Raw genomic sequence first — 57,121 nt, forward strand, 5'->3', positions numbered from 1 at the left:
AATCCGATGCAGGCGAACATGTGTCAGCGAAAGCAAGCGAACAACGATATGTGAAAATGGAGGAAGTCAGACTCGTACACGCCCGGACCTTCTAATCGACTTACTGTGCTAAATTGTTACTTAGCAGGCACGATTTCAATCCAGTAGCCATCTGGATCGGAGATGAAGTAAATGCCCATTCCCTCGTTTTCGTAGCAGATTACGTTCTGTTGCTTGTGCTGCTCATGGAGCTTTTCGTACTCGTCCGTTACAAAGGCCAGATGAAATTCGCATTCGCCAAGGTTGTATGGCTCAGTGCGGTCGCGGAGCCAGGTGAGCTCTAAGGTGAAGTTGCTGGTGCCATCGCCCAGATAAACAAGCTTGAAGGAACCATCGGATGCTTCTTTCTCGCGAACAGGTTCCAGATTTAAAGTGTCTTTGTAGAATTTTAAACTCTTGTCTAAATCCAATACGTTAAAATTGAAGTGATTAAATTGAACCATAATACAAATCTCCTTTTTATTTAATTTCATGTTTCACGTGAAACATGAGTAATAACAAAAGTGATACTGAAAAAGTTTTCTGAAATGATATTTGGTTTGAAAAATGTTTCACGTGAAACATAAGTAAATAACAAAGGTAATGTTAAAAGAGTCCTCAAAAATGATATTTGGATTGAAAAAATGTTTCACGTGAAACACATAAATATGATTGTCGTAAAAGCGGTCGGGCAATAAAATCTAATTTGGAAATTATTGTCCGTAAAATTCACCACGATAATTCTCACTGGCAAAAATATGTTTTAACGAGTTCTGCAATTTTGTCTGGTTGCTCTAAGTGTGGCAGTCCTTTTGCCTTTGGTACAAGCGCAGTTTCAATGGAAGAATTATAGCCTTTATATTCATCCAGACGGTCTTTCATGTTTTCTATAGAAGCACCGCCAACCAGATAAATACTGTTGTCGATTTTCTTTAGAGCATTCACCAGATTGCATTTTGTATAGTTACAGCGAATGCTTGCGAATGTAGATTTTGGTGATGTGCCAAGGTGAGCTGCTTCATAGCAGGAATCTACATAGCTGGATTTTACAGAGTAGGGATTGAAAAATCCTTTTGTCACAAGTTCTTCCGTAATCATTTTTTTACTGCTTGCAATATGGTATAACAGAGTGCCTATGATGGGTAACTCTACGATGCATTTATACATTTTGGCAGTTTTCCCTGGAATTGTGCTGAAATCCAGAAGACTGAGTGGATTGATAGCCATAATCTGATCGAATAGGTCTGGATTATTAGCACATGCCATAAGCGGAATAGAAGCTGATTCACCGGACGTAATTACATTGGTCCGGTGTCCAATTTCTGATTTAATAAAATCAGAAATCAGTTGAACATATAAAAAATTTGTGTATGTCATATTTGCTTTTTCGGAACGGCCGAATCCTAAAAGATCAATTGTGTAAATGGTGTATTCATCACGCAACAATGGAATCAGTTGTTTCCACTCGTGACCGGAAGCCATTGGATTCAAATCATGGATGAGCAGAAGTGGTTTGCCGCTTCCTTCTTTGGTGTAGTGAATATTGCCAAGGCGCCATTTAAAACAGAGAGATTCTGGCTCAGCAAGCAGATTTTTAGAAACAGCTGAAACCTGAATGGCTTTGTTGATTGCTGCAGTAGTGGCAGCGGCACTGGCAGAAAGTATAAGGAGTGTGAGTAATTTATTTTTTGCTTTCATAAAATCTCCTTTTAATTATGAAAAGATGGGTTGCTATTTGCGCAATGCGTAAACAGTAACAAAGTGCTGAAACAATTAGGAATTCATGTTATAAGTATAGTATTTTTTTATGAAAGATGCAACCGCTTCCAGTAGAATGATTTCATCCTGTGATTCTGCGAGAAAAGTGACGGTAGCAACACTAAATTCAACAGATGCAACAGTAATTCCAATCCACGCTTCCGCGAGGAAGCGGCGGTTGATAATTGCAAGGATGATGCGCTGCGTCTGATTTCAATCCACGCTTCCGCGAAGGAAGCGACTGGCGCAGCAGTTTCAGAGTATGCTGCGCGGAATAATTCCAATCCACGCTTCCGCGAGGAAAAACGACGCAGACGGAGAATGGCAGAACGAACAGAATGTATATTTCAATCCACGCCCGCCTAAATTGAAATATATTTGTATCGTTCTCATTTCCATTCACAGATGAAGAAGAAATGTTTCACGTGAAACATTTGTATATGTTAATATGCGTCTGTAAATAGGAATATTTTGTATTTTCAAGCTGATTTTATTACAAAGAATAGGAAAAGTGAAAAAAGTGTGCTATACTAACGTTATTGTTTTAAATAAGCCGGATATGCTTACGTGAACGGCAACAAGAAATCTGCTTTTTGGCGAGAAATATAAGGATGGTTATATGGGAAGAATAATAGCAATTGCAAATCAGAAGGGCGGCGTAGGAAAAACTACGACTGCTATTAATTTATCTGCATGTCTGGCAGAAGCAGGTCAGAAGGTTCTTGCGGTGGATTTTGATCCGCAGGGAAACGCGACCAGTGGACTTGGATTTGAAAAGGGGTACATGGACAAGACCGTATATGAATTGCTGGTCGGCGAGTGTACTCTGGAAGAATGCATCATTAAAGAGGTGCAGGAGAATCTGGATGTTCTTCCGTCAGATGTGAATCTGGCGGGCGCAGAGATTGAATTATTGGATGTTCCGAACAAAGAGTCGCTGTTGAAGCTGGAACTGGAAAAGGTAGAAAAGAATTACGATTATATCATTATTGACTGTCCGCCGTCGTTAAGTCTGTTGACGATCAATGCATTGACTGCAGCGGATACGGTGTTGGTACCGATCCAGTGTGAATACTATGCACTGGAGGGATTGAGCCAGATTCTTCAGACGGTTGATTTGGTAAAGAAAAAGCTGAATCCGAAGCTGGAGCTGGAAGGTGTCGTATTTACCATGTATGATGCAAGAACAAATCTTTCACTTCAGGTAGTTGAGAATGTAAAAGCACATTTAAATAAGAGCATTTACAAAACGATCATTCCGAGAAATGTCAGATTGGCAGAGGCACCGAGTCATGGAAAACCGATCAACATTTACGACACCAGGTCGACAGGTGCGGAGAGTTACCGGATGCTGGCAGCAGAAGTAATTAGCAGAGGGGAAGAATAAAAATGGCAGGAGCAAAAAGAGGATTAGGCAGAGGCCTTGGAGCGTTGTTTGGAGAGGATACGGTAGAGGAAGTTATTGCAGAGGAAAAGGCTGAGAAGGCTGCGATCGCGACGCAAAGAGCGAGAAAAAATACTCTGAATCATAAGCCAGAAAACGATGGAGCGAAAACCAGAAAAGCCGAAAAGACAGCGAAGACGGACGAGAAAAAATTACAGGAGGATGATCTGGACGGTCAGATGAGTCTCAACCTGGAAGATACAGCGAATGTTACATCGAATGCCCTGAAAGCAGAGGAGGAAGCCCAGACAGAGCTGGAGCTTCCGGTTTCTGAGATCGAGCCGAACCGTGATCAGCCAAGAAAAGCGTTCGATGAAGAACAGCTGGAGGAGCTGGCGGATTCTATCCGTAAATATGGTGTCTTGCAGCCGCTTCTGGTTCAGAAAAAGGGTGATAGCTACGAGATCATTGCCGGTGAACGCAGATGGAGAGCAGCAAAATTAGCAGGATTAAAGAAGGTTCCTGTGGTAATCCGGGAGTATAGTCCACAGCAGACTATGGAGATTGCATTGATTGAGAATGTGCAGAGAGCAGACTTAAATCCTATCGAGGAAGCGCTCGCATACCAGCGGCTGATGCAGGAGTTTTCTTTAAAGCAGGAAGAAATTGCAGAGCGTGTTTCTAAAAACCGTACAACGATCACGAATAGCATGCGTTTGCTGAATCTGGTTCCTGGAGTGCAGCAGATGCTTGCGGAAGGACGTATTACAAGTGGTCATGCACGTGCACTTCTTGGCGTGAGTGATCCGCAGCAGCAGCTGGCACTGGCTCAGAAGGTTGAGCAGGAGAAATTAAGTGTCCGGGAAAGCGAAAAAGCAGTAAAACTGTTGGGACGGGAGAAGAAGGAAAAGAAAAAGTCCCAGGTAGATGAAGCGGTGGAACTGGTATTCCAGGATATGGAGAACCGGATGAAGACGGTGATGGGAACTAAGGTTAACATCAGCCGTAAGGATAAAACAAAAGGAAAAGTCGAAATCGAATATTATTCGGAGGCAGAATTGGAACGCATTGTTGAGCTGATTGAATCAATCCAGCCGATGTAGGTTGCATATGAACCGAACCACAAAACGGAAAGACGGGATTTATCTATGGAAGGAAGTATATTAAATAATCTTGGGTTTGACCCGGTGTATCTGCTGATCGCATCAGTGGTCCTGACCCTGATTTTGCTTGTTGTGACAGTTATGTGCCTGATCAACATGCGGAAGCTTTACCGCAGATATGATATTTTTATGCGCGGAAAAGATGCAGAGACGATGGAGAACCTAATCGTTGAGCAGATGAACGATATCATTGATCTGAAAGCACAGGATCGTTATAATAAGGATTCAATCCGGACAGCTAATAAAAATAGCCGTGCAGCATTCCAGAAGATTGGTATTGTAAAGTACAATGCATTTAAAGGAATGGGTGGAAATCTAAGCTTTGCACTGGCACTTTTGGATTATACCAACACAGGATTTGTGTTGAATTCCGTTCATAGCCGGGAAGGCTGTTATCTTTATTTAAAGGATGTAGAACGGGGAGAGACGGAGGTTTTGCTTGGTGCAGAGGAACAGGAAGCACTGGAGCAGGCACTTGGATACCGGGAGCGGAAGCAGCCGCAGGAGTGATAATATAAGAGGTGGAAAAACAATCTGGGAGAATGTTTTTCCACCTCTTTTTATGTTGTACAGAAAAAAAGACAGAAAGAAAATAAAAAAATATATTGACAATTATTTAACGAGTGGTATAATACAAACAGAATTAATCGTCAAAAAAATATCAAAGAATGATTGATTTCAAACCACTGAGGCGCAACGGAATGTAGCGCCGGAAATGAATGAAAACAAAATCGAATCAGCAGTAAACAGAAAACAAAGCAAAAAGAACTGAACCTGGAAAGAACCAACGCAAATGAAACGGAATGGCGTTGGCTTTGATGGAAATGAATCGTTGGAGGATAAGAACATGGCGAAGAAAGAAACAACAGCAGTTCCGGCAATCATCGACAATGTAGAAGCACTGGAAAAGAAAATGGCCGCTATGCGTGAGGCACAGAAGGTATTTGCTACTTATACGCAGGAACAGGTTGATAAAATTTTCCATGCAGCAGCAATCGCAGCAAACCAGATGCGTATTCCATTAGCGAAGATGGCAGTAGAAGAAACTGGCATGGGCGTTGTAGAGGATAAAGTGATCAAGAACAACTACGCTGCAGAGCATATCCATAACGCATATAAAGATATGAAGACCTGTGGTGTGATCGAGGAAGATAAGGCGTATGGTATCAAGAAAATTGCAGAGCCGATCGGCCTGGTTGCAGCCGTAATCCCGACTACCAACCCGACCTCTACCGCAATCTTCAAAACCCTGATCTGCTTAAAGACCAGAAACGCCATCATCATTTCCCCACATCCGCGTGCAAAGGCCTGCACCATCGCAGCCGCTAAGGTTGTTCTGGATGCAGCAGTGAAAGCCGGCGCTCCGGAGGGCATCATCGGCTGGATCGATGTTCCGTCTCTGGAACTTACGAACACTGTTATGAAGGATGCAGACATCATCCTGGCAACCGGTGGCCCTGGCATGGTAAAGGCAGCATATTCTTCCGGCAAACCGGCACTTGGTGTAGGTGCTGGTAATACTCCGGCTATCATCGATGAAACTGCAGACATTAAGCTGGCTGTAAACTCCATTATCCATTCCAAGACCTTCGATAATGGTATGATCTGTGCATCCGAGCAGTCTGTAACAGTACTGGCTCCGGTTTATGAGGCAGTAAAGAAAGAGTTTAAATACCGCGGCTGTTATTTCTTAAAGCCGGATGAGATCGAGAAGGTAAGAAAGACCATCCTGATCAATGGTTCCCTGAACGCAAAGATTGTTGGCCAGAGCGCATTTAAGATCGCGCAGATGGCAGGTGTTGAGGTTCCGGAGGATACCAAGATCCTGATTGGTGAAGTAGAGTCCGTGGACATCAGCGAGGAGTTCGCACATGAGAAGCTGTCTCCGGTCCTTGCAATGTATAAGGCACAGACCTTTGATGAGGCAATCGCAAAGGCAGAGCGTCTGGTCGCAGATGGCGGTTATGGCCATACCTCTTCCCTCTATATTAATATCAATGAAAAAGAGAAGATGGCGAAGCATGCAGCGGCTATGAAGACCTGCCGTATCCTGATCAATACTCCGTCCTCTCAGGGTGGTATCGGTGACCTGTACAACTTCAAGCTGCTCCCGTCTCTGACACTGGGCTGCGGCTCCTGGGGTGGCAACTCGGTTTCTGAAAACGTAGGTGTAAAGCATTTGCTGAACATTAAGACTGTTGCTGAGAGGAGAGAGAACATGCTGTGGTTCCGTACACCGGAGAAGGTATATTTCAAGAAGGGTTCTATGCCGGTTGCTTTAAGTGAGCTGAAGGATGTTATGGGCAAGAAGAGAGCCTTCATCGTAACGGACTCCTTCCTGTATATGAACGGTTATACCAAACCGATCACCGATAAGCTGGATGAAATGGGTATTGTTTACCAGTGCTTCTCCAACGTACAGCCGGACCCGACCTTGGCAAATGCGATCGAGGGTGCAAAGGCTATGACCGCATTCCAGCCGGATGTCATCATCGCACTGGGCGGTGGTTCCGCAATGGATGCCGGTAAGATCATGTGGGTAATGTACGAGCATCCGGAAGTAGATTTCCAGGGCATGGCAATGCGCTTCATCGATATCCGGAAACGTGTTTACACCTTCCCGAAGATGGGCGAGAAGGCTTACTTCGTAGCAATTCCGACTTCTTCCGGTACTGGTTCCGAGGTAACTCCGTTCGCGGTTATTACTGATCAGGAAACCGGCGTGAAGTATCCGTTAGCAGACTATCAGCTGCTGCCGAATATGGCGATCGTAGATACCGATAACATGATGAGCCAGCCGAAGGGCTTAACCAGCGCATCTGGTGTGGATGTTCTGACCCATGCACTGGAGGCATACGCTTCTGTTATGGCAACCGATTACACCGATGGTCTGGCACTGAAGGCTATGAAGAATGTTTTTGAGTACCTGCCGGCTGCATACAACGATGGCAGCAATGTAGAGGCAAGAAGCAAGATGGCTGATGCTTCCTGCATGGCTGGTATGGCATTTGCAAACGCATTCTTAGGTGTCTGCCACTCCATGGCACATAAGCTTGGCGCATTCCATCATCTGCCGCATGGTATCGCAAACGCACTGCTTATTTCCCTGGTTGTAGAGTTCAACTCTGCTGAGTGCCCGAGAAAGATGGGAACCTTCTCCCAGTACCAGTATCCGCACACCATGGCCCGCTATGCAGAGTGCGCACGCTTCGTAGGAATTCAGGCGAAGACCGATGAAGAGGCAGTGAAGAAGCTCATCGAGAAGATTGAGGAACTGAAGGCTGCAGTTGGCGTGAAGAAGACCATCGCAGAGTATGGTGTTGACGAGAAGTACTTCTTAGATACCCTGGATGCTATGGTTGAGCAGGCATTCGATGACCAGTGCACCGGTGCAAACCCGAGATACCCGCTGATGAGCGAGATCAAGGAGATGTATTTAAGAGCTTACTACGGAAAATAAAAAGCATAAAGGATATAGATAATGAATAAAAGCAAGAGGTTCCGGACAAATGTCCGGGCCTCTTTTTTTAGCATTTTGGCGGTGTCCATTTTCCAATAGAATTGACAAAGCAGGGCGCACACGTTTATAATAAAACTAATGGCATTAGTTTTGCGCCGGGTTTTATCTATCATGATAACGATAGGACCTGATCCTATTACTGGAAAAGGAGGAAAAAAGAGTGGCACACAAAGGGCTGAGTCCGGAAACGGTGGTGAAGGCGGCAGCAGAGCTGATCGAGCAGCAGGGCAGGGAAACATTTTCCATGCGTGCCCTGGCGGATCATCTGGGAGTAAAAACAGCGTCGCTTTATAACCATGTGGATCATATGGAGGGGCTTTTGGCGGAGGTCTGCCGGTATGGGCTGTGCCTTCAGAAGGAAGCGGAGCTGCAGGGAATCGAGGGAAAGCACGGGGAAGAGGCCGTGCGCATTCTTGCAGATACTTACCGCAGCTTCGCAAAGCAGCACAAGGAACTTTACTGGCTGATCATGAACCGGTCGGCTAAGGATCCGCAGGTGCTGGATGACGCAGCGGTCCTGTTTACGGATCCGTTAAAGCAGATGCTGCAGGATTTTCATCTAAGGGAAGAAGAAAATATCCATTACCGCCGATTGTTCCGTGCGATCGTGCATGGATTTATCTCGCAGGAGGAGCAGGGCTTTTTTTCCCATTATCCGGTGGCGGTGGAAGAAAGCTTTCATTTTGCGATCCAATGTTTTATTGATAGTTTAAAGCAAGGGGAAGAGAGGTGCAGCACGGATGAAACCGGAAAATGAATACAATGAAAGACAGGAACAGCAGAAAACCCCGGAAACCCAGGAACGCATGAGCCTGAAAAATAAGAAAATAAAACACGGACATGCAGGGAATACAGGTGCGGAGAATAACGAATTGTTTGCCAGTATGCCGGTGGCACAGGCAATCCTGATGCTGGCGGTGCCGACGGTCGTAAGCCAGATCATTACGATCATTTATAACATGGCAGATACGTTTTTTATCGGTCAGCTGGGAGATCCGAAGCAGGTGGCCGCAGCTACGCTGGCAATGCCGCTGTTTATGTTTATGACGGCGCTTTCCAATCTGTTTGGAGTCGGCGGTGCCAGTCTGATCTCCCGTTTTCTGGGGGCAAAGGAGCGGGATCAGGCAAGGCGCTGCAGTGCTTTTTGTATCTGGTCGGCGGCAGCAGTGTCGTTTCTTTACGGAGTTCTTGTACTGGCTGGCAGACCGGTGCTGATGCCGCTTCTTGGGGCCAATGAGGAAACCTTTCAGATGGCCTCCTCCTATCTGTTCTGGACGATCGGGCTTGGCGCACTTCCGACCGTTTTGAACCCGGCGCTGGCCCATCTGATCCGGGCAGAGGGCTATTCCAGACAGGCAAGCTTTGGTGTTGCCTTTGGCGGGATTTTGAATATGGTTCTGGACCCGCTTTTTATCTACGGTTTTCATTTGCAGATCACCGGTGCGGCAATCGCTACCCTGATCTCGAATACAACTGCGCTTTTGTATTTTGTGGGATTTATCTGGAAGATCCGCAAAAACAGCGTGCTGACCTTATCACCAAGATACTATACGTTAGGAAACCATATTCCGGCAGAGGTAGTCAGCGTGGGTTTGCCAAGCTTTCTGATTTCAATGATGGGAACGGTTTCGAACATGGTCCTGAATCATATCATTGCCGGGTATTCCAATGTGGCAGTGGCAGGCATGGGGATTGCGAAAAAGGTGAATATGCTGGCCTTTGCGGTTGCACAGGGGATTACACAGGGAACCTTGCCACTTATCGGCTACAACTATAGCTCCGGGGACCGGAAACGTATGCTTGAGGCAATCCGGACCCTGTTTGTATTCAGCCTGGGCGTTGCCCTGTTCATTGCGGTCATGCTGTATCTGAATGCTCCAGCTGTGACCAGACTGTTTATTAATAATGAGGAAACGGTGTCATATGGATGCAGTTTTCTTCATATTATTTGTTCAGCAAGTCCGATGACGGCCATGACATTTTTTGCCCTGACTGTGTTTCAGGCCACGGGCAAAAAGAAACAGCCGATCATTTTATCCATGCTCAGAAAGGGAACAGTGGATGTACCATTTATGTTTCTGTTCAATGCTATGTTCGGAATCGGCGGTGTGGCATGGGCAACTCCGGTGGCGGAGGTGACATCGATGGTTGTCGCGGCAGTGATGGTAATTCCGTACATCAGGAAGCTGGGACGGTGATGCTTAGGAATAGGGATTTTCCGTTTAGAGAATGCCTGCCTGTAAACAGAAATTCCTATTACCTGTATGGATAGTAGGTTGATAGGCAAAACCTGCAAATTGGTAGGTAAATAGAGCGGTAAATAATTTGTTCTTCGAATTCTTGACAGAAAAAGAGAAATGATGTATAAAATATACAACGATGTGTTTGAATTTGTCAGACATAATTAAAAATCGCAACAAGGAGACAATGCCGTCATGTTTCTGGAAAAGGGAGCATGACGGTTTTTTCCTACATCGGAAAGGGAAAAGGAGGAGCCGTGATTGATGAGGAGGAGCCCGGATCTTAATGGACATGATCCACCATGTCTCAAAATGACACATACATCTGAAACTGCTTTGTGATAATGCTATAAATCATGCAAATAAAACAAATGAAAACAAGGCAGAAACCACGAAGCTGAACAGAATGCACAAATACAATTGACATTTTAATGATAAAATTGTAAAATTAAAACATCGAAAACGAAAATTTGGACAACGTGATCCATAAAATAAGGAGGAACAAAGTATGAAGAAAAGAAATCTTGCACTCTCACTGACACTCGCGGCAGCTATGGCGCTGACAACAGCCTGCTCCGGCGGTTCACAGAGCAGCAGCACCCCGGAAACCACTGCAGCACAGAAGGATGCAGCAGCCGATACTTCTGCAGCAGCAGAGGGCGGCAGCAGTGATCTGGATACTTCCAACCCGATCACCATTGCAGTCGCAGCACCGATGACTGGAGATAACTCTGAGTATGGTATCGGCTTCGCAAACGCAGCAAAGCTTATGGCCCAGAAGTGGAACGATAACGGCGGATGCTTGGCAGAGAGGTTCAGATCGTAGAGTACGACGATAAGAACACCTCAGAGGAAGCAACCACCATCGCACAGAAGATCGTATCTGACAAAGATAACATCGCAGGTGTGATCGGACATTTTGCTTCCGGCGTATGTATGACAGCAGCTCCGATCTATCAGGAGAACGGCGTGATCGAAATTTCCCCGTCCTCTTCCCATCCGGATTATTCCTCTATCGGTGATTATATTTTCAGAAACAACACCGTTATTTCTAAAGAGGGTGGTGCGAGTGTTGACATTGCAGTGAATGACCTTGGAAAGAAAAATATTGGTATCATTTCCATTATGACTGACTGGGGAACCAATACCTCCAAGATCATTAACGACATCATTGATGGTATGAGTGATAAGGGTGTTAAGGTTGTAGCTCACGAGGAAGTTATGGAGGGTTCTGATGACTACTCCGCAGCAATCGCAAAGCTGAACGAAGCTGGCGCAGAGGCAGTTATCTGCTGTGGTATGTACAACCTGGTAGCACCGGTTGCAAAGCAGTACAAGCAGGTTAACCCGGATGTTACTATCATTGCATTCTCCAACGCTTACAGCCAGCAGCTTCTTGAGCTGGGTGGAAGCGCAGTAAACGGCGTATGCTTCCCGGTTATCTTCTTCGCAGATTCCGATGATCCTGAGATCCAGGCATATGTAAAACAGTACACCGATGTTTACGGCAGCGCACCGTCTGCACTGACCTCTCAGGCATACGATTCCGTAGGTATGCTGCTTACCGCAATCGAGGATGCAGGAACTACTGAGTCTGCTAAAGTAAAAGACGCACTTTACAATGTTGATTATCCGGGCGTTACCGGTCAGACCAAGTTTGACTCCAACGGTGATGTAGATAAGGAATTCGTAAAAGTAACCATCGAAGATGGCAAATTCGTAAAAATGAAATAAACGAAAGCGACAATTCATGTAAGTACATCTAAGGGAGCCGGAAAGCGTGCTTTCCGGCTCCCGGTATCTTTGAAAGGAGCCACAATGCTTGCTCAACAGGTTTTTAATGGTTTAGCCCTGGGAATGGGATATGCGTTAATAGCAGTCGGCTATTCGCTCATATTCGGAATCCTTCGACTGGTCAATTTCTCACATGGTTCCATTTACGCGTTCGGCGCGGAAATTGCAATGGTATTCATTGTTAGCATGAAATTCGGCATTGTACCAGGGATTCTCTTAAGTATGTTAGTAACTGGTGTGTTGGGAATCATGATTGATAAGATCGCACTGGAACCTCTTCGTAAAAAAGGCTCACCGCCTATCGCATCTCTGATTACCACGATCGGTATTTCCAACATTATCACAAATCTCCTGATTGTTTTTATCGGTTCAGAAAAAAGAAACTTCCCGAACATTTTTGGTTACGGCATGATCAAGCTTGGCAAAGTTTCCATTACTCTGACCCAGGTTATGATGTGTGTGGTTTCTGTTGTTTTGATGCTGATTCTGGTATTTATCGTATTTAAAACCAAGATTGGTCTGGCTATGAGAGCCAGTCAGCAGAATGCAAAAGCAGCAAAGATGATGGGAATCGATGTAAACTTTGTTATCAGCTTTACATTCTTCCTCGCAGGTGTATCTGCAACTCTTGCAGGCGCTCTGGTTGGAGGTTATTATGAGATCGTTTACCCGAATATGGGATTTATGGCCGGCTTAAAGGCATTCGCGGCTGCAGTTCTTGGAGGTATCGGAAGCCTGCCGGGTGCAATCCTTGGCGGTCTGATCATCGGTGTTTCTGAGTGTATGGCAGTTACCTTCTTTGGTTCTACCTACCGCGACTCTGTAGCATTTATCATTTTGATCCTGGTGCTGATCATTCGTCCGAACGGTCTGTTCGGTAAGAAGGGTATCACTAAGGTATAAGACACAGTGACGAAACTTGGAGGATAGAGATGAAAAAAGATAATAAAACAATGCTTTCTTCGTTTGAACAGTTTACTTCGAAGAATGCAAAGATCCTTTGGGGAGTTCTGGCTGTCATTCTTATTGCGCTGCCGTTTGTGGTAAAGAACCAGTATTTTCTGACTGTTGTTGCGAAAATCGGATGCTATGCCATCCTGGGACTTGGATTGAATATCCTGACTGGATATACCGGCCTGGTTTCTCTGGGACATGCAGGCTTTGTTGCAATCGGTGCTTATACGGCCTCTCTTCTGGCTGTAACGTTGGGCTGGTCATTCTTCCCGGCTATGCTGGCAGGTATGCTGCTGGCCGCAGTGATCGGTGTATTAGTCGGACTGCCTACCTTACGTGTAACCGGAACGTACCTTTCTATTATCACCCTGGGATTTGGTGAGATCGTCAAGATGGTTCTGATGAACTGGCAGAGTGTAACGAATGGTACACTTGGTGTTAAAAATATCCCGAAGCCGCAGATTTTCGGTATTAAGCTTACGGTGGCAAACAATGGTATGTATTTCCTGATTCTGATCATGATCGTGCTGATCTCCCTGTTCTGTAAGGCACTGATCCAGTCTAAGACCGGAAGAGCGCTCAGAGCGATCAAGACAGATGAAATGGCCAGCACCATGATGGGAATCAATATCACAAAATACAAGATCCTGGCATTTGTTGTTTCTGCCATGATCTGTGCACTGGGCGGAGCATTGTATTCTTCCCTGATCGGTTACATCGATCCGAATACATTTAACTTTGATGTTTCACCCTGATTTTAAGTATCGTTATTTTAGGCGGCATGGGAACTCTCAGAGGCATGTACGTAGGAGCAATCGTTCTGGTTGCTTTCCCGGAGGTTTCCAGAAGCCTTATGAAATACCGCTTCGTTCTTTATGGTGTTATCTTAGTCCTGATGATGCGTTTCCGTCCGGAAGGATTGCTGGGCTGGAAATCTTCCTTACCTTATAAATTATCCAAAAAGGTTCAGGCGAAGATAAACGGAGAAGAGGCAAACGCGTAAAAGAACGAGTTGGTAACGGATGGAGGCACAATGGCTAGAGAAGATTTGTTATTAGAGGTCAATGGAATAACGAAACGATTCGGCGGCATTGTTGCGGTGGAAAATGTAAGCTTCAAGGTTCACGAGGGTGAAGTCATCAGTATTATCGGACCGAACGGAGCAGGAAAAACGACCGTATTCAACATGCTGACCGGAGTTTATAAAGTTGATGAGGGCACGATCAAATTCAAGGGTGAGGAAATCCAGAGCATTAACCCGAGAGATATTGTAAAAAAAGGTATTTCCAGAACATTCCAGAACATTCGCCTTTTCTCGGATATGAGAGTAATCGAAAATGTACTGGTAGGTGCACATATCAAAACAAAGTACGACCTGGCTTCTTCCATTTTCAGAACAAAGAAATTCAGAGAAGAGGAAGATGCAATTACCTATGATGCGCTGAAGGTTCTGAAGGAAGTAGGGCTTTACGACAGAAAAGATGATTATGCATCGAACCTGCCTTATGGTGATCAGAGAAAGCTGGAAATCGCCCGTGCGATCGCTACCGGCGCAAAGCTGATCTTGTTAGATGAGCCGGCAGCAGGCATGAACCCGCAGGAGTCCCACGAATTGATGGAATTCATTAGACTTTTGAAAAAGCAGGGTTACACTGTTCTTATGATCGAGCATGATATGAGTGTAGTTATGAATATTTCAGACCGTATTTATGTAATCGACCATGGAAAACCGATCGCGGAAGGACTTCCGGAAGAGATCGCAAAGAATCAGAAGGTTATCGACGTATATCTGGGAGGTTCGAATAATGCTGCTAAAAATTGAGGATCTGCACACCAACTACGGCGCGATCCACGCCTTAAAGGGAATCAGCCTGGAAGTAAATGAGGGAGAGATCGTCTGCCTGATCGGCAGTAACGGCGCCGGAAAAACAACGCTTGTAAATTCTATCGTTGGCATCGTAAAATCGAGCAGCGGTACGATTACATTTGATGGAAAAGATATTACGCATGTACCTGCACATGCAATGACAAAAGAAGGAATCGGTATTTCTCCAGAGGGACGTGAGGTGTTCCCAGAGCTTACCGTAGAAGAAAACCTGCGTATTGGTGCATTTGTTGTAAAAGACGAGAACAAGATTAAAGAATCCTACGAAAGGGTTTATGAATTATTCCCGCGTCTGAAAGAACGTATCACGCAGCAGGCCGGTACCTTATCTGGTGGTGAGCAGCAGATGCTGGCTGTAGGACGGGCGCTGATGTCAAACCCGAAGATGATCCTGCTTGACGAGCCGTCATTAGGACTTGCTCCGAACTTCGTAGAGATGATCTTCGGCATGATCGAAAAGATCAACAAACAGGGGGTTACGGTTCTTCTGATCGAACAGAACGCAAATATGGCGCTTCAGGTTTCGCAGAGAGCCTATGTATTGGAGAATGGTCTCGTAAGTATGTCTGGCAAAGCCAGTGACATTGCAAACAATCCGATGGTAAAGAAAGCTTATCTCGGTATGGCATAAAACTATGAAAGGATGTATGTTATGAAAAAGATTATCAACAATCCGACTGATGTAGTAAGTGAGGCACTGATGGGAATGCAGGCAGCTTATCCGGATAAGCTGGTTTACACTCCGAAGATGGAGGTCATCAGCAGAAAAGAGAAAAAGACGGATAAGGTGGCAGTGATCTCCGGTGGCGGAGCTGGTCATGAGCCGCTGCACGCAGGCTTTGTCGGAAAAGGTATGCTGGATGCAGCAATTTCCGGAAATGTATTCTCTTCTCCGAGCCCGGACCGTATCGGCAGTGCCATTGAGCAGGTTTCCTGCGGAAAAGGCGTACTGATGGTAATCAAAAACTACTCCGGTGATATTATGAACTTTGGCCTTTCTGCAGATCTTGCAGAGATGGACGATATTGAGGTTGCCCAGGTTATCGTAAAGGATGATGTTGCAGTTCCGGACAGAGAAGAGGGAACAGGCAGAAGAGGTATCGCAGGAACCGTCTTTGTACATAAGATCGCAGGTGCAAAGGCAGAGCAGGGGGCAAGCCTCGCAGAGGTAAAGGCAGCAGCAGAAAAGGCAGTCCGCAATATCCGTACCATGGGTGTTGCCATGACACCGTGCATTCTTCCGGCAGTTGGAAAGCCTGGTTTTCAGATCGCAGACGACGAGATCGAGATCGGCATGGGAATCCATGGTGAGCAGGGCGTTGAGACTACCAAGATCAAGAGCGCAAAGGAAATCGCAGAGATTCTGGTAGGACGCATTCTGGATGATTATGATTATTCCGGCAGCGAAGTTGCAGTTCTGGTAAATGGCCTTGGCGGTACCCCGTTAATGGAGCTTTACATCCTGAATCTGGAGGTACAGAAGATCCTGGAGGAAAAGGGCATTAAGGCATACCGCACTTTTGTAGGAAACTACTGCACTTCGATCGACATGACCGGTGCTTCTGTTACCCTGATGAAGCTGGATGATGAATTAAAAGAACTGCTGGATGCTCCGTGTGACACTCCGGCACTGAAAATCTGAAGGAGGGAATAAACGATGAGCTTTACTTTAACCGCAAAGGATTACGCAGAATATATCAAGCTGGCCTATGAGCTGATCCATTCCAAAGGTGACTATATCACAGAGCTGGACAGTGTGACCGGTGATGGTGATCACTGGACCAACATCAATATGGGCTTTGAGAATCTTGTAAAAAATGTTGATCGTCTGGAAACCATGGAGCTTTCTGATGAGTTCAAAGAGATCGGTAAGATTATGATGTCTGTAATCGGCGGATCTTCAGGCGTATTATACGGAAGTGCTTACATTGCTGCAGCAAAGGCGTTAAAGGGAATTGAGGTTCTTCATGATGCAGAGCTGTGCACTGTATTGAAGGCAATGCTGGATGCCATCGTAGCGAGAGGTCAGGCCAAGGAAGGCTACAAGACCATGATCGATTCCCTGGCACCTGCAGTTAAGAAGTATGAAGAGTGCCTGGCAAACGGAACCCCGTCTGCAGAGTTATGTGATCTGGTTAAGAAGGCTGCAGAGGACGGCGCAGAGAATACCAAGAACATGGAAGCAATCAGAGGACGTGCAAGCTATCAGGCAAACCGTGGCCTTGGACATCTGGATCCGGGTGCTGTTACCATGTCTTACCAGATCGCTACCCTGATGGATTACGCAGCAGGTAAAATTACCGAATAACTGTTATTGGGACAACTGTAAGAAGCCAGGCAGTTACATATTAAGTGATATGAAGGAGTCGCAACGAATATGAGTGAGAATAGAAGACAGCTTCTGAAGGATGCCATGGACAACAAAGAGACTTACCGGATCCCGATGGGATTCTGGCATCATTTCGTACTTGGAAAGGACCAGTTCCAGGGACTGGAGCATCCGGAGATTCTGGAAAAGATCGTAGAAGGACATAAACGTTATTTTGAGACCATTGATCCGGATATGATGAAGCTGATGAACGAGGGCTTCATGGGCTATCCGCCGATCATGAACAATAATCTGGAAACTGCAGAAGATCTTCTGGCGATCAAGAGCATCGGTCCGGATCATCCGTGGATCACGGAGCAGGTGAAGCATGTGCGCCGCCTGGTAGATCTGTTTGGCGATAAGGTGATGACCTTCTACAATGTGTTTGCTCCACTGCAGGTCATCCGGATCCGTCTGGACTTTTATGACCTGAAATACGACCAGTTCGTATATCTCGCAGAGCATTTCCCGGAGGAGCTTCACAAAGCGGGAATGGAGATCCAGAAGGATATCGATACACTGGTATCAAAGCTTCTGACGGAGACAAAGCTGGATGGCATTTATTACTGTGTCCAGAACATCCAGAGCAGCATGTATGACCGGGAAACCTATGACCGTCTGGTCCGCCCGACGGAGATCGGCGTACTTGAGACTGCAAATAAGCTGAGTGATTACAATATCCTTCATATCTGTGGATATGCACATCACAAAAACAACTTAAGCTGGTATCAGGATTACAAGGCAAAGGCTTACAACTGGGCAACCTTCACGGAGGGTGTGACCATTGAAGAAGGACGTAAGCTCTTCCCGGGCAAGTGTGTGCTGGGTGGTTTTGATAATAACCCGCAGTCCCTGATCGATAGCGGAAGCGAGGAAGAGGTTTGCAAGTTTGTAGACCAGCTGATCAAGGAAAATGGCCACCGCGGTTACATTATGGGTGCAGACTGTTCCATTCCGAATAATATCAACGATGGCAGAATTCACTGGATTTCCAGACAGGTGAAGGAAAAGGAGAATTGTATGAAAGACGATAGAAAAGCGGCAGTTGACGCATTTTTAAACAATGAGAACGAGGAGAGAGTACCGGTTGCCTTCTGGCATCATTTCGTATCCTTCCACAACCATTACAGCGGAGCAGATCCGGAGATCTACAACACCGTAGTGACCGAGCAGAAAAAATACATTGATGAGGTAAAGCCGGACTTCTTAAAGATCATGTCCGATGGCTTCTTCGGTCATCCGTCTGTTTGCCGCAAGACCATTACTTCTGTTGAGGATCTGGATAAGGTTGCTTCTGTAGGACCGGATCATCCGTGGATCACAAAGCAGGTTGAGTATGTAAAAGAGATCTGCGATTATGCTGGTAATGATACCTACAAATACTACAACATCTTCTCACCGCTCCAGTACATCAGACTTCGTTTCGAGGAGTACGATGAGGACTTCAAGAAATTCGTAAGACTGTTCCACGAAAGCCCGGAGGTTATGGAGAAGGCTGCACGCTGCATCGCAGAGGATACCAAGATCCTGGTAAAGAGACTGTTTGAGGAGACTTCCATTGACGGTATCTACTACAGCGTTCAGTGTGTGCAGGATAAGATGCTGACCCATGCAGGCCACAAAAAGCTGGTAGAGCCGCTCGATCTGGATGTGTTAAACTACATCAACGAGTTTAGCGACAATGTCATTCTTCATATCTGCGGATACGGCAAGTACACCAACAACTTAAGCTGGTATAAGGATTACCCGGTAAAGGCTTACAACTGGGCTGTTTATTCCGAGGGAATCACCCTGGGCGAAGGAAAGAAGATCCTGGGAGATAAGCCGGTCATCGGTGGCTTCGATAACGCTGCAGAGAGCATCCTTTACAAAGGAACCGAGGAGGAATTAAGAGCCGAGATCAAGAAGATCCTGGATGAGGCAGGAACCAAGGGCGTAGCGATCGGCGCTGACTGCACCATCTCTTCTGACATTTCTCCGGAGAGATTAGAGCTGATCCGTAAGATCGCAGCAGAATATACAAAATAAAAACGGGAAAAGCATTCAGGAAATGATCCGGTAACTGCTTACGGATAAAAAGTTTTCTGAACGCCAGATCCTGTATAGTTACGAGGGCCCGGGAAGAACCTGCACTGGTTTTTCCCGGGCCTGTTATATTGGGGTGTGTTATGAAATTTAAGGGTGAGTTAAAAACAGAATTTGATGATTTCGCACGGGCAATCTCGGATGTACTGGAAACCGATGTCATCATCACAGATGCGGACATGAATGTGATCGGCAGTGCGTTTCAGTATTTCTCCTTATATCAGGATATTAAGATCGGCTCCCTGATCGCGGAGGTCTTTTATGACAACCGGGATGTGCTGCTGGAGCACAAGCGGGAAAAGGAAAGCTGCAGGCAGTGTCCGGAATACCATAACTGTAAGATGGAGTCGTTCGTGGGTGTGCCGATCCGGCGGGATCTTAGAACCGTCGGGGTAATTGCCCTAATCTTGCCGAAGGACCGTGGTAAGGCCCTGTTTAAAAAAATCGGGTCCACAGTCACCTTTATGCACAGCATGGCAGAGCTGATCGCATCGAAGATCATGGACAGCCAGTACTCCAGGATCATAGAAGCCAAGAATGATGAGCTGAAGGGGATTCTGGATGCACATGATGCAGCACTGGCCTATACGGATTTTTATGGGAGTATTCTGTTTGTCAATGAGGCATTCCGGAAGCTGTTCCGTATTACAGAGCCGGTCCTTGGAACGCGGATCCAGGAGCTGTTTCCGTATAAAGCCTTTCAGGAGACCTTTCAGAAGGCAGACCGGAAGCCACGGATGGTGAAGGCAACCATGGAGCAGAGTCAGTTTTTCGGTATCATCAATATTAAACCGATCTACGAGCACCGGCATGGGACCTCGATGCTCTTTACATTCCGCAGATACAGTGAGATCCAGAAGGAATCCGTGCAGTTTACGAATGGCAGCTACATTACGTTTGATTTTCTGGGGGATATCTGTGATACGGAGCTCATTTACCGGGGGCGTGATTATGCCAGGGAAAATAAAAACATCATACTGGTCAATACGGATGACGGGGAGATCAACGAGCTGCTGGCCAAGGCAATCCATAACGAATCCAGCCGGAAGCTAAAAGATATCCTGATCATGCACAGCTCCAGCATTTACCGGGATTATCTGTGTGAGTACCTGTTTGGGGAGGATGGCCTGTTGAAGAATATCCATGACGGGACGATCATCATTCATTATCCGGAGCGCATGCAGATCTATTATCAGGAGCGTCTTGCAGAGGTGATCGAGGGCAGAAAAAAACAGCGGGAGTCAGAGCCGGTGCGGATCATTTTCTGCACGGACCAGAATCTGGAGGAGCGCTGCCAGGCCGGTTTGTTCAGCTGGGGACTGTATGATGCCATGAAGGACCAGACCTTGCGGACGGGGCGGACGATCCATACCGATTCCGCACTGTTTTGCCGCTATGCGGAAAACATGATCGATTATTACTGCCGTATTTACAAAAAAACGAAAATGGAACTGAATATCACTGCGGCAGATTATAAGCAGCTTATGAAGCTGGAGATCAACGAGCTGAACATTCAGCTGGAAATGGCCGTGCGGAATAACGGATATGTTGCTGCGAAAACGGAGCTGCAGGGAATGAGCTCGCGGGAATACGAGCTGAAAACCATACGGGAGCTTCTGGATGCAGGAAAGACCCAGCGGGAGATCTGCGCAAGGCTTTCCATTTCCCGCAGTACCTTAAACAGGCGGATCGCAGAGCTGAGAAAATAGTGGGGCTGTTTCGCGGTTGCCGGGTACGCATGTAAGAATAGGAATCTTGCGCATGCGTAAAGCGGAACGAAATTTGGCTTAATGATTGCCTTTTCAGTAACAGGATGGTATGATGGGGGCATATCGAATGAGGACAGCGGGTGCCGGAATCTGCATGAGAGCAGAGAATGGGTAAAAGGGAAGCAGGTGAAAAGCCTGCGCGATCTCGTCACTGTAAGTAAGGAGCATAAGATTGGTATTGTGCCACTGGTTTTTCTGGAAGACCGGGAAGGTGATCGTATGTGTGGAGATACAAGTCAGGAAACCTGCCGGCTGTTGGTACAGGAACAGATGTTGCAGGTGCAGTCTGTCTGGCACCTATATGCCGGACAGCAGCGCAGGAGGCAGCGGATTCCAGACCACGAGGGCTTGGTCGTGCCGTGTTTTTAGGTATTTTCTGCGTTTTGCGGGAATGAGAACGGTCAGGGCCATAGTCTGTGGCACAAGTTCCTGGTACTTCCAAGATCGGTAATGTCAGGAAATCAAGGAGGATACCAAAAATGAAAAAAAGAACACTGACAGCGTTATTTGCAGTTACTGCGCTTTCTGCTGCGATGATGGCAGGCTGTGCAGGAAAGGCAGAGAAGACCGAGGCAACCACAGCGGCAGAGGCTTCCAGCGAGGCTGAGACTGAGGCAGAGACTACAGCAGAGGAAACAACTGCAGAGGCTGAGGCAGAAGACGAAGAAAATTATGACACCGGAGATGCATCTATGGACAACACAAGAAATCAGGACGAGATCGGCGATAAGGAGCTGATGGTTGTCAGCTTTGGAACCAGCTTTAACGACAGCCGCCGTCTGACCATTGGCGCAATTGAGAACGCAATGGAGGAGGCATTCCCGGATTATTCCGTAAGAAGAGGCTTTACCAGCCAGATCATCATTGACCATGTAAAGTCTAGAGATAACGTAACGATCGATAACGTAGGCGAAGCACTCAAGCGTGCGGTTGACAATAACGTAAAGACCCTGGTTGTCCAGCCGACTCATCTGATGAATGGCCTGGAGTACAACGATCTGGTTGATGAGATCGCACAGAATTCTGACGCGTTTGAGCAGGTAGCAGTAGGCGAGCCGCTTCTGACCAGTGATGATGATTTTAAGGCAGTCATCAAGGCAATCACAGACGCAACCGCAGAGTACGATGACGGTGAGACCGCAATCTGCTTTATGGGCCACGGCACTGAGGCAGATTCCAATGGTGTTTACGCAAAGATGCAGCAGATGCTGGCAGATGAAGGCTTTGAGCATTACTATGTAGGTACCGTTGAGGCTGAGCCGAGTCTGGATGATGTCATCGCAAAGGTAAAAGAGGGCGAGTACAAGAAGGTTGTTCTTGAGCCGCTTATGATCGTAGCCGGTGACCATGCAAACAACGATATGGCAGGCGACGAGGATGGTTCCTGGAAGACCGAGTTTGAGAAAGAGGGTTATGAAGTAACCTGCATTCTGCGCGGTTTAGGCGAGTTAGAGCCGATCCAGAAGCTGTTTACCGAGCATGCACAGGCTGCAATCGATACCTTAAAATAAAATCGCTTTGCAGCAGTGTTTGGAAATCGCCAAAAAGCTGCAGGCAAGAGGCATTGAATGTAAAATTCGAGCAGAAGATAGAAAAAACGGGTGGCAGGATGGAGTTCCGGCCACCCGTTTTTGCTGCATTGCATAGCGGGAAGGCGCCAGCGGCGCCTCCGTTGATTGGTTTATAGAGAATAAGGAGCATTGTTATGAAGAAAAAAATCTATGGCGTTATGGCGGCTGTTTGCCTGAGTGGTATGCTGGCAGCAGGCTGCGGCGGAAAAAACCAGGCAGAGACATTGCCGGCACAGGGTGGAGCGCCGGTTGTTACAGGCGAGAGTGCGGATGGTGCACAGGAGAAAACTGTAGATCAGAAGGCAGACCGGAGCGAAGGTCAGGACGAATCGTCTGCGGACAGCGCAGTCGCAGCAGCGGAGGAGACGGTCGCGGAGAAACAGGTAGGGACAGAGGGCATGGTTCCGGTCCCGGCTTCGGAATTAAAGGATGGCGTGTATCCGGTAAATGTGGATTCCAGCTCTTCCATGTTTCAGATCGAGGAATGTGAACTTACCGTAAAGAATGGCGAGATGACAGCGGATATGAAGATGGGCGGCACCGGCTATTTAAAGCTTTATATGGGAACTGGCGCTGAGGCAGTCAATGCCTCTGAGGAGGACATGATCCCGTACGAAGAGGCGTCCGATGGAAGCCATCATTTTACGGTGCCGGTAGAGGCGCTGGATCAGGAAATCGACTGCAGTGCGTTCAGCAAAAAGAAAGAAAAATGGTATGACCGGGTGCTGGTATTCCGTGCCGATTCCCTTCCGGACGATGCCTATCTGGAAAGTAGGCAGGTGACTGCAGAGAGTCTGGGACTTGCAGACGGCAGTTACACCGTGGAGGTGTCCATGGAAGGCGGCTCCGGAAAGGTAACGGTGGAGTCTCCGGCAAAGCTGGAAATCAAGGATGGAGAGGCAGTTGCAACGGTACGTTGGAGCAGTCCGAACTATGATTACATGAAGATTGGGGAAGAAAAATTCCTGCCGGTAAACCAGGGCGGAAATTCTGCATTTGAAATTCCGGTTGAGGTGTTTGACCGGAAGATTGCTGTGGCAGCGGATACCACGGCGATGAGCACGCCGCATGAGATTGACTATACCTGTTGTTTGATTCGGCATCCATTACTGAGGCGAAATAAAGGGATGGTCGTAAGGCGTATGATGAAAAACAGGGAAAAATTAAAACGGATGCGGAAGCTTCTGGCGGTTGGAGTGCTGATGGTTTGTCTGGCAGGAATGTCGGGATGCGCCGGGGCAGCAGGCGGCGGTGTATCGGCATCAGGCTCTGAATCGGATTCTGCGTCAGGTGTTGTGACATCTGAGCCGGCGAGTGCAAGTGCGGAAGTTTCAGGCACAGAGTTTTCAGGATTGGAAAATAGTGGGGAGTCAGCGTCTGATGCAGCATCAAAAACGGCGGCACCGGTTTGGAGTGAAATGCAGCCGGAAGGCAGCATGGAGCTTTTGTATGCCACGCAGTTTACCGTGGATGTTTACGAGGGCGGTTATGAATTGATACAGATCCAGGATGATGGGAAGTATCTGGTCGTACCGGAAACCATGCCGGTGCCGGAAGGAGTACCGGATTCCATTACTGTTTTGCAGAAACCGTTAGACCATGTGTATCTGGCAGCAACTTCCGCGATGGATCTGATCGCGGCGATCGGACGCACGGACCGGATCACGTTGTCCGGCACCAAAGAATCCGGGTGGTATGTGGAAGCGGCAAAAGAGGCAATGAAAGCCGGAACCCTCACCTATGCAGGAAAATACAGTGCCCCGGATTACGAAAAGATTCTGGCAGATGGCTGCGACCTGGCGGTGGAATCGACCATGATCTACCATACGCCGGATGTGAAAGAACAGCTTTCGCAGTTGAAAATCCCGGTACTGGTAGAACGCTCCAGCTATGAGGAGCACCCACTTGGAAGAATGGAATGGATCCGGCTGTACGGTGTGCTGTTTGACGAGGAGGAAAAGGCAGAGCAGCTTTTCAAGAAAAACATGGAAGCCTTAGACGGTGTGCTGTCCGAACAGCCGGCCGGAAAGACTGCGGCATTTTTCTACATCACATCGAATGGTGCAGTGAATGTAAGAAAACCGGGAGATTATGTGGCAAAGATGATCGGGCTTGCGGGCGGAAGCTATGTGCCGCAGAGCGCATCGGAAGAGGAAAATGCACTTTCCACGATGAATATGCAGATGGAAACCTTTTATGCGGAAGCAAAGGATGCAGATATCCTGATCTACAACAGTACCATAGACGGGGAACTGGAAACGCTCGATCAGCTTCTGGCGAAGAGTCCGCTTCTGGCAGATTTTAAGGCCGTTAAAGAAGGCAATGTCTGGTGTACCGGAAAAAATATGTTCCAGGAGACGATGGGACTTGGCAATATGATCCTGGATCTGCACACCGTGTTTGCAGAGGAAGAGCCTGCGGATGGAGAACTGCATTATCTGCACCGGCTGCAGTAATGCAGATTTTGCAGTTTGGATAGAATGAGAGGAAAAACGTTATGAAGAATCGGATCATGCGCTGTCAACTTGGATTTTTGCTGCTTGGATTTTTGCTGGCGGTTCTTGCGGCGGCAAGCTTTCGTGTGGGAAGTGTTTCCCTGTCTCTCCAGGACATACAGGCAATTTTGTCCGGAACAGACCGGGAGAGTACAGCATACCATATCCTGTGGGACATCCGTTTGCCAAGACTTCTTGCGGCGGCATTGCTTGGCGGGGCACTTTCCGTGTCCGGTTTTCTGCTCCAGACGTTTTTCACAAATCCCATTGCCGGACCGTTTGTTCTTGGCATTTCTTCCGGGGCCAAGCTTGTGGTGGCGCTGGTCATGATCCTGTTTCTGGGAAAAGGACTTTTTATGGGCTCAGCAACCATGATCGTGGCGGCCTTTGCTGGTTCCATGCTTTCCATGGGCTTTGTGCTGGTAATCGCAAAACGGATCCGGCAGATGTCGGTGTTAGTGGTATGCGGTGTCATGATCAGCTATATCTGCTCGGCGGTTACGGACTTTGTGGTGACCTTTGCAGACGACGCGAATATCGTGAACCTGCATAACTGGTCTATGGGCAGCTTTTCCGGAATGACCTGGGATCAGGTGAGGGTCATCACGGTGGTGGTCCTTCCGGTGTTTGTGCTTGCTTTTTGTATGGCGAAGCCATCAGTGCCTATCAGCTCGGCGAAGAATATGCCAGAAGCCTTGGCGTAAATGTAAAGCGTTTCCGTGCGGAACTGATTTTATTATCCAGCGTGTTGTCCGCCTGCGTGACGGCCTTTGCCGGTCCGGTATCTTTTGTGGGAATCGCAGTGCCGCAGCTCGTGAAACGGCTGTTTGGGACGGCGAAGCCGATCGTTGTGATCCCCGGCTGCTTCCTGGGCGGTGCGGTGTTCTGCCTGTTCAGTGATCTGATCGCGCGGACGCTGTTTGCGCCGACGGAACTTTCCATCAGCTCGGTAACGGCAGTATTTGGGGCGCCGGTGGTGATCTGGATTATGATTCGCAGAAAGGGAGTGCAGAAGTGATGGAACAGGAAGAAGCATATCTGAGGACGGATGATCTTGCGGCGGGGTATGATGGAAAAGTCTGGATCCGCGAGATCAATATTCATGTCGCACGTGGGGAAATCGTGACGCTGATCGGTCCAAACGGTGCAGGAAAATCCACGATCTTAAAAAGTATCGCAGGGCAGCTAAAGCCGGTAGATGGTGCGGTTTTCCTGGAAAAGACAGCCATGAAAGACTGGTCGGAGCAGGAAATCGCAAAGCGGATGGCTGTCATGATGACAGAGCGGACGCGGCCAGAGCTTATGACCTGTTTTGATGTGGCGTCCATGGGGCGTTATCCGCATACGGGGCGTTTTGGAACGTTGTCAGATGAAGATAAACAGGTAGTATGGGAAGCGCTCGACATGGTACACGCAAAGGATCTTGCAGACCGGGATTTTTCCCGGATCAGCGATGGACAAAGGCAGCGAATCCTGCTGGCTCGCGCCATTTGCCAGCAGCCGCAGGTGATTCTTTTGGATGAACCCACTGCATTTTTGGATATCCGTCACAAGATGGAGCTGCTCACCATTTTAAAAACACTGGTGCGGGAGCGAAAGGTGGCAGTGCTGATGTCCATGCATGAGCTGGATCTGGCGCAGAAGGTATCGGACTATGTTGTCTGTGTCGGCGAAAACCAGATCTGGAAATGCGGAACGCCGGAAGAAATTTTTACAGAAACCTGCATGGAAAAATTGTTTGGGGTCCCGCAGGAAAGCTACTGCGCTGAGTATGGTTCGGTGGAGCTGCCTCCGGTGAAGGGCAAGCCGGAAGTATTTGTGATCGGTGGAAACGGGAGCGGGATTCCGGTCTACCGGAGGCTGCAAAGACAGGGGATTCCATTTGCAGCAGGAATTCTGCATGAAAATGACCTGGATTATCCGGTGGCGAAGGCTCTGGCGGTTCAGGTGATTTCGGAGCGGCCATACGAAGCAATTCAGCAGGAAACTTATGAGGCGGCGCTTGGGGTACTGAAGGACTGCAGGAGCGTGATCTGCTGTGCAAAGGCGTTCGGAACGATCAACCGGAAAAACGAAGAGTTGGCCCGGTTTGCGCAGGAGACGGGAAAAATGTAAGCCCGTTCAAAACGATTCGAAAAATTCCTGCCTTTGTGCAGCAACAGAGAATCTTCTTTTTGTGAAAAAAGGGTAGACAGAAACACTTTAGTATGCTACCATGATAACGTGTTCGCGGTACGTGTACAATATCCGCTTCGGAAAGTGGAGTGAACCGCAGCGGAAAATCCCTGTTACTGTCTGGCAGCAGGCAGCAGCAAAACCCGCAAAATGAGGAGGAAATATTATGAGAAAGAGAATGTTAAGCGCAGCAATGGCAGGTATGATGGCAGTATCCATGACCGCATGCGGAGGCAGCAAACCGGCAGAGACCACCGCAGCAGCAACTGAGGCAGCAACTTCCGCTGAGGAGACCAAGGCAGAAGAAACCACCGCAGAGGCAGCAGACGAGGCTGGTACAGAGGGCGGCACCTTTACCGTTGGCTTCGATCAGGATTTCCCGCCGATGGGTTTTGTAGGAGATGACGGCCAATATACTGGATTTGATCTGGAACTGGCACAGGAAGTGGCAGACAGACTGGGCCTTGAGTTTGTTCCGCAGCCGATCGCATGGGACGCAAAGGATATGGAGTTAAGCTCCGGCACCATCGACTGCATCTGGAACGGCTTCACCATGAATGGACGTGAAGATGATTACACCTGGAGTACCCCATATATGGACAATAGCCAGGTATTCGTTGTAGCAGCAGATTCCGGCATCAGCACTCTGGCTGATCTGGCAGGCAAGGTTGTTGAGGTTCAGACCGATTCTTCCGCTGAGGCTGCATTAAAGGACAACGCAGAGTTAAGTGCTACCTTTGGTACTCTTCAGACAACCCCGGATTACAACACTGCATTCATGGATCTGGAGATGGGCGCTGTTGATGCCATCGCTATGGACGTGATCGTAGCTGGTTACCAGATCGAGCAGAGAGGTGAGTCTGACAAGTACACCATCCTGGATGAGACCCTTTCTTCCGAGGAGTATGGCATTGGCTTTAAGAAGGGTAACGAAGAGTTAAGAGATAAAGTTCAGGGCGCACTGGACGAGATGGCAGCAGACGGCACCATGGCAGAGATTTCTGAGAAATGGTTTGGCCGTGACGTAACCACCATCGGAAAATAAAAAAGAAGGATATGTGACGGCAGAAGAACGAAGCCGTCCCGAATGAATCAGAAGACGAAGGAGTAGAAGTTATGCAGGTTAACACAATGGTATCACAGTTAGCAGGAGGAATGCTGGTCAGCACGGAAATTTTTGTCGTGACGCTGCTTTTTTCCCTGCCCCTTGGTCTTCTGATCGCATTCGGAAGAATGTCGAAGAATAAGATCCTTCAGGGAATCGTAAAGACCTACATCTCTATCATGCGCGGCACCCCGCTGATGCTGCAGCTGATGGTCGTTTATTTTGGACCTTATTATCTGTTCGGCATTAAGATCAAGAGTAACAATTACCGTTTAATTGCAGCGATGATCGGATTTGTCATCAACTATGCAGCATATTTCGCGGAGATCTACCGCAGCGGCATCCAGTCTATGCCGGCAGGCCAGTACGAGGCTGCAAAGCTTTTAGGCTACAGCCGCAGCCAGACTTTTTTCCGTATCATCCTGCCGCAGGTGATCAAACGGATCTTACCGTCCGTGACCAACGAGGTCATTACCTTGGTCAAGGATACATCTCTGGCATTTACCATCAGCGTTCTGGAGATGTTTGCTATTGCGAAAGCACTGGCATCTTCCCAGACCAGCATGATCCCGTTTGTGGCAGCCGGTGTATTCTATTATGTCTTTAACCTGATCGTGGCAGTAGCCATGGAATGGATTGAGAAGAAACTTTCCTACTATCAATAAATTCGGAGGATATCATGAACTTACTGGAAATGAATCATGTAAAAAAATCATTTGGAGACCTTGGGGTCATTCAGGATATTTCTCTGCATGTAGGAGAGGGCGAGATCGTATCCATCATCGGGCCGTCTGGTTCGGGTAAATCCACGCTGCTGCGCTGTGCGACCATGTTAGAGACCATGGACAGTGGTGAGCTGATCTACTTAGGTGAAAAGGCAGCCTGGAACGATGCAGCGGGAAATGCAGTTTATGCATCGAAACAGGAATTGAAGAAGATCCAGCAGAATTACGGACTGGTATTCCAGAATTTTAACCTGTTTCCGCATTATTCGGTACTCCGCAATGTGATGGATGCGCCAATAGCCGTTCAGAAGCGGGAGAAAGAAGAGGTACGCAAAGAAGCTATGGAGCTTCTGGAGAAAATGGGACTGGCCGACAAAGCAGACGCGTATCCCTGCCAGTTATCCGGCGGACAGTGCCAGCGTGTGGCGATTGCCCGTGCCCTGGCATTAAACCCGAAGATCCTGTTCTTCGACGAGCCGACCTCCGCACTGGATCCGGAGCTGACCGGAGAGGTGTTAAAGGTTATTAAGTCACTGGCAGACCTGCACATCGCCATGGTGATCGTAACCCACGAGATGGCCTTTGCGAGAGATATTTCTGACCGCGTGATCTTCGTGGCAGACGGAGTTATCGTCGAAGAGGGAACTCCGGCGCAGGTATTCGCATCCGAGAATGAGCGCACCAAGAACTTTTTGGGGCGCTATGGGGCGATGCTTAAGTAACAATATCGCACAGTAAATCCCTGCAGCCATTACTGAAATGGCAGATAGTTAGCCTATCTCTGCCATTTCAGTAGTGGTTGCAGGTTTTTCGTATGTAGCGGGGGCTTTCGGAGTTATTGATATTTACGGTGTGATGTTGGTATAATAATTAGTAGTGATAAAATTTGTCAGGAGATAATGAGTATGCTGTATACATATCCACATTACTATAAAAAGTTTCGATGCATCGCGTCGGCATGTGAGGATACCTGCTGTGCAGGCTGGGCGATTACGATCGATCCGAAATCGTTGAAGAAGTACCGTCAGGCTGAGGGTGAGATGAAGACACGCTTGCAGGAGTCGGTGGACTGGAAGCAGAAGTGCTTTAAGCAGCGGGATCACCGGTGTGCGTTCCTGAATGAGGAGAATCTTTGCGACCTTTATATGGGAATGGGACCGGACAGTTTGTGCTGGACCTGTAAGACTTATCCCCGTCATATCGAGGTGTTTGACGGTGTGCGAGAGGTGTCACTGTGCTTGTCGTGCATTGAGGCGGCGCGGATCATTCTGGGAACGAAGGAGCCGGTGCGCTTCCTTTCCAGCGAGAATGACAAAGAGGAAAGCTGCGAGGACGAGGACTTTGACTTTTTCCTGTATACCAAGCTTGGTGAAGTGCGTGATGTGATCTTTGAGATCCTGGAGAACCGGAATTTATCCAGTGAGCTGCGTATGGCAATGTGCCTGGCACTGGCTCATGATCTGCAGCGCAGAGTGCGGGATGAGAAGCTTTATGAGGTGGACGGACTGCTTGAGCGGTACCGTGTGGGAAGCATGTGCCGGGCAGTGCAGGCGGAAGAACATGCGCAGGAAGTGAAGAACACGGAGAAAGCTGGGAACGCTGAAAAAGATGCAGCAGACATTGACCAGACGGTACCAGGCAGTGCCGGAGGTGTTGTGGAGCGTTTCTGCCGCCGCCTGGCATCGGCCGGACTTGGGCAGTACAGCCGCTTTGAAACTGCAAGTGAACTTTTCGCGGTGTTTGAGAAGATGGAGCCGCTGGATGTTGCATGGCCAGCACGCAGAGATGGTATGGATGAGATCCTTTACGGAGTCGGACGGGAAACGTACGAGGCGAACCGTCGGGCGTTTCTGGATGCAAATGGTACACGCATGGAGCTTCTTAGGGAGCAGATCATGGTATACTTTGTGTTCGGCTACTTCTGCGGGGCAGTTTATAACGATAATCCATATGGAAAAATGAAACTGGCTGTGGCAGCAACGGTTCTGGTGGAGGAAATGCTCATGGCAGAGTGGCTGCAGGAGAAAACACAGGGAACGCTGCAGGGAGCCTCGGGGAGCCAGGAAGATGCTTTGGCAGCTGGAGATACTGAGAGAGATACTGTGGCAGTGGTTCAGAACAAAATCCGGGGCAAGGTGCCGGGGTATGCATTGCCGGAGACGCAGATCGTGGATTTGGTGCATTGCTTCTCGAGAGAGGTAGAGCATTCCGATGAAAACCGCGGGTTGCTGGAGGATGAGCTGGTGAAGCGGGAAGAGTTTTGTCTGCGGGCGTTGCTGGCGGCTTCTGTGGAGTGGAAATAGAGAAGCGGGATATCCTCAAAACACACCCTGGAACAGATGATTTTGTGGAAAAGCAGTTCCGCAGCTGGGAAAACCGCGGAAAAATGTTACTGTATACGGGTAGGAATTTTCTGAACTGAAAATTCCGTACAATACAGTTGCGGCAGCAGATTTTGCCGATTTGGAATGCGAAGCATCGGCAAAATTCCGTTGCTGGGCACGCATGCGTGAACAGTAATGGGAAAAACCTGAAAAATCCCGCAAAATCCAGTGAAATAGCGCTTGCAAAATACGGAAATTCCTGTAAAATAGAGATGATGCAAAAGACGAGGGACATGATTATGCCCCTCTTTTTTATGAAAGGTGTTAGAAAAGAATGATTAGTGCAAATGGTGTTACCCTGCGCGTGGGCAAGAAAGCATTATTTGAAGATGTAAATATCAAATTTACCGAAGGAAACTGCTACGGACTGATCGGTGCGAACGGTGCCGGAAAGTCTACCTTCTTAAAAATCTTATCCGGACAGTTAGAGCCGACCAATGGTGATGTTGTCATCACCCAGGGTCAGCGTCTTTCTTTCCTGCAGCAGGACCACTTTAAATACGACGAGTACACCGTACTGGATACCGTTATCATGGGAAACAAGCGCCTGTACGATGTTATGAAAGAGAAAGATGCCATCTACATGAAGCCGGATTTCTCCGATGAGGACGGAATCAAGGCAGCAGAGTTAGAGGGTGAGTTCGCAGAGATGAACGGCTGGGAGGCTGAGTCTGACGCAGCGAACCTGTTAAATGGTCTGGGCGTTGATACCGAGTATCATTACAGCCTGATGAAAGACTTAACCGGTGCATTAAAGGTCAAGGTCCTGCTGGCACAGGCACTGTTCGGAAACCCGGACATCCTGCTTCTCGACGAGCCGACCAACCATCTGGATCTGGATGCGATCGCATGGCTGGAGGAGTTCTTAATTAACTTCGAGAACACCGTCATTGTGGTATCCCATGACCGTTACTTCTTAAATAAGGTCTGCACCAACATCGCGGATATCGACTACGGTAAGATCCAGCTTTACGCTGGTAACTACGACTTCTGGTACGAGTCCAGCCAGTTGATGGTAAAACAGATGAAGGAAGCAAACCGTAAGAAAGAGGAGAAAATCAAAGAGCTGCAGGAGTTCATCCAGCGATTCTCCGCAAACGCTTCCAAGTCCAAGCAGGCAACTTCCAGAAAGCGTGCCTTAGAGAAGATCGAGTTAGACGACATCCGTCCGTCCAGCCGTAAATATCCGTACATTGACTTCCGCCCGTTCCGCGAGATCGGAAATGAGGTCCTGACTGTTGAGAACTTATCCAAGACCATCGACGGCGAGAAGATCTTAGATGGCATCAGCTTCACCCTGACCCGCGACAACAAGGTTGCACTGGTTGGACCGAATGAGCGTGCAAAGACCGTTCTGTTCCAGATCCTGGCAGGCGAGATGGAGCCGGACGAGGGTTCCTACAAGTGGGGGCTTACCACAACCCAGTCTTATTTCCCGAAGGACAATACTGCAGAGTTCGACAGCGACGATACTATCGTAGACTGGCTGACCCAGTACTCTCCGGAGAAGGATGTAACCTATGTACGTGGTTTCCTCGGCCGTATGCTGTTTGCCGGCGAGGATGGCGTGAAGAAGGTTCGCGTTTTATCCGGTGGTGAGAAAGTCCGCTGCATGCTTTCCAAGCTGATGATCTCTGGAGCAAACGTGCTGATGTTAGACGAGCCGACTGACCATCTGGATATGGAGTCCATCACTGCACTGAACAACGGACTGATCAAGTTCCCGGGCGTGCTGATCTTCTCCTCCCGTGACCACCAGATCGTGCAGACCACCGCAAACCGTATTATGGAGATCGTAAACGGTAAGCTGATCGATAAGATCACCACCTACGACGAGTATCTTGAGAGCGACGAGATGGCAAGAAAGCGTTTCGTATTTGCTGTGGATGAGAAGGAAGACGAGGATTAACTTCCTGGCAATTTGCCGCGGCTTTTTGCGTGAACGGCAAAGACAAACCTGAAAAACAAACCTGAAAATAGAGAGGGCAGTCCCATGACCGAACCCCGCGGGGATCGACGGGGCTGTCCTTTTTGCACATGTGGAGTGAATTATGAGCTTAATTACAATTGAACATTTGACAAAATCTTATACCGAGCGCCTGCTGTTTGATGATACTGCATTCAGCATCAACGAAGGCGAGAAGGTTGGCCTGATCGGCATCAACGGAACCGGAAAATCCACGCTGTTAAAGATCGTGGCAGGTCTGGAGGAGCCGGATGACGGCTCCGTGGTGCGCCGCCGCAACTTATATATCCGCTACCTTCCGCAGATCCCGGTCTTCACCGCAGGGGATACGGTTCTGGATGCAATCGTGCGGGACAATGCGTCAGAGCCACATTTTTCCTCCCGCGAGGAAATCGAGGCCAGCGCGAAGAATATTCTGACGCGGCTTGGCATCTATGACTTTGACGAGAAGGTGGAGCATTTGTCCGGTGGTCAGAGAAAGCGTGTGGCGCTGACCAGTGTGCTGCTCTCCACAGCCGATCTTCTGATCCTGGACGAGCCGACCAACCACTTAGACAGTGAGATGGCAGACTGGCTTGAGGACTACTTAAAGAAATTCCGCGGTGCGCTTCTTATGATCACGCATGACCGGTATTTTCTGGACAGCGTAACGAACCGGATCGTGGAGCTGGATAAAGGAAAGCTTTACAGCTATCAGACCAACTATGAGGGATTTGTAAAGCTGAAAGCAGAGCGCATCGACATTGCAGTGGCATCGGAGCGCAAGCGTCAGTCCATCTTAAAAACTGAGCTTGCCTGGATGCAGCGAGGTGCCCGTGCACGTTCCACCAAGCAGAAGGCCCACATCCAGCGCTATGAAGCCCTTCGTGACATGGATGCGCCGGAGTTTGACAAAGAGGTGGAGATGGAATCTATTTCCAGCCGTCTGGGACGTACAACGGTCGAGGTGAAGGATCTGTGCAAGTCTTACGGCAATAAGGTGCTGCTAAAAGATTTCACCTACATTTTCTTAAAGAATGACCGTGTGGGAATCATCGGACCGAACGGAAGCGGAAAGTCCACGCTCATGAAGATGATCGCCGGATGGGTGCAGCCGGATTCCGGAAGCATTGAGATCGGCCAGACCGTAAAGATCGGTTATTTTTCCCAGGAAAACGAGGCAATGGATGAAAGCTTAAAGGTCATCGATTACATCCGCAATGTGGCAGAGTACGTGCAGACGAAGGACGGAAGCATCAGCGCATCCCAGATGCTGGAGCGCTTTCTGTTTCCGGGAAGCGTGCAGTATACCACGATCAGCCGCCTTTCCGGCGGTGAAAAGCGCAGACTGTATCTCTTACGGATCCTGATGGATGCGCCAAATGTCCTGCTCCTGGATGAGCCGACCAACGACCTCGACATCCGCACGCTGACCATTCTGGAGGATTATCTGGACAGCTTCCAGGGCATCGTGATCACGGTATCGCATGACCGGTATTTCCTGGACCGTATGGTGCGCCGGATCTTCGCGTTTGAGGGAGACGGAAAGGTTGTGCAGTATGAGGGCGGCTTCACCGATTATCAGGCGGCATATCTGCTAAAACACCCGGATCTTCTGGGTGGAAGTGCTGGACGCGGGAAGAATGGTGCAGCAGGAGATAGTTATGGCCGTGGCGCTGCGGGAAGTGTTGGAGCAGCTGGTGGAAATGGAGCAGCAGGAAGTCTGGACCAGAATGCAGTGGATGCGGATGGCCTCAATGCAGCTGGTGCAGGCAAAAAATCCTCCCAGGATGGCCGTGCACACCAGAAAAAGCTGAAGTTCTCCTATAAAGAGCAGCGCGAGTGGGATACCATCGAAGATGAGATTGCCAGTCTGGAAGCAGAGATCGAGGCATTGGACGGCCAGATCGCGGAATCCGCGACTAATTATGGCAAGCTGAATCAGCTGATGGCTGAGAAGGCTGAAAAGGAAGCATTGCTGGAAGAGAAAATGGACCGCTGGATGTATTTACAGGAATTAGCGGAGAAGATTGCCGCGCAGTCATAACATTTCAGGATTTTTATGGTATTCATGCGTAAGCTTAATTTTTTCAAGCCCTGAAACATGCAGATTCAGGAGATTTTTGTTATGGCTTCTTTACGAAAATATAAATATAAGGCATATCAGCTATGATTTTTTGCAATGTAAGTTTCGAAATCAAAGGATTGACTTTAGCAAATTAACTTGCTATAATTTCTACGATACGTTGAGAGCAATGGGGCTCCGCCGATATTGGCGGTGCCTCATTGTCTTTTTTAAGAAAAAGATAATAGCTCAAGGAGGAGAATAGTTATGTCTTATGTAGATGAGGTCTATGAGAGAGTAGTAGCACAGAACCCGGGCGAGCCGGAGTTCCATCAGGCAGTCAAAGAGGTTCTGGATTCCTTAAAACTGGTGATTGACGCAAACGAGGAGAAATACCGCAAAGCAGGTATCCTGGAGCGTTTTGTAGAGCCGGAGAGAATCGTCTCCTTCAAGGTTCCGTGGGTAGATGATAAGGCAACGTACAGGTAAACAAGGGCTACCGCGTACAGTTCAACAGCGCGATCGGACCGTACAAGGGAGGTCTTCGTCTCCATCCGTCCGTAAACCAGAGCATCTTAAAATTCTTAGGTTTCGAGCAGACCCTGAAAAACTCCTTAACCGGACTGCCTATGGGTGGTGGTAAAGGTGGTTCCAACTTCGACCCGAAGGGCAAATCTGACCGTGAGGTTATGGCATTCTGCCAGAGCTTTATGACTGAGCTGTACCGTCATATCGGTAAAGATACCGACTGCCCGGCTGGCGATATCGGTGTAGGCGCAAGAGAGGTTGGTTTCCTGTTTGGTCAGTACAAGAGAATTACCGGTCTGTATGAGGGCGTCCTGACTGGTAAGGGTCTGACTTTCGGTGGTTCCCTGGCAAGAACCCAGGCAACCGGTTATGGTCTGGTCTATATCCTGGATGAGATGTTAAAGCACAATGGCAAAGAGCTGGCTGGCAAGACCGTTGTTGTTTCTGGTTCCGGAAACGTTGCAACCTACGCAGTAGAGAAAGCTCAGCAGATGGGTGCAAAGGTTGTTGCCATGAGCGATTCCAACGGCTATGTATATGATCCAGACGGCATCAAGCTGGATGTTGTAAAAGAGATCAAAGAAGGTCGCCGCGGCAGAATCAAAGAGTATGTTGAGGCTGTTCCGACTGCAAAATACACCGAGGGCAAGGGCATCTGGACCATTCCGTGTGACATCGCACTTCCGTGCGCAACCCAGAACGAGCTGAACTTAGACGATGCAAAGGCACTGATCGCAAACGGCTGCTTCGCAGTAGCTGAGGGTGCTAACATGCCGTCCACCAGAGAGGCTACCGACCTGTTCGTAGAGAAGAAGATCCTCTTCATGCCTGGTAAGGCTGCAAACGCAGGCGGTGTTGCTGTATCCGGTCTGGAGCAGAGCCAGAACAGCATGAGAATGTCCTGGACCTTCGAAGAGGTTGATGCAAAACTGCATGACATCATGGTTGGCATTTTCGCAAAAGCAAACGATGCTGCAAAACGTTACGGCGTAGAAGGCAACTATGTTGCAGGCGCAAACATTGCAGGATTTGAGAAAGTTGCAGAGGCTATGCTGGCACAGGGTATTGTATAAGACAAGTCTTGAGCTGAACATAAACAGATAACAAAAACTCCCACGGGACTGTGAAAATGGTTCCGGGGGAGTTTTTTATTGCCTTGTATATCAAGAAGGCGAGTGGTGCGGCTGCTGATTATAGTTTGATCTCATTTCCATTAGAAACAGCTAAAGCTTCCGCTGTTTTTGTGAGTTCCAGTGCAAATTCCAGAGAGCCAATATCTGGCTTCCGCTTTTCCAGAATACAGTTGCAAAATTCTATCATTTCCTGATACATGCCCTGGACAAATGCAGCCTGATTGTCGAGAGATGCTTTGCAGTTCTGGACTTTCCAGACAACTGCGCCACAGTCATCACCTGGTGCAGTGAAAGAAGTGGCGCGTTCGTAAACAAAAGGAATTCCTCTTTGCAGTGTGACTTTACTGCTGTCATCGATGTGCAGATGCCACTTCTGGGAATAAAAATGATATTCCTCAATTGGCTGGGGACCGGATGCAAGGTAAAATGTGCCGATTGCACCATTTTTAAATTTGATGATATTTGCGCCATGCCCAGTTTCATTTTGGACAGAAACAACGGACTGCACGGAACCTCCGGTTGCAAGCATGACAGAAAGAGGATGGCAGCCGTTGTTCAGCCAGTCTGTCCGGATACCCTTCTGAATCACTTCCGTCCAGTTTTGAGGCATTTTCATAGGGTATACGGCAAGCATGCTTTCCAGATTCCCGTATTTCTCGGACTGGATCACTTCGCGGGATTTGGTTACAGCGGGCATAAAGGCTTTTTTGTAGCCGACCAGGGCAACCTGGTCTTGTCTGGCTTCGATCATCTGCAAAATCTGTTCGCTATTCATGGCGGCAGGTTTTTCTACCCATACGTGTAAGCCGGTCTGAAGAGCCTGGATTACAAGAGATGGGTGTGCTTCCGGGGAGACACAGATAAATACACAGTCCAGATTTTCTTTTTCGTACATTTCTTCTGGTTTCTGATAACTTTTACAGCCATACTGGGCGGCAGTAAGCTGTGCAAGCTCGATGTTGCTGCGATTGCAGACAGCAACGAGCTGAACTGGGAGGAAATTCATAACCGGGAGAATGTTGCGGTATGCATGAGAACCGATTCCGACCAATCCGGCTCTCAGTCTGTGAGAAAATTCTCTTTGATAACTCATATGCTAGTGCCTCCTTATGCTTTTTTCAGAAAACGTCTGAGAGCCTCGACACATACTTCGTGGTCTTCTGCTGCGGAAAGACCCAGACACACCGATCATTCCGACCATACCGGTTCCAGGAATTACAATAGGAAAACCACCTCCGGCACATTGATACTCCTGCGGCGCATAATAATCATAAAACTGTCGTCCTTTTGTAATATATTTTTCACCGGCATACATAGAGCAATGTTCAAATTTTGTGACGGTATTTAATTTCCTCTGCGCAAAAAGGCGATTATCCCAGTTGGCACCATCCATACAGTGGGAAAAAACAATATTTTCACCGCGGCGGATTTCGATGTAAACGCCGCTTTTCTTTGCTTCATGGATATAAGCGACAGCCTGCAGGCCAATGGTTAATGCATCTTCGTTGGAAAATGAGGATAACACCAGTTCCTGCTCCAGGGCAAGAAGTTCCTGAGCTTTTTCCTGTGCGGTTTGCGTGGTTTGTGGATTCATATGGAAGGTCCTCCTTAATTAAGATTAAATTTGTTTGCATGATATTACTGTTATAACAGAATGTCAATATGATAAAAGCAGATTCGCTGGAAGAATATGAAATGTGCACAAAAGACAATGTTAATTTTTGAACAGAATGTAGAACTAGGGAATATGCACAAAATAGATATTGACAAAAACGTTATAACAGTAATATTATGATAGCGTAAAGAGAAGGAGAGAACATGCAGGAAGAAGTTTTTCAGACTGCGGCAGATGTCGCATATCGTATTATTTCACAAAAGATCCTGGATGGTGAATTTCCACCAGGAATGAAACTTTCCAGAAGAAAGATGGCAGAAGTGACCAGTGTCAGTGTCATACCAGTTATTGAAGCTTTAAAGAAACTGGAGGAAGATGGATTGGTTGAATCCAAACCGCAGTGGGGTTCCTTTGTTACCATTCCAAATAGAAAGAAAATCATGGAATGTTATCAACTCAGGGAAGCCATCGAATGTCAGGTGGCCCGGATTGTGAGTCAGAATCCTTCTCCGGAGCGCATGCAGGAGCTGATCTACATTGCAACAGAACTCGATACGGTTCCTTATGAAGAAAACAGTGCATTGGATTCCAGAAAAAATCATCTTCGGTTCCACCGTGGTCTTGCTGAACTTACAGACAATGAGATGCTGATCAAAACATTAAACCGCATCAATCTGTTCTGGGTATTGTGCAAAGCTTTGGGTGCACGCGCATCTAAAACGCAGTATCCAAGATACTGGCATAGAAAGCTTTTGGATGAAATCAACACAGGAGACCCGGAACGGGCGGAAAAAGCCATGCGGGAACATATTCTGGATTCACTTGGACCAATTCTTGCAACATTGCCGGAAAAAGAAGAGAAGGCATAAGCAGACCCAAATGAGAGAAAGTCAAAAAGCATTATTTTGCTTACTTTTTTATATGTTATAACAGTCATAACAATATGGCGTAAGGAGGGGAGTAGGAAGAGCTTTTATTTTTTACCCAAACTGTTATAACAGTGATATCTAAGCGATTAATATTAATTTTACAAGATAAAAGGAGAAGAACTATGAAGAAAAAAATCGCAGTGGTACTTGCAACAGCAATCGCAGCCAGCATGGTATTTACAGGATGCAGCAAAAAGGAGGATACTTACCCGAGTGACTCGATCCAGATCGTGGTACCGGTAAAGGCCGGAGGAGATACGGACGCAAATGCCCGTCTGCTGACAAAGTACATGGAAAAAGAATTGGGTGTGGCTATGCCGGTTGTAAACGTTTCAGGTTCTTCTGGAACGATTGGTATGGAGCAGGTTCGTTCCGCAGAGCCAGATGGTTACAATGCCCTGTTCTTCCACACAGAAGCTATGCTTCCGGAAATTGCGGAGTTGGTGGATTATCAGCTGGATGCGTTTAAAATGGCTGGTGTGTGCCTGCAGGCGAACACAACGCTTCTTGTAACTCATAAAGATTCTGGCTTTTCTACATTTCAGGAGTTTATTGACCAGGCAAAAGCAAATCCGGGCAAGCTTGAATTTGGTATGGCTGTAGGCGGTTATCCGCAGTTAGTTGGTCTTGCACTTGAAAAAGAGGCTGGTATTGATCTGAATCTTGTTGATATCGGTGGTAATGCAGATAAAGTAGCTGCTCTTGCTGGCCATAATACCGATATCATCAACGTAGAGTACGCAGTTGTAAAGGACTATCTGGAGACCGGAGAGTTCGTAGCACTGGCTGTTTTAAACGATGAAAGAAACCCGCTGTTCCCAGACATCCCAACTGCAAAAGAGCAGGGACTGGACAATATGGTATTTGGTAAATTCTTCTTTGTTGCATTCCCAAAAGAAACTCCGGATGATATTGTAAATACCTTTAGTGCAGCTATGAAGAAAGTTGTTGAGAATCCGGAATTTGTTAAGGCAGCAGAAGATTCCTACGCATTAACCCCGGTTTACATGGATCCGAAGGAAGCTACAGAGTATGCACAGCAGGTATACGATAAGCTGAATTCTTATAAGGATCTGTTCGTAGCACAGTAGTCTTAAAGCCAGATAGTATGACAGTGGACCAGGACAGTACGTCTGCTGGTCCACTTTTTATGCCAGGCTGACAGGAAGGAGACCCTAAATTATGAAAAAGTACAGCGATATGATCTGTGGAATGATCGGTATTGCGATAGCTGTTATTTTATTTATTCTCAGTTTTCAGATTAACAGGAAAGAAGGAGATCTGATCGGAGCCGGATTTCTGCCGATGATCGTTGCGGTTATTGTATTTTTCTTTTCACTGATATTGACCATGAGAGGATGGAAATCCAGTAAAACTTATGTGGAAAAGCCAGTTGAATACAAGAAAAATACCATAGGCGTGTGGAGCATGATTGTGGCATGTTTTCTGTATGCGGCTTTGTTAAAACCGGTTGGATTTATCATCGACAGTGTCTGGTTTCTGTATTTTACCTTGTGTATGATGACAAAAAAAGAAAACATCAAATGGGTAAGATTTGGAATTTTGGCAGTGGTGGCCGTTGTGATCATTTACCTGATCTTCACGGAAATTTTTGGAATACGTCTGCCGAAAGGAATTCTGTAAAGGGAGGAAAAAGAAAATGAGTGAAATCACAGCGGGCATTTTGTCTATTTGTAATTTGCCGATTATGGCCCTGATCCTTCTTGGAACATTTATGGGCATTATCGTAGGTGCCATTCCTGGATTAAGTGTAACAATGGGTGTTGCACTGTTCCTGCCGCTCACTTTTGGCATGGATCCAATTGCAGGTCTGTCTCTTCTCTGTGGATTGTATATCGGAGGAACCTCTGGTGGTCTGATCAGTGCGATCCTGTTAAAGATGCCAGGTACTGCTGCATCTGTCGCAACAACGTTTGATGGTCATCCTATGGCAGCAAGAGGAGAAGCGGGAAAAGCACTGGGAGTTGGTATTGTTGCTTCTTTCTTTGGCGGTCTGATCAGCTATATCATTCTGATGCTGCTGGCTCCATTTATTGCAAAATTTGCCCTGCAGTTTGGACCATATGAGTACTTTTCCATTGGACTGTTTTCTTTGACGATGATCGTAAGCCTTTCGTCGGGATCCCTGGTAAAAGGTGTTTTAAGTGGTATGATCGGTCTGATCCTGGCATTTGTGGGAATTGCCCCGATTACAAGTTTCACCCGGTTTACGTTTGGAATTTCGGAACTGAATGCCGGATTTAGTATGATTCCAATGCTGATCGGTCTGTTTGCAGTGGCAGAGGTACTGACTGCACTGGAAGATAAAAACAAGCCTGGAGAAGAACGTGCCCAGGATTGTAAGATTAAAGGATTTGGATTTACTTTGAATGATATCAAGGGACAGGGAAGCAATTTCCTGATTTCCACTATGATTGGTACTGCAATCGGTATCCTTCCAGGACTTGGAGCAAGTATCTGTAATATCCTTGCATACTCTGTGGCTAAGAACCGTTCGAAACATCCGGAGAAATTTGGAACTGGTATTGTAGATGGTCTGATTGCTTCGGAAAGTTCCAACAATGCATCTACCGGTGGTGCTTTAGTTCCGTTATTAACGCTGGGACTTCCTGGAGATAACACAACAGCGCTGATCCTGGCTGGCTTTATGATTCATGGTATTACCCCGGGACCACTGTTATTCCGTACAGAAGGTAAGCTTGTTTATGGTATTTTTGCAGCCCTGATCGTAGCAAATATCATGATGTTGATTGTAGAGTATCTGGGTATGCGGGTGTTTATCCGTATTCTGTCGGTACCGAAGAATCTGCTTCTTCCGATTGTTATGATTTTCTGCACTGTAGGTGCGTATGCAAATAACAACCGTGTATTTGATGTTGTAGTTATGATGTTATTTGGCCTGTTAGGATATGGCATGAAGAAAATGAAGCTGCCGCAGGCGCCGATCATTCTTGCTTTTATTCTTTGCCCGACAGTAGAAACAAACCTGCGCCGTGGACTCATGAAGAGCCAGGGAAGTTTTCTCCCATTCCTGACTTCTCCTATTTCCTGTATCTTCCTGCTCATTGCAGTAGGTACACTGATCTGGACAGTCAGAAAAGAATATCTGAACTCTAAGAAAGTAAGCTTAAAGGAGGCATAAGAGACATGAAAGTATATATTCCACAGGCTGTAGCAAAAGAGGGAACAGACTATCTTCTGGAGCATGGATATGAAATAAAAGAAGGAACCGGGTTTTCACCCGAGGAGATGGCCCGCGATATCGCTGATTGCGATGCAATGCTGATCCGTACTGCGCAGTGTCCGAAAGAAGTGGTTGATGCAGCAAAGCATGTAAAAATCATTGCGCGTCATGGTGTAGGATTCGATAATATTGATATCAAAGAGGCGGAAACATGTGGAATCTGGGTAACCAATACCCCACAGGCACTGTCAGATTCTGTTGCAGAGTATACCTTATCTGCTTTGCTGATGGCAGCAAAAAATATCCGGGACTGCAGCAATGCCATGTACCGTGGTGAGTATGCCTATAAAAATTCCCATAAGGGACTGGATGTAGGCGGCAAAAAACTTGGTGTTGTTGGTTTTGGACGAATTGGACGTGCGGTAGCAAAAAAAGCCTATTATGGTCTGGATATGGAAATTCTTGCGTATGATCCATTTGTAAAGCAGGAGCAGGCGCCTGAGTATGTGACGATGTGCAGCTGGGAAGCGTTATTTTCCGGAGCAGATTTTATCAGTCTCCATCTGCCGGGCGGAGAGGCAAACCGGAATGCAGTCGGGGCAAAAGAGTTTGAGATGATGAAAAATAGCGCAATCCTTCTAAATGTCGCAAGAGGTGAGGTTGTTGATGAAAATGCATTGGATGCGGCATTAAAAGCCGAAGAGCTTCGCTATGCAGTACTGGATGTACAGAGCCAGGAACCGCCGAAAGAGGATTATCCGTTATATAAGAATGAAAAAGTGATTTTGACACCGCATATGGCATCCAATACGGAAGAATGTATGGGACGTATGGCGCTTCATGCGGCCATGCAGATTCACAAAGTATTATCCGGCGGGCAGCCGGATTGGCCAGTCAATCATCCGAAATTTTAACATTGTGTTGCAAGATGTGCAGTTGTGTATTGACTTAACAATGAAGCAGAATAGGGAGGCTTAACATGATTTATTCATCTTTGAAAGCACAGAGTGCGCAGTGCAAGTGGCCGGAGCCATTTCAGAAAGCGTTTGATTTTTTGAAAAATTCCGATCTGGAGCATATGGAAGTCGGCCGTTATGAGATCGATGGGGATGATATCTACGCCATGATCCAGAAGCAGACAACCGCAGCGCCGGAAAACAAAAAGGCAGAAAGCCATTATAAGTATATCGATATCCAGTATCTGATTCGCGGAGAAGAAATGCAGGGAGTTGCGCCGCTGCCGGAGGGAAAAGAGCGGGAGGAGCATCCGGAACGGGATGTCATGTACTATTCGGAAGTAGCGGGTGAGAACTTTATTCAGCTGAAACCTGGAGATTTTGCAGTATATTTCACAAACGATATTCACCGACCAAACTGCGCGCCGGGAGAAAGTATGGAAATCAAAAAGGTAGTGCTGAAGATTCGGGAAGCAATTTTATAAGGGCTGATTTTCCGGATAAGCAGGCAGAGCCGCAGAAAAAAGAATTGAATATTTGTATAAAAAGCCAACCTTGTTTCCGCCAAATGAAATGGCAAAGACAAGGGTGGCTTTTTGGCTTTGCATGTAAAAAGGCCGCCTGCGGCAGCCTTTAAAACGAAAGTATGTTAGGATTCTTGTCATTCTTCCGGGTAATCAAACTTCCCATCATTTTTTTCTTCCAGTACTTTGATCAGATTGTAGGTCATTTCATTGTACGGGCATTCGATTCCGAGCTCTTTTCCCATGCGGACCAGGGCTCCGGAGAACATATCGATTTCTGTGTGACGGTGTGCGTCCAGATCCTGCAGGGTGGAATAACGCTGGGACGGTTTGCATTTTCCGGCTTTAAATTCTTCCTTGAGCGGAATCCCTTTGGCATTTGCGACCAGAACGACCTCGTGGCGCATCTGCCGCATGATGGCATTCATATAGGTGCTGTCATCGTAAGCCTGCATGCCAACGCCAAGGATTGCCTGGGGAAGGTTGCGGGCAATATTTAAGCCGAATTTATCCCAGATATCGAGCAGGATGTCATCACTTAAATGCAGAACAATGGGAGTATCGGCAAAGATGTCTGCAATGGCTAAAAGCCGCGGATCCTGACTGGCAGGCTGGTTCGGCAGACCGACATAAATTCCGTTGTAGCCTTTCGGAACCGGAAAGTGGATCGAGTTGCCGATACGCTGGGAGGCAATGCGGATTAGGGAATAGATCATATGCTCCATGCCGATGCGCTGTCCGATGATTTCCTCACTGTCGACGCCATTTAACAGGCTGATGACCGTCGTGTGCTTATCTGCAATGGCTTCGATATCCGGAAGGGAAGAACGAAGCTGGGTATATTTCAGGCAGACAAAGAGAAAATCAACGCCGTGCGCTTCACCTGGTGTTTTTACATTGAGAATATAGTGTTGGTCATTGATGTTGAGTCCGTTTTCTTCCAGACGTTTTTTGCGTTCGCCGTCGGCAATTACCCAGAGATTTTCCTTATATTTTTCGGAAAGCCCCATAACCAGGTAGGAACCGACAGCACCGGCTCCGAGAATGCCGATGGTGGGGGTAGTCTGTTTCATGAATTTTGCTCCTCTCGTTTGTGTGATCAGTCAGAAGTTGTAAGTTCTGGTACATCCCAAAGTCAAAATAGATTTCCAGACAAAATCGTTCATTCATGCAAGTATGATTTACAATTTTGTCTGAAAATCTGCCTGGCTCTGAATAGTTACCATGATATTACCGGAAGCTGCACATGTCAACTTTCCGATTGAAATGCTGTTACGTATCATGTATAATGAGGCGTAAAGATTTTTCTCAGAAATTAGACGTTTGTAAATGTTCAGGAAGTCTGGGCAGATACGAATTTTTGAGGATTTGGAGGGCATGAAACTATGCATAAATTTTTGCGAAGTATCGGCTTTAGCACATATAGAAGAAAGCGGGATATCGAACGGCTGCTGGCATCGTTAGTGCCGTCCGCCAAATGGCGCCGCATCCAGCTTGATGAGGAGACGAATCTGTGTGAACTGCGGGCAGAGGTGGCACCCGGCATGGGCATCGTCATGATGGGGGAAATGAACGAAGAAGGGGCATTTCAGTGTGAGTACTATTATCCTTATCTGAATTCAGCAGATGTATCATCTGAAACAGACTGCTCCATTCAGCGCCACACTGAAAAAGAGACGTATGCCGGACTTCTGGATGAATACCGGGTGGGCATTTCCCTGATCTTTTATCTGGAAAACGGTTATGAATATCGGGAACGAAAGATCAAGCGGATGTCGCGGACGGTAGAATCGGTGAATCTGACTGGTCTGGCAGCAGAAGGCAAGGTGCTTCTTCCGCTCCATAAAACCAGAAAGCAGATCGAGATGGCAAAGGTAGCGGCCAGAGACCGCAATAACCTGTTAGAGGCAGCGAAGAAAGGCGATGAAGATGCCATGGAAACGCTGACGATCGAGGATATTGATCTGTATTCCCAGGTTTCCAGACGTGCCATGAAGGAAGATCTGTATTCTATCGTGGATTCTACTTTCATGCCAAGCGGCATCGAGTGTGACCAGTATTCCATCATCGGGGAGATTACAAAGATCGATACGAAGGAAAACCGCGTCACCGGCGAGAAGGTTTATGATCTGACCATCAGCTGCAGCGATATGCTGTTCCATGTAGGTATCGCCCAGAAGGATCTGATGGGAGAGCCGAAGGTCGGTCGCCGGTTTAAAGGGCAGATCTGGATGCAAGGGACTGCAAAGTTTGCCGAAGGATCGAAAGCGGAATTATAAAGTTGTGGAGATGGGCAGGAAATTGGCATTGCCGGGAGCGCATGCGTGAGCAGCAGCCAATAATAAATTGGCAGAGGAATGATTGCCGGGGCTTGCTATTTTGCGGGATTTTTGTTATTCTATAGAAGTGCGTTTTACGTACGATGTTCTCATAGTTAAATGGATATAACGAGCGCCTCCTAAGGTTGCGTTACAACGGCCACCTCAAAAAAAACTAAATAAGGGATTGCAGTTCGACTTTGATCGGGCTATAATCATATATCAGACACGTCCATATAGCTCAGCTGGATAGAGCACACGCCTCCTAAGCGTGGGGTCGGAGGTTCAAATCCTCTTATGGACGCCAGTGAACAACGCCGAAAGCCTTTGTTTTCAAGGGTTTTCGGCTTTTCTTATATAAAAAGCTACGAAAAAGCTCTTTCACTGTATGAGATAAAATTCTACTCCAAAATTTGATTTTTGACAACCCCTCCAGAATCGAACGGTTGTTATAAGACAAAATCGCCAGCTAATTTTTAGCAGAAAACGGGCTGTTCTTGCTAATGAAAATGCCCTTCCTGCTAATCAGCCCCAAAATCGTGCCAAAAATCCAGCTAATCAAAAAAGGCGGATGTTTTGAATACCATGCAGTTATAGCAGATAAAATTAAATATCGTTATGTACATAGAGCGTCTATTTGCCCCGCATTGGGGATGGATAGGCGCTCTTTTTTTATGCCCAAACCCATGGGCAAATACAAGAGATTGGAGGTGTTTTATTTGAGCAAGCCTGTTTATACCGCAGACAAGCCGAGCGACTGTCATTACTGCTACTTCTGGACGAATGGCAGAAAGGGCTGCCGTCTGGGTAGAAATAATTGCTACTACTTAATCTCTTTGCCGCCGAAACCCAAGTCGGAATGTGATGGCTGTCCCTATGGGCGAGATCACCCGTGCATTGGTTGGTGTACGAAGAAGGTTATGCGTGAAGTGGGGCTTCGTTGATATGGATGTGTATGAACAGGAATACCGCTTCTACTATTTTGCCCGATGTCCTTACGAAAAGACGGATACGACTTTCCGCAGCATTCCGCTGACAACAGAAAGTTTTCCGCAGAAAGAAGGTGGTGAAGCCGTGTGAGTTTTGATTATTTTTACGGTCAGCAATCCGATCTATTCACATTCTATCGAGTTCCGAAGGTGTTGTTCACGAACGAGAGGTTCTGGAATATTTCTGCCGATGCCAAGATGCTGTATGGCATTTTGCTTGACCGCATGAGCCTGTCTGCCAAGAATGGTTGGATAGATAAAAACGGTAGAGTGTATATCATTTTTACAATCGACGAAGCGAAGATGGCTCTGAACTGTGCTGAACAAAAGGCTATCAAGCTGCTCAGTGAACTTGAGAAGAAAGCAGGATTGATTGAACGTAAGCGCCAGGGTTTGGGAAAGCCCAACCTGATCTATGTGAAGAACTTTATCTCTGCTGTGGATTCACAACTCTTGAATTGTGAAAATCACAATTCTGGAACAATGGAAATCACAACTCAAGAACTTCCGAAATCACAATGTAATAATACTGATATTAAAAATACTGAATTTAGTGATACTGATTCTATCTTTCCTTCCGGAATGGTGGAATGATGGACGAGAATGACCGGTATCAAGAATACTTTGATTATTTCTCGGATCAGCTCAGTATGGATTTGTTGAAGAAGGATTACCCTTACGATTCCGAAATGCTGGATAACATTCTGGAGTTGATCGTTGAAACAGTTTGCACGAAGCGACCGTTGATTCGCATTGGTGCAGAGGAGCGTCCGGCAGAAATTGTCCGCAGTCGGTTTATGAAACTGAATGCCGAACACATTCGATATGTTATGGACTGCTTCAAGGAGAACACCACAAAGATTAGAAATATCCGTCAGTATATGCTGACTACGATATACAATGCGCCGACGACAATAGACACCTACTACGATGCTCTTGTTCGGCACGATATGTCACACGGATATTTGGAAGGAGGATTTAAGAAATTGAAAATGAAGCGAGAGGAAGGAGAGTGACGATAAATGTCGAAAAAAGCAACCATCATTGCGGTGGTCAATCAGAAAGGAGGCACTGGAAAGACCACCACCACCGAGAATCTGGGCGTTGGCTTGGCTCTTGAAGGAAAAAAGGTGCTTCTGGTAGACACCGATCCCCAGGCTTCCCTGACGGTCAGTTTGGGCAATCCCTGCCCGGATGATCTGTCTCCGACACTTTCCGATCTGATGGGAAAGATTATGATGGAAAACCCTATTACTCCCGATGAAGGGATTCTTCATCATCCGGAGGGCGTTGATTTGGTGCCGTCCAACATCGAACTCTCAGGTATGGAGGTAGCACTGGTCAATGCCATGAGCCGGGAAACCATTCTCCGGCAATACCTGGATACAGTCAAACAGAATTATGATTACATTCTTCTTGACTGTATGCCGTCTTTGGGTATGCTGACCGTCAATGCGTTGGCAGCTGCCGACAATGTGCTGATACCGGTTCAGGCAGCATACCTTCCTGCAAAGGGTCTGGAACAGCTGCTTGGAACCATCAACAAGGTCAAGAGGCAAATCAACCCGAAACTGAGGATTGAAGGGATTCTTCTGACGATGGTGGACAGCCGCACCAACTACTCCAAAGACATCAGCAATCTGATTCGGGAGAGCTACGGCGGAAAGCTGAAGGTTTACAAGACCGACATTCCCCGCTCTGTCCGTGCAGAGGAAATCAGCGCAGAGGGAACCAGTATCTTCAAGCATGATCCCAAAGGCAAAGTTGCCGAAGCCTATAAAATTCTGACGAAGGAGGTGTTAAACAATGCAGAAAAAAGGCGCAAACATCAGCTTGAAGGGGTACGATGATATTTTCTCCACCGATCAATCCAGAGCTGAAGCCCAGCAGGAGCGTGTGCAGGAAATTCCGCTTTCTGAGCTACACCCCTTTGAGGGACACCCCTTCCGTGTGGTTGATGATGAAGAAATGATGAAAACGGCAGAGAGCGTCCGAGATTTCGGAGTTCTCACTCCTGCGATTGTCCGTCCTGACCCCGACGGTGGTTATGAAATCGTTTCTGGTCACAGGCGGCACCGGGCATCGGAGCTTGCGGGTAAGGAAACCATGCCTGCGATTGTTCGTGACCTGGACGATGATGCAGCCATTATTTTGATGGTTGATGCGAATTTGCAGAGGGAGAGTATCCTGCCGAGTGAAAGAGCATTTGCTTATAAGATGAAGCTGGATGCGATTAAACATCAAGGTCAACGCACCGATTTAACTTCATCCCAAGTTGGGATGAAGTTGCAGGCAATGGATATAGTCGGTCAGGAGGCAGGAGAAAGCAGAAATCAGGTACACCGTTATATCCGTCTGACCGAACTGATTCCGGAACTGCTGGATATGGTAGATACGGGTCAGATCAAATTCAATCCTGCGGTGGAGCTTTCCTATCTGGCAAGTGAAGAACAGAAGGATTTTCTTTCTGCAATGGATTATGCTCAAGCAGCTCCTTCCCTTTCGCAAGCACAGCGAATTAAAAAGCTCGCACAGGAGGGCGAGTGTACGCTGGATGCGATGTGCGAGATTATGAATGAAATCAAGAAGGGAGAGCTGGACAGAGTAACCTTCAAAACGGATTCGTTGCGAAAATACTTCCCGAAGTCCTATACCAACAAGCAGATGGAGGATAAAATCATTCAGCTTTTGGAGCAATGGCAGAAAAAAAGAGAAAAATCAATGGAAAGGTAAGGTAAAAAATGTTTACACCCAAAAACATTCAGGGCGCTTTGGAAGAACTCTACGACCTTTGCGATCCTGATTATATGGTAGATATGCTCGTAAACTACAGTGAGGAGTTCGATGATATTTCTCCTGCGCTTCTGGCAAAGTCGTTTCAGAAAAATGCCGAGATGATTAGCGAGTATCGAGTATTGTCCTCTGCTGGTGAGGGTATCGACTATCAGGGAAAGGTACTTCTGAACAGCAGAGCCGTGCGGCTTCTGTCCTATGTAGAAGATATGAGCGGCGATGAAAAAGTTCGCACGATTCAGAGCAAGGAGCTGTGGTTAGCAGAAGATATGACATTCTATGTGGTGTCCTGTATGTCTACGATCACGATGGACAAGGAAGAAGCCATTTGTCTTAACGAACACCGCAGCGTGGTTACTACGGTGGAATGCGAGGACGATATTTTCTTCGACATGGGTTCCCTGATTTGCGAACTGGACGATATTTGCTTGTTCGAGCTTTTAGCCGATGTGGATGCGACTATTTATGAACTGTAACAGGTTCATGGATGGTCGCTTTTCTTATTTCCAAAGAAACGGAGGTATCGAAACTTGAAAGAATACGATGTGAAGATCACCGAAACCTTGGAGAAAACGGTTACGGTGCAAGCAGAATCTCACGATGCGGCAGAGGAACAGGTTAGAGCCGCTTATTACAATTCGGAGTACATTCTGGACTCCGAAAACTTTACCGGTGTTGCGTTCGGCACGACCGAGGAACGGGAGGTTCAGAAAGAACAGGCAGATACCATGAATGTGTTGCTGGTAAAGCCGTTCATGTATCCGCAGGCTGTGCAGATCGGCTGTGAGCTGGAGGATTTGCAGAAAGCCGTAGGTGGCGATATTGAGGCAACTTATCCGTTCAATGAGCCGGTTGCACTGGTGATGCACGACGAAGGTAAACTCGTAGGCAAAGAACTGAACCGTGCGCTGCGTGATGATGACGGTGATATTTATGACATTATCGCCGGTGATTTTCTGGTTGTGGGATTGGGCGAGGATGATTTTTGTTCTCTGTCCCCGGAACTGATGAAGCAGTTTGAGGAACACTTTCATCAGCCTGAGACTTTTGTACGCATGGGGCGCAGCATTATGGCGCTTCCCCTGCCGGATGACATGGTGAAGAAAGAAGATGCACCTGTCAAAGCTGATTCGGTTCCCCACAAAAGTAACCCTGACCGAGATGTTCTGTAAGGAGGTTCTTATGCAAAGAAATTCGACGATTGGAGAGCTGATGGAGCGAAAGCGGATTCAGGATGGTGCCAAGGAGTACCAGGGACATACCTATATGGACTTGGCACGATTTGATGACGCCACCAAGCACATGATTATTTTCGATGTGCTGACCGATGAATCGCCTGTCGGTTGGAAAGGCGAAAGAAATCGCCTGTATTTGAGCGATGTGGGTTATCAGAAGGCTCTGGATAACCAGAAAGCTGGCAATATCAAGATTATCAGCCATGCCGCAGTTGCCAAGGGCAATCTGTATTACGACCACAGAGATATGGCACGATAATCTGTTCACTCTACTGCTTGCAGGAGGTGATGAATCATGCAGGAAGAAGTTGAAAACAGAACAGTAAACCTGGCGATCAGCACAACCAAGCTGACGGGGCGCACTATCATTGCCGGTATCCGCAAGTATTTGCAGCACCGGGAAAAAGTGAAGATGAAAAAGGCACGAGACCCTGCCGTTCATGGAAAGCAATCCGTGAAACAGCTTTTGGGACAGAATCAGGGTGCTACGAATGTTGAGATCGACAAAGAGAGTATCCGTGATTTTGAAAAGCTCGCCAAGAAGTATGGCGTGGACTTTGCCGTAAGAAAAGATAAGTCCGTTGATCCTCCCCGGTTTCTTGTTTTTGTCCGTTCTAAAGATGCAGATGCTTTGGATGCAATCTGCAAGGAACATCAGGCAAGGGCATTAACCAAGAATGAAAAGCCGAGCGTTCTGGCGCAGCTGAAGAAGTTCAAGGAAATTGTCGCAGCGATTCCGAAGAAGGTTCGAGAGAAGAAACAGGAGCGTGATCTGTGATGGATAAGAGAAAAATGAAAAAGCTCCTGATTCTGAATTTACCGTATTTTCTGGTAGGGTTGTTCGCTACGAATTTAGGAGAAGCATGGAGATTGGCTGAGGGGGCAGATTCATCTGCGAAAATCCTCAGCTTTTTTCATGCCCTTCCGATAGCCCTGAACAATCCGTTTCCCAGCTTTCACCCGTTGGATTTGCTGATTGGTATTCTCTGCGGCGCAGGACTTCGGCTGGCTGTCTATCTAAAAGGCAAAAACGCAAAGAAGTACCGACACAATGTTGAGTACGGTTCTGCTCGTTGGGGAACGGCAAAAGATATTGAGCCGTTTATTGCACCAAAGTTCGAGGACAATGTGATCCTGACGAAAACGGAGCGGCTGATGATGAGCAATCGCCCGAAGAATCCTGCCAATGCCCGAAATAAGAATGTTCTGATTATCGGCGGTTCGGGTTCCGGTAAAACTCGCTTTTGGTTGAAGCCAAACCTTCTCCAGATGCACAGTTCCTATGTGGTCACTGACCCGAAAGGCAGCATCGTGATTGAGTGCGGCAACGCCCTTTTGAAGCATGGCTACACCATCAAGATTTTCAACACCATCAACTTTCAGAAGTCGATGCACTATAACCCATTTGCCTATATCCATTCAGAAAAAGACATTCTGAAACTGGTGACAACGCTGATTGCCAACACAAAGGGTGATGGAAAAGCCGGTGATGAGTTCTGGACGAAGGCGGAAACGCTGCTCTACTGTGCCTTGATCGGATATATCCACTATGAAGCTCCGGTTGAGGAACAGAATTTCTCCACCCTGATTGAGTTCCTGAACGCAATGGAGGTGCGGGAAGATGATGAGGAGTTCCAGAACCCGGTGGATCTGATGTTTGAAGCCCTGGAAAAGAAAAAGCCGAATCACTTTGCAGTCCGTCAGTATAAAAAATACAAGCTGGCTGCCGGCAAGACCGCTAAGTCGATTTTGATTTCCTGCGGCGCTCGTCTGGCTCCTTTTGATATTCAGGAGGTCAGAGATGTGACTGCCTATGACGAGTTGCAGTTGGATACTCTCGGAGATAAGAAAACGGCGCTCTTTCTGATTATGTCAGATACGGATGCGACGTTTAATTTTTTGATCTCCATGATTTACACACAGCTGTTCAACTTGTTGTGCGAGAAAGCAGATGATGTGTACGGCGGCAGACTGCCGGTTCATGTGCGCTGCTTGATTGATGAGATGGCAAACATCGGTCAGATTCCCAATCTGGAAAAACTGGTAGCGACAATCCGAAGCCGTGAAATATCGGCTTGCCTTGTTCTCCAGGCACAATCACAGCTGAAAGCCATTTATAAAGACAATGCCGATACCATCATCGGCAACATGGATTCCCGAATTTTCCTGGGTGGTTCTGAGCCAACCACGCTCAAAGAACTGAATCAGGCATTGGGAAAAGAAACTATCGACACCTACAACACCTCCAACACCAGAGGTAACAGCCCGTCTTACGGCTTGAATTATCAGAAGTTAGGCAAAGACCTTGCGAGCGTAGATGAGCTTGCGGTTCTGGATGGCAGCAAGTGTATTTTGCAGTTGCGTGGTGTCAGACCGTTTCTTTCTGACAAGTACGATCTGACGCAGCACCCCAATTATAAGTACACATCAGACTTTGATAAGAGAAATGAGTTCAACATTGAGCAGTTTCTGAGTCGAAGGTTGAAGCTCAAGGCAGGTGATGAGTTTGTGGTAGTCGATGCGGATTAAGGAGGTTTCTGTTTGGAAAATCTGAAAACGGTATCTGCCCTGGTTAAGAACATCTTGGAACACGACCACAAGGCAAGAAATACCGACAATCATTTGTACCTGATGGTACTGGAACACTATTCCGGTCTGCGTGGCATCGACATTCATGCCATGACGGTTCCTGTGTTTTTGAAGGAACTGGATAGACGCAGCTTTCCGGGGTTTGAAACTGTCCGCAGAAGCAGACAGAAAGTGCAGGCAACCTACCCTGACCTTGCTCCCAGTGAAGCCGTAGGCAAGCGCAGAGCAAAAAATGAGGTTGTATATCGAGAATTTGCAGAAAGCGAGGTGTAAAAAAAATGACTTGGTGGATCACGGATACCTCTATTGGGCAGCGATTGAAGTTCGTTAGACGATTTCGCCGCCTTACCCAGAAAGAGCTTGGACTCCTGATGGGGTATTCCGAGAAAACAGCGGATGTCCGTATTGCTCAGTATGAGAAAAACGCTCGAACCCCTAATGCAGAAACCACAGCGAAACTCGCAGAGGTTCTGAAGGTTTCACCTGTCGTTTTTTCACCGACAATCTGTGCTTCTCGTGAAGATTTGTTGCAGTCAATGTATTGGCTGTTTCTTATGAAAGGTGGTGGTGATATATATGATTGTGAAACTGAATATGCAAGAAGCAGAATGGAACAGAAACTTGGCGTGATAACCGTCGAGGAGTTCCTTGAAAAGATTCTCGTAAACTAAGCCTTCCGTCCGGTTTTGATGCCGGTAGTACGGAGGGCTTTTTCTATTCTCAAAACAATTTCAAATTTTAGGAGGAAAATATTATGGCATTTTTCAATAGCGCAGTAACCGTTCTTCAGACTCTCGTTATCGCTCTGGGCGCAGGTCTTGGCATCTGGGGTGCAATCAATCTGCTTGAGGGCTACGGCAACGATAACCCCGGCGCAAATGCTCATGTGCGGTAAAGTAATAAAAAGATTTAGGTAGCCGCCTTAACTATTCCTAAATAAGATAATATGCACAGTATTTTCTCGTAAATAGAAAATAAATTATTGCATTTTACCAATTATTATGTTAAAATGACAATGTAACAAAGAGCTATGTATTTTTAAGGAAAGGGAGGAACTTATGAATTTAAGAAAATCTATTTTAGCACTTTCAGTAGTAGCTGGAATTGTAGCTGCTCCAATGACTGTATTTGCCGCTCATACTCATAGTTGGGGTTCTCCCCAGTACTATGGATATGAAGATGAAATGCCTGGTATATATGATGACTGGGATAAATGTGCGACACGTCATGTATATAATTACAAACAATGTTTAATTTGTGGAGAAGTAAGCATTTATGAAGTTTGAGACGATTGAAATGTCTCACAAATGGGTGAATGGTGCATGTGTATATTGCAACAAAGGTTACGCGAAAGAGATAAATTAACATAGTATCATTACCGGCAAGTTTATGATCAAAAAATAGAAAGCATTGAGAATATTTCAAAATTTCTTGAAAGTACTCTCAGTGCTTTCTTTGATAATATGAAAGGAGAAATAAATGCAAAAAAAACAACTTTCTGTATTAGTACTAATTATTTTATGCTTTTTATTAGGATGTAACAGAGAAACACCAAAAGATGAATCTCAACAAAATTATGAAGATGAATCTAATATTTCTAAAACAAATGGAGAAGAACTTGTAAATATAACAGTGAATTGTTAGGTTCGACTCCTTTTGATATCCAAATCGATAAAACAGCATTGCAGACTAGAAAAGAAACAGAAACAGAAGTTACAATAAAGACAAATTTAACAGACTGGGGTTATACTGTTTCTTCTGAAAAAGGGAAAATATCTGATATAAATAAAAATTCATTCATATATATAGCACCTAAAGATGAGAGGGATGATACTATAAAAATACAATTATCGGACTATGAAAATGGCATATCATATGAATATACAATTCCACTTATTTTTGCGGGAAACAATGAACATTCTTTAGATAAATTCAAGGAAAATCTTTCAAGATTACCTAATAGTTAGTAAAGAGTCGATAGACTAAAGTACCACCATCCTCTTTTATTTCAACTGAATATCCATCCCGCCGCACCGCAGCGGCACATGAAGCAGTAAATCCGAAAAAGATTTGCTGCTTTTTTTGCGTCCATTTTTGGCAAATTTCCAAAAGTTCCGTATTAGACAGTGAAACCAAAAAAGGCTGCCATTTTTTTCAGACAGCGGGCAAAACGCAGCTTCCGAAACGCCTTATTGTCGGGAAAGACCGAGCCGCCGGAAAAGTTCTTGCCGGAAAGTCCGTCCATTCTGCTCTTTTGTGGTTTGTAGGGAGTAAGGGAAAAACGCCAGCCCGCAGCCTTTTATAAAAAAAGCTGGTTATAGATTTTCTGAAAAAGTGGCAGTAGCAAGTGAACGGCAGGCCGGCAGTTTCTTAGAGCAAGATTCTACCGCAGTACCAAAATTCGCTTATCGCTCATTTTGCCCCTGCGGGAATCTTGTTGGGGAGTGCCTTCCCCAAACCCTGCTTATGCGGCTTACGCCGCTGGAAAATCCCTCAAAATAATTTTTCGGATTTTTCAAAAACAGTTCCGCTTTACACCCTGTTTTTCTCCTATTAGTGAGAGGACACCACGCACAGCCGAAGGAGGTTTTACCATGCGAAAACGATATAACACGCCGCACCGCAGCCGGGTAGTCAAGACACGCATGACCGAGGAAGAATACGCCGAGTTTGCGGAAAGGCTTTCTGCTTACAACATGAGCCAAGCCGAGTTTATCCGGCAAGCCATAACCGGGGCAGCCATACGCCCCATCATAACCGTTTCCCCCGTCAATGACGAGTTGCTTGCCGCTGTCGGGAAGCTGACCGCCGAATACGGCAGGATCGGCGGCAACTTAAACCAGATAGCCCGGACGCTGAACGAGTGGCACAGCCCCTACCCGCAGCTTGCCGGGGAGGTACGGG

The 57,121-nt window shown here is 47.0% G+C and carries 53 protein-coding genes, 1 tRNA gene, 4 pseudogenes and 1 riboswitch; of the genes and pseudogenes, 52 read left to right on the plus strand and 6 right to left on the minus strand.

Annotated features, from left to right (window positions below):
• Positions 1-116 precede the first annotated feature (116 nt).
• Positions 117-482 carry a VOC family protein gene (locus DXA97_RS14230; RefSeq protein WP_118720880.1) on the minus strand — a complete coding sequence of 122 codons (366 nt, stop codon included), beginning with the start codon at positions 480-482 and terminating at the stop codon, positions 117-119.
• A gap of 280 nt (positions 483-762) precedes the next feature.
• Positions 763-1,716 (minus strand): alpha/beta fold hydrolase, encoded by a 954-nt coding sequence (locus DXA97_RS14235; RefSeq protein ID WP_118720881.1) that lies wholly within the window; start codon positions 1,714-1,716, stop codon positions 763-765.
• A gap of 679 nt (positions 1,717-2,395) precedes the next feature.
• On the opposite strand from DXA97_RS14235, the gene DXA97_RS14240 reads away from it, so the two are divergent.
• From DXA97_RS14240 to gdhA, 28 genes and pseudogenes are all read left to right on the plus strand, one after another.
• The gene (locus DXA97_RS14240) at positions 2,396-3,163 is read left to right on the plus strand and encodes an AAA family ATPase (protein ID WP_118720882.1); all 768 of its coding nucleotides are present in this window, start codon (positions 2,396-2,398) and stop codon (positions 3,161-3,163) included.
• Between the two features lie 2 nt (positions 3,164-3,165).
• Positions 3,166-4,263: a ParB/RepB/Spo0J family partition protein gene (locus DXA97_RS14245; protein WP_118720883.1), complete on the plus strand. Its 1,098-nt coding sequence runs from the start codon at positions 3,166-3,168 to the stop codon at positions 4,261-4,263.
• A 45-nt stretch (positions 4,264-4,308) separates the two neighbouring features.
• Entirely contained in the window at positions 4,309-4,833 is a 525-nt protein-coding gene (locus tag DXA97_RS14250) for a DUF4446 family protein (RefSeq protein WP_118720884.1), read from the plus strand.
• 337 nt (positions 4,834-5,170) lie between these two features.
• Positions 5,171-7,783 (plus strand): bifunctional acetaldehyde-CoA/alcohol dehydrogenase, encoded by a 2,613-nt coding sequence (gene adhE, locus DXA97_RS14255; RefSeq protein ID WP_118720904.1) that lies wholly within the window; start codon positions 5,171-5,173, stop codon positions 7,781-7,783.
• A 220-nt stretch (positions 7,784-8,003) separates the two neighbouring features.
• Entirely contained in the window at positions 8,004-8,600 is a 597-nt protein-coding gene (locus tag DXA97_RS14260) for a TetR/AcrR family transcriptional regulator (RefSeq protein ID WP_118720885.1), read from the plus strand.
• On the plus strand, positions 8,584-10,041 hold the full coding sequence (locus tag DXA97_RS14265) for an MATE family efflux transporter (RefSeq protein WP_118720886.1): 1,458 nt from the start codon (positions 8,584-8,586) through the stop codon (positions 10,039-10,041). The genes DXA97_RS14260 and DXA97_RS14265 overlap by 17 nt, the downstream gene beginning before the upstream one ends.
• 550 nt (positions 10,042-10,591) lie before the next feature.
• On the plus strand, positions 10,592-10,909 hold the full coding sequence (locus DXA97_RS21045) for a hypothetical protein (RefSeq protein WP_243107684.1): 318 nt from the start codon (positions 10,592-10,594) through the stop codon (positions 10,907-10,909).
• Positions 10,882-11,817, plus strand: coding sequence for an ABC transporter substrate-binding protein (locus tag DXA97_RS14270; protein WP_243107685.1), 936 nt, complete (start codon positions 10,882-10,884; stop codon positions 11,815-11,817). Before DXA97_RS21045 ends, DXA97_RS14270 begins: the two co-directional genes overlap by 28 nt.
• An 84-nt stretch (positions 11,818-11,901) precedes the next feature.
• A complete protein-coding gene (locus DXA97_RS14275; RefSeq protein ID WP_118720887.1) occupies positions 11,902-12,780 on the plus strand; it encodes a branched-chain amino acid ABC transporter permease in 879 nt (292 codons plus the stop codon).
• A 29-nt stretch (positions 12,781-12,809) separates the two neighbouring features.
• Positions 12,810-13,586 carry a branched-chain amino acid ABC transporter permease gene (locus DXA97_RS14280; RefSeq protein WP_347561634.1) on the plus strand — a complete coding sequence of 259 codons (777 nt, stop codon included), beginning with the start codon at positions 12,810-12,812 and terminating at the stop codon, positions 13,584-13,586.
• 26 nt (positions 13,587-13,612) lie between these two features.
• Positions 13,613-13,834 (plus strand): hypothetical protein, encoded by a 222-nt coding sequence (locus DXA97_RS22325; RefSeq protein WP_347561636.1) that lies wholly within the window; start codon positions 13,613-13,615, stop codon positions 13,832-13,834.
• Positions 13,835-13,864: 30 nt separating this feature from the next.
• The gene (locus DXA97_RS14285; RefSeq protein ID WP_118532045.1) at positions 13,865-14,653 is read left to right on the plus strand and encodes an ABC transporter ATP-binding protein; all 789 of its coding nucleotides are present in this window, start codon (positions 13,865-13,867) and stop codon (positions 14,651-14,653) included.
• Positions 14,640-15,347, plus strand: a complete 708-nt coding sequence (locus DXA97_RS14290; protein WP_178716411.1) for an ABC transporter ATP-binding protein — start codon at positions 14,640-14,642, stop codon at positions 15,345-15,347. The genes DXA97_RS14285 and DXA97_RS14290 overlap by 14 nt, the downstream gene beginning before the upstream one ends.
• Positions 15,348-15,368: 21 nt before the next feature.
• Positions 15,369-16,358 (plus strand): dihydroxyacetone kinase subunit DhaK, encoded by a 990-nt coding sequence (gene dhaK, locus DXA97_RS14295; RefSeq protein WP_118532041.1) that lies wholly within the window; start codon positions 15,369-15,371, stop codon positions 16,356-16,358.
• Between the two features lie 15 nt (positions 16,359-16,373).
• A complete protein-coding gene (gene dhaL / locus DXA97_RS14300; protein WP_118532039.1) occupies positions 16,374-17,024 on the plus strand; it encodes a dihydroxyacetone kinase subunit DhaL in 651 nt (216 codons plus the stop codon).
• Positions 17,025-17,093: 69 nt separating this feature from the next.
• A complete protein-coding gene (locus tag DXA97_RS21050) occupies positions 17,094-19,112 on the plus strand; it encodes a uroporphyrinogen decarboxylase family protein (protein WP_243107686.1) in 2,019 nt (672 codons plus the stop codon).
• A 140-nt stretch (positions 19,113-19,252) separates the two neighbouring features.
• Positions 19,253-20,878 (plus strand): sigma 54-interacting transcriptional regulator, encoded by a 1,626-nt coding sequence (locus tag DXA97_RS14315; protein WP_118720888.1) that lies wholly within the window; start codon positions 19,253-19,255, stop codon positions 20,876-20,878.
• A gap of 121 nt (positions 20,879-20,999) precedes the next feature.
• Positions 21,000-21,206, plus strand: a riboswitch (cobalamin riboswitch).
• A 211-nt stretch (positions 21,207-21,417) separates the two neighbouring features.
• Positions 21,418-22,449 carry a sirohydrochlorin cobaltochelatase gene (locus tag DXA97_RS14320; RefSeq protein WP_118720889.1) on the plus strand — a complete coding sequence of 344 codons (1,032 nt, stop codon included), beginning with the start codon at positions 21,418-21,420 and terminating at the stop codon, positions 22,447-22,449.
• Between the two features lie 194 nt (positions 22,450-22,643).
• Complete coding sequence (locus tag DXA97_RS22330) at positions 22,644-24,965, plus strand: ABC transporter substrate-binding protein (RefSeq protein ID WP_347561637.1); 2,322 nt, start codon at positions 22,644-22,646, stop codon at positions 24,963-24,965.
• Between the two features lie 56 nt (positions 24,966-25,021).
• Positions 25,022-26,022: pseudogene (locus tag DXA97_RS14335) on the plus strand (iron ABC transporter permease).
• A complete protein-coding gene (locus DXA97_RS14340) occupies positions 26,022-27,119 on the plus strand; it encodes an ABC transporter ATP-binding protein (RefSeq protein WP_118720890.1) in 1,098 nt (365 codons plus the stop codon). Before DXA97_RS14335 ends, DXA97_RS14340 begins: the two are co-directional and overlap by 1 nt.
• A 226-nt stretch (positions 27,120-27,345) precedes the next feature.
• Positions 27,346-28,224: an amino acid ABC transporter substrate-binding protein gene (locus tag DXA97_RS14345; RefSeq protein WP_118720891.1), complete on the plus strand. Its 879-nt coding sequence runs from the start codon at positions 27,346-27,348 to the stop codon at positions 28,222-28,224.
• Between the two features lie 71 nt (positions 28,225-28,295).
• On the plus strand, positions 28,296-28,949 hold the full coding sequence (locus DXA97_RS14350) for an amino acid ABC transporter permease (RefSeq protein WP_118544023.1): 654 nt from the start codon (positions 28,296-28,298) through the stop codon (positions 28,947-28,949).
• Positions 28,950-28,963: 14 nt separating this feature from the next.
• Positions 28,964-29,731 carry an amino acid ABC transporter ATP-binding protein gene (locus tag DXA97_RS14355; protein ID WP_118720892.1) on the plus strand — a complete coding sequence of 256 codons (768 nt, stop codon included), beginning with the start codon at positions 28,964-28,966 and terminating at the stop codon, positions 29,729-29,731.
• A 183-nt stretch (positions 29,732-29,914) separates the two neighbouring features.
• Positions 29,915-31,312, plus strand: a complete 1,398-nt coding sequence (gene fliB, locus DXA97_RS14360; RefSeq protein WP_118720893.1) for a flagellin lysine-N-methylase — start codon at positions 29,915-29,917, stop codon at positions 31,310-31,312.
• Between the two features lie 355 nt (positions 31,313-31,667).
• Positions 31,668-33,302 (plus strand): ATP-binding cassette domain-containing protein, encoded by a 1,635-nt coding sequence (locus tag DXA97_RS14370; RefSeq protein WP_118544025.1) that lies wholly within the window; start codon positions 31,668-31,670, stop codon positions 33,300-33,302.
• 142 nt (positions 33,303-33,444) lie between these two features.
• Positions 33,445-35,385: an ABC-F family ATP-binding cassette domain-containing protein gene (locus tag DXA97_RS14375; RefSeq protein WP_118720895.1), complete on the plus strand. Its 1,941-nt coding sequence runs from the start codon at positions 33,445-33,447 to the stop codon at positions 35,383-35,385.
• 285 nt (positions 35,386-35,670) lie between these two features.
• Positions 35,671-37,004, plus strand: a pseudogene (gene gdhA, locus DXA97_RS14380) (NADP-specific glutamate dehydrogenase).
• Positions 37,005-37,122: 118 nt separating this feature from the next.
• Here the strand turns inward: gdhA and DXA97_RS14385 are convergent.
• Together DXA97_RS14385 and DXA97_RS14390 are read right to left on the minus strand one after the other, a co-directional pair.
• Entirely contained in the window at positions 37,123-38,157 is a 1,035-nt protein-coding gene (locus DXA97_RS14385; RefSeq protein WP_118720896.1) for a Gfo/Idh/MocA family oxidoreductase, read from the minus strand.
• Between the two features lie 3 nt (positions 38,158-38,160).
• Positions 38,161-38,658 (minus strand): heme-binding protein, encoded by a 498-nt coding sequence (locus DXA97_RS14390; RefSeq protein ID WP_118720897.1) that lies wholly within the window; start codon positions 38,656-38,658, stop codon positions 38,161-38,163.
• A 224-nt stretch (positions 38,659-38,882) separates the two neighbouring features.
• On the opposite strand from DXA97_RS14390, the gene DXA97_RS14395 reads away from it, so the two are divergent.
• The 6 genes from DXA97_RS14395 to DXA97_RS14420 all read left to right on the plus strand — a co-directional run bounded on the left by DXA97_RS14395 (position 38,883) and on the right by DXA97_RS14420 (position 44,254).
• A complete protein-coding gene (locus tag DXA97_RS14395) occupies positions 38,883-39,548 on the plus strand; it encodes a GntR family transcriptional regulator (RefSeq protein WP_118544030.1) in 666 nt (221 codons plus the stop codon).
• A gap of 182 nt (positions 39,549-39,730) precedes the next feature.
• Positions 39,731-40,699: a tripartite tricarboxylate transporter substrate binding protein gene (locus DXA97_RS14400; RefSeq protein ID WP_118720898.1), complete on the plus strand. Its 969-nt coding sequence runs from the start codon at positions 39,731-39,733 to the stop codon at positions 40,697-40,699.
• Between the two features lie 91 nt (positions 40,700-40,790).
• Positions 40,791-41,252 carry a tripartite tricarboxylate transporter TctB family protein gene (locus DXA97_RS14405; protein WP_118720899.1) on the plus strand — a complete coding sequence of 154 codons (462 nt, stop codon included), beginning with the start codon at positions 40,791-40,793 and terminating at the stop codon, positions 41,250-41,252.
• Positions 41,253-41,268: 16 nt separating this feature from the next.
• A complete protein-coding gene (locus tag DXA97_RS14410) occupies positions 41,269-42,771 on the plus strand; it encodes a tripartite tricarboxylate transporter permease (protein ID WP_118720900.1) in 1,503 nt (500 codons plus the stop codon).
• 5 nt (positions 42,772-42,776) lie between these two features.
• Positions 42,777-43,727, plus strand: a complete 951-nt coding sequence (locus DXA97_RS14415; protein ID WP_118720901.1) for a hydroxyacid dehydrogenase — start codon at positions 42,777-42,779, stop codon at positions 43,725-43,727.
• Between the two features lie 65 nt (positions 43,728-43,792).
• Positions 43,793-44,254, plus strand: a complete 462-nt coding sequence (locus DXA97_RS14420; protein WP_118544035.1) for a YhcH/YjgK/YiaL family protein — start codon at positions 43,793-43,795, stop codon at positions 44,252-44,254.
• On the opposite strand, the gene DXA97_RS21640 is transcribed toward DXA97_RS14420, so the two are convergent.
• Positions 44,249-44,377, minus strand: coding sequence for a hypothetical protein (locus DXA97_RS21640; RefSeq protein WP_279220683.1), 129 nt, complete (start codon positions 44,375-44,377; stop codon positions 44,249-44,251). The genes DXA97_RS14420 and DXA97_RS21640 overlap by 6 nt on opposite strands.
• Before the next feature lie 53 nt (positions 44,378-44,430).
• On the minus strand, positions 44,431-45,366 hold the full coding sequence (locus DXA97_RS14425) for a ketopantoate reductase family protein (protein ID WP_118720902.1): 936 nt from the start codon (positions 45,364-45,366) through the stop codon (positions 44,431-44,433).
• A 312-nt stretch (positions 45,367-45,678) separates the two neighbouring features.
• On the opposite strand from DXA97_RS14425, the gene DXA97_RS14430 reads away from it, so the two are divergent.
• The 18 genes and pseudogenes from DXA97_RS14430 to DXA97_RS14520 all read left to right on the plus strand — a co-directional run.
• Positions 45,679-46,572 carry a DUF3881 family protein gene (locus DXA97_RS14430; RefSeq protein WP_118720903.1) on the plus strand — a complete coding sequence of 298 codons (894 nt, stop codon included), beginning with the start codon at positions 45,679-45,681 and terminating at the stop codon, positions 46,570-46,572.
• A 269-nt stretch (positions 46,573-46,841) separates the two neighbouring features.
• Positions 46,842-46,918: transfer RNA gene (locus DXA97_RS14435), tRNA-Arg, on the plus strand.
• Positions 46,919-47,487: 569 nt separating this feature from the next.
• Complete coding sequence (locus tag DXA97_RS14445) at positions 47,488-47,691, plus strand: hypothetical protein (RefSeq protein ID WP_223385014.1); 204 nt, start codon at positions 47,488-47,490, stop codon at positions 47,689-47,691.
• Positions 47,688-48,616, plus strand: a pseudogene (locus tag DXA97_RS14450) (DUF6017 domain-containing protein). The gene DXA97_RS14445 and the pseudogene DXA97_RS14450 overlap by 4 nt, the downstream one beginning before the upstream one ends.
• A 6-nt stretch (positions 48,617-48,622) precedes the next feature.
• On the plus strand, positions 48,623-49,450 hold the full coding sequence (locus DXA97_RS14455) for a ParA family protein (RefSeq protein ID WP_002304313.1): 828 nt from the start codon (positions 48,623-48,625) through the stop codon (positions 49,448-49,450).
• Positions 49,407-50,333, plus strand: coding sequence for a ParB/RepB/Spo0J family partition protein (locus DXA97_RS14460; RefSeq protein WP_002304314.1), 927 nt, complete (start codon positions 49,407-49,409; stop codon positions 50,331-50,333). Before DXA97_RS14455 ends, DXA97_RS14460 begins: the two co-directional genes overlap by 44 nt.
• An 8-nt stretch (positions 50,334-50,341) precedes the next feature.
• On the plus strand, positions 50,342-50,869 hold the full coding sequence (locus DXA97_RS14465; RefSeq protein WP_002304315.1) for a hypothetical protein: 528 nt from the start codon (positions 50,342-50,344) through the stop codon (positions 50,867-50,869).
• Positions 50,870-50,923: 54 nt separating this feature from the next.
• Positions 50,924-51,565 (plus strand): DUF3846 domain-containing protein, encoded by a 642-nt coding sequence (locus tag DXA97_RS14470; protein ID WP_002588969.1) that lies wholly within the window; start codon positions 50,924-50,926, stop codon positions 51,563-51,565.
• Positions 51,566-51,575: 10 nt separating this feature from the next.
• The gene (locus DXA97_RS14475; protein WP_002304317.1) at positions 51,576-51,887 is read left to right on the plus strand and encodes a DUF5720 family protein; all 312 of its coding nucleotides are present in this window, start codon (positions 51,576-51,578) and stop codon (positions 51,885-51,887) included.
• 36 nt (positions 51,888-51,923) lie between these two features.
• The gene (locus DXA97_RS14480; protein WP_002304320.1) at positions 51,924-52,406 is read left to right on the plus strand and encodes a PcfB family protein; all 483 of its coding nucleotides are present in this window, start codon (positions 51,924-51,926) and stop codon (positions 52,404-52,406) included.
• The gene (locus DXA97_RS14485) at positions 52,406-54,157 is read left to right on the plus strand and encodes a VirD4-like conjugal transfer protein, CD1115 family (RefSeq protein ID WP_002588968.1); all 1,752 of its coding nucleotides are present in this window, start codon (positions 52,406-52,408) and stop codon (positions 54,155-54,157) included. The genes DXA97_RS14480 and DXA97_RS14485 overlap by 1 nt, the downstream gene beginning before the upstream one ends.
• 12 nt (positions 54,158-54,169) lie before the next feature.
• Positions 54,170-54,490, plus strand: coding sequence for a hypothetical protein (locus DXA97_RS14490; RefSeq protein ID WP_002304332.1), 321 nt, complete (start codon positions 54,170-54,172; stop codon positions 54,488-54,490).
• Positions 54,491-54,495: 5 nt separating this feature from the next.
• The gene (locus DXA97_RS14495) at positions 54,496-54,888 is read left to right on the plus strand and encodes a helix-turn-helix transcriptional regulator (RefSeq protein ID WP_002304334.1); all 393 of its coding nucleotides are present in this window, start codon (positions 54,496-54,498) and stop codon (positions 54,886-54,888) included.
• An 83-nt stretch (positions 54,889-54,971) separates the two neighbouring features.
• Positions 54,972-55,100: pseudogene (locus tag DXA97_RS14500) on the plus strand (Maff2 family protein); the annotation flags it as partial.
• A gap of 175 nt (positions 55,101-55,275) precedes the next feature.
• Entirely contained in the window at positions 55,276-55,503 is a 228-nt protein-coding gene (locus DXA97_RS14505) for a desmoglein-4 (RefSeq protein WP_243107687.1), read from the plus strand.
• Between the two features lie 193 nt (positions 55,504-55,696).
• Positions 55,697-55,861 (plus strand): hypothetical protein, encoded by a 165-nt coding sequence (locus tag DXA97_RS21055; protein ID WP_243107688.1) that lies wholly within the window; start codon positions 55,697-55,699, stop codon positions 55,859-55,861.
• 38 nt (positions 55,862-55,899) lie between these two features.
• Positions 55,900-56,184, plus strand: coding sequence for a hypothetical protein (locus DXA97_RS21060; protein WP_243107689.1), 285 nt, complete (start codon positions 55,900-55,902; stop codon positions 56,182-56,184).
• Positions 56,185-56,811: 627 nt separating this feature from the next.
• The coding region (locus DXA97_RS14520) for a plasmid mobilization relaxosome protein MobC (protein WP_117492268.1) at positions 56,812-57,121 on the plus strand (310 nt) is incomplete at its 3' end.

It is taken from the genome of Clostridium sp. OF09-36 (assembly GCF_003481985.1).
In the GTDB taxonomy this organism is placed as follows: domain Bacteria; phylum Bacillota; class Clostridia; order Lachnospirales; family Lachnospiraceae; genus Brotaphodocola.

Coding starts and splice junctions, on each gene's coding strand:
- DXA97_RS14445 (WP_223385014.1), top strand. CDS start 47,488: ATGGGCGAGATCACCCGTGCATTGGTTGGTGTACGAAGAAGGTTATGC.
- DXA97_RS22330 (WP_347561637.1), top strand. CDS start 22,644: ATGAAGAAAAAAATCTATGGCGTTATGGCGGCTGTTTGCCTGAGTGGT.
- DXA97_RS14280 (WP_347561634.1), top strand. CDS start 12,810: ATGAAAAAAGATAATAAAACAATGCTTTCTTCGTTTGAACAGTTTACT.
- DXA97_RS14375 (WP_118720895.1), top strand. CDS start 33,445: ATGAGCTTAATTACAATTGAACATTTGACAAAATCTTATACCGAGCGC.
- dhaL (WP_118532039.1), top strand. CDS start 16,374: ATGAGCTTTACTTTAACCGCAAAGGATTACGCAGAATATATCAAGCTG.
- DXA97_RS14410 (WP_118720900.1), top strand. CDS start 41,269: ATGAGTGAAATCACAGCGGGCATTTTGTCTATTTGTAATTTGCCGATT.
- DXA97_RS14370 (WP_118544025.1), top strand. CDS start 31,668: ATGATTAGTGCAAATGGTGTTACCCTGCGCGTGGGCAAGAAAGCATTA.
- DXA97_RS14425 (WP_118720902.1), bottom strand. CDS start 45,366: ATGAAACAGACTACCCCCACCATCGGCATTCTCGGAGCCGGTGCTGTC.
- DXA97_RS14395 (WP_118544030.1), top strand. CDS start 38,883: ATGCAGGAAGAAGTTTTTCAGACTGCGGCAGATGTCGCATATCGTATT.
- DXA97_RS21640 (WP_279220683.1), bottom strand. CDS start 44,377: ATGCAAAGCCAAAAAGCCACCCTTGTCTTTGCCATTTCATTTGGCGGA.
- DXA97_RS14265 (WP_118720886.1), top strand. CDS start 8,584: ATGAAACCGGAAAATGAATACAATGAAAGACAGGAACAGCAGAAAACC.
- DXA97_RS21045 (WP_243107684.1), top strand. CDS start 10,592: ATGAAGAAAAGAAATCTTGCACTCTCACTGACACTCGCGGCAGCTATG.
- adhE (WP_118720904.1), top strand. CDS start 5,171: ATGGCGAAGAAAGAAACAACAGCAGTTCCGGCAATCATCGACAATGTA.
- DXA97_RS14430 (WP_118720903.1), top strand. CDS start 45,679: ATGCATAAATTTTTGCGAAGTATCGGCTTTAGCACATATAGAAGAAAG.
- DXA97_RS14385 (WP_118720896.1), bottom strand. CDS start 38,157: ATGAGTTATCAAAGAGAATTTTCTCACAGACTGAGAGCCGGATTGGTC.
- DXA97_RS14355 (WP_118720892.1), top strand. CDS start 28,964: ATGAACTTACTGGAAATGAATCATGTAAAAAAATCATTTGGAGACCTT.
- DXA97_RS14415 (WP_118720901.1), top strand. CDS start 42,777: ATGAAAGTATATATTCCACAGGCTGTAGCAAAAGAGGGAACAGACTAT.
- DXA97_RS14455 (WP_002304313.1), top strand. CDS start 48,623: ATGTCGAAAAAAGCAACCATCATTGCGGTGGTCAATCAGAAAGGAGGC.
- dhaK (WP_118532041.1), top strand. CDS start 15,369: ATGAAAAAGATTATCAACAATCCGACTGATGTAGTAAGTGAGGCACTG.
- DXA97_RS21055 (WP_243107688.1), top strand. CDS start 55,697: ATGCAAAAAAAACAACTTTCTGTATTAGTACTAATTATTTTATGCTTT.
- DXA97_RS14485 (WP_002588968.1), top strand. CDS start 52,406: ATGGATAAGAGAAAAATGAAAAAGCTCCTGATTCTGAATTTACCGTAT.
- DXA97_RS14400 (WP_118720898.1), top strand. CDS start 39,731: ATGAAGAAAAAAATCGCAGTGGTACTTGCAACAGCAATCGCAGCCAGC.
- DXA97_RS14245 (WP_118720883.1), top strand. CDS start 3,166: ATGGCAGGAGCAAAAAGAGGATTAGGCAGAGGCCTTGGAGCGTTGTTT.
- DXA97_RS21050 (WP_243107686.1), top strand. CDS start 17,094: ATGAGTGAGAATAGAAGACAGCTTCTGAAGGATGCCATGGACAACAAA.
- DXA97_RS14505 (WP_243107687.1), top strand. CDS start 55,276: ATGAATTTAAGAAAATCTATTTTAGCACTTTCAGTAGTAGCTGGAATT.
- DXA97_RS14340 (WP_118720890.1), top strand. CDS start 26,022: ATGGAACAGGAAGAAGCATATCTGAGGACGGATGATCTTGCGGCGGGG.
- DXA97_RS14475 (WP_002304317.1), top strand. CDS start 51,576: ATGCAAAGAAATTCGACGATTGGAGAGCTGATGGAGCGAAAGCGGATT.
- DXA97_RS14285 (WP_118532045.1), top strand. CDS start 13,865: ATGGCTAGAGAAGATTTGTTATTAGAGGTCAATGGAATAACGAAACGA.
- fliB (WP_118720893.1), top strand. CDS start 29,915: ATGCTGTATACATATCCACATTACTATAAAAAGTTTCGATGCATCGCG.
- DXA97_RS14350 (WP_118544023.1), top strand. CDS start 28,296: ATGCAGGTTAACACAATGGTATCACAGTTAGCAGGAGGAATGCTGGTC.
- DXA97_RS14270 (WP_243107685.1), top strand. CDS start 10,882: ATGCTTGGCAGAGAGGTTCAGATCGTAGAGTACGACGATAAGAACACC.
- DXA97_RS14230 (WP_118720880.1), bottom strand. CDS start 482: ATGGTTCAATTTAATCACTTCAATTTTAACGTATTGGATTTAGACAAG.
- DXA97_RS14405 (WP_118720899.1), top strand. CDS start 40,791: ATGAAAAAGTACAGCGATATGATCTGTGGAATGATCGGTATTGCGATA.
- DXA97_RS22325 (WP_347561636.1), top strand. CDS start 13,613: ATGGGAACTCTCAGAGGCATGTACGTAGGAGCAATCGTTCTGGTTGCT.
- DXA97_RS14235 (WP_118720881.1), bottom strand. CDS start 1,716: ATGAAAGCAAAAAATAAATTACTCACACTCCTTATACTTTCTGCCAGT.
- DXA97_RS14250 (WP_118720884.1), top strand. CDS start 4,309: ATGGAAGGAAGTATATTAAATAATCTTGGGTTTGACCCGGTGTATCTG.
- DXA97_RS14275 (WP_118720887.1), top strand. CDS start 11,902: ATGCTTGCTCAACAGGTTTTTAATGGTTTAGCCCTGGGAATGGGATAT.
- DXA97_RS14480 (WP_002304320.1), top strand. CDS start 51,924: ATGCAGGAAGAAGTTGAAAACAGAACAGTAAACCTGGCGATCAGCACA.
- DXA97_RS14460 (WP_002304314.1), top strand. CDS start 49,407: ATGCAGAAAAAAGGCGCAAACATCAGCTTGAAGGGGTACGATGATATT.
- DXA97_RS14420 (WP_118544035.1), top strand. CDS start 43,793: ATGATTTATTCATCTTTGAAAGCACAGAGTGCGCAGTGCAAGTGGCCG.
- DXA97_RS14320 (WP_118720889.1), top strand. CDS start 21,418: ATGAAAAAAAGAACACTGACAGCGTTATTTGCAGTTACTGCGCTTTCT.
- DXA97_RS14240 (WP_118720882.1), top strand. CDS start 2,396: ATGGGAAGAATAATAGCAATTGCAAATCAGAAGGGCGGCGTAGGAAAA.
- DXA97_RS14465 (WP_002304315.1), top strand. CDS start 50,342: ATGTTTACACCCAAAAACATTCAGGGCGCTTTGGAAGAACTCTACGAC.
- DXA97_RS14495 (WP_002304334.1), top strand. CDS start 54,496: ATGACTTGGTGGATCACGGATACCTCTATTGGGCAGCGATTGAAGTTC.
- DXA97_RS14315 (WP_118720888.1), top strand. CDS start 19,253: ATGAAATTTAAGGGTGAGTTAAAAACAGAATTTGATGATTTCGCACGG.
- DXA97_RS14390 (WP_118720897.1), bottom strand. CDS start 38,658: ATGAATCCACAAACCACGCAAACCGCACAGGAAAAAGCTCAGGAACTT.
- DXA97_RS14345 (WP_118720891.1), top strand. CDS start 27,346: ATGAGAAAGAGAATGTTAAGCGCAGCAATGGCAGGTATGATGGCAGTA.